The organism is Pyramidobacter porci (assembly GCF_009695745.1).
Lineage (GTDB): Bacteria > Synergistota > Synergistia > Synergistales > Dethiosulfovibrionaceae > Pyramidobacter > Pyramidobacter porci.
The window spans coordinates 54,664-112,085 of record NZ_VUNH01000002.1; the positions used below are offsets into that span (position 1 = coordinate 54,664).

The window sequence follows — 57,422 nt, forward strand, 5'->3', positions numbered from 1 at the left end:
CCAATGTTTCTTCCGCCAATGTTTCTTCATTGACCCAGGAAAGATGGAATTTGGTGTAAAAACGACGAAAACTCTTCAAGGCCCTGCAAATAAATGCAGGGTCTTTTTTCGTATTTGAAGCTGACGTTCCGCAGTCTGCGCAGCTCGCTTTGTGAATCTCCCTCGCAGCGCCCTTGTGTTCGGCCTTTCAATTGAAATAGTGTCAACCGCAATGCGGTCTGCATAACGTGCTCCGGAGATCTCGCTTGAGGGTATGGAGAATATTCGGCGTTTGAATCGAAAAGAAGTTCGAGTCTGTGCCTGGTCTTTTAATAAAATGGGAAACGGAAGGCGAACGACCTCGAGACATTCAGCTGCTGAACGATGGTGTTTCATAGCGGGAGAGAAAGTTATATGTACAGATATTCTATTGCGAAGATTTAGACTTTAAAACAAATTAGTTTGATGCATAAATAATGTGCTCGCCCATGATATAATAAACGTGGTCTAAAAAGGGACAAATTATTCATGGTTAAGGGAGGTAATGCGGATGATTCAGTTCAGCGAAGCTCAGGTGATGGTCCGCGATATGGTTCGCGAATTCACGAAGAACGAAGTGGCCCCGCGCGACCGGTGGATGGACGAAAACGGATTCGATCGTGATCTGCACAAGAAGCTGACGGAAGCCGGGCTGATGGCGATTCATATGCCCGAAGAGTACGGCGGAGGCGGCGGCGACGCGATCACCAGCGAGATCGTGATCAACGAAATCGCCAAAGGCAGCGCGTCTGTCGCGCTGTTCCTTGACGCTCACTGGCTGGCGGCCGACATGATTCTCCTTCACGGCACTGAGGCGCAGAAGAAAACATATGTTCCGCAGTGCGCCGAGGGCAAGGTTTTCGCTTTCGGTCTGACGGAATCCAACGCGGGCTCCGATGCGGCTGCGATCAAGTCGGTGGCGGAGAAGCAGCCTGACGGCAGCTATATCCTCAACGGAAGCAAGGCGTGGATCACGAACTCCGGCATTGCGGATTACTACCTGATCATGGCAAAAACGGATCCCGCCGCCGGCAACCACGGTATTTCCGTGTTCATAGTCCCCAAGGACGCCGAAGGCCTGACCGTCGGCAAGTTCGAGAAGAAGATGGGCATGAGGGGCACCGCCACCTGCGAGCTCTCTTTCGACAACATCGAGCTGCCCGCCGATTCTTTGGTCGGTGCCGAAGGCAAGGGCTTCATGATTGCCATGCAGGCGTTGGACGGGGCGCGCATCTCCATCGGCGCCATCGCTTCGGGGCTGATGCAGCACGCCATGGACAAGGCCGCCGCGTATGCCAAGGAACGCACGACGTTCGGCAAGCCCATCGCCAAGCACCAGGCAGTCGGGTTCAAGTTTGCCGATATGGCGGCCAAAATCCGCGCCACCGACCTGATGATCTGGGATACCTGCGAGCTCAAGCAGCAGGGGAAGCGATTCTCCGTTGAAGCGGCGGAACTGAAGCTTCTCGCTTCCAGATGGGCATGCGAAGTGTGCGACGACTGCATTCAGATTTTCGGCGGCAACGGCTACAGCGCGGAATTCGACGTCGAGAGATTCTATCGCGACGCCAAGCTTTTGGAAATCGGCGAAGGCACGAGCGAGATCCTGCGTCTGGTCATCAGCAGTTCCGTCCTCGGCCGATAGGTCCGCGTCCATCGAGGCCAGGGAATCCGATGAAAATCCTTGTTTTTGTCAAGCAGGTTCCGGATACTGACGACGTCACGCTCGACCCGAAAACGGGGCGGCTCGTGCGGGAAGGCGTGGAGAGCAAACTCAATCCGGTCGATGCGAACGCCGTCGAAGCGGCTGTGCAGCTCAAAGAAAAGTACGGCGGCACGATCGGCGTTGTCAGCATGGGGCTGCCTCAGGCGGAAGACGTTCTGAAAAAAGCGTTGGCGCTTGGCTGCGACGAGTCGTATCTGTTGTCGGACCGTCCGCTGGGCGGCGCGGACACGCTGGCCACGGCGTACACGCTGTCCCTGGCGGCACGCCGGATCGGCGGCTATGACCTGCTTCTGTTCGGACGCAATGCCGTCGACGGCGATACCGCGCAGACGGGGCCCGCTACGGCGGCTTTCCTTGGCATTCCGCAGATCACGCTGGCCTCCTCGATAGACGTCGAGGACGGCTGGGTCGTCTGCGAGCGCCGTCTGGAAGACTGCACGCAAAAAGTCAGGGCCAGAATGCCCGCGCTCGTGACCGTCACGGCGGAGATGAACAAACCGCGCTATCCCAAGCCCATCGATATCATGAAGGCGCTGAAGAAACCACGGCATACGTGGACCGCTCAAGATCTGGGGGCAGACCCCTCCCGGATCGGGATGAACGGTTCGCCGACGTCGACGCGCGGACTGATGGAGCCGCCGAAACGCAAGGCCGACACGAAGTATTTTCAGGGACAGCCGCGGGAAATTGCGATGCAGATCGCCGATCTGCTGCATAACGAACACCTGATTTAAGGAGGCGGACTTCATGGCACAAGAAGACTGCAAAGGAATATGGGTGTTTGCCGAACAGCGGAACGGGAAGTTGAACGCCACGGTTTTCGAAATTCTGGCACAGGCCCTTGATCTGAAAAAACACACGGGGGAAGAAATCACGGCGGTGCTTCTGGGCAAGGGCGTGACCGCGCTGCCCCCGGCTCTTTTCGAGCGCGGGGCCGACGCCGTGATCGTCGCCGAGAACGACGCCCTGGCGCAGTACAGCGCTCGTCCTTACGAAAAAGCCCTGACGCAGCTGGTTCAAAAGTATCGGCCTTCCATCCTGCTCTACGGGGCCACCTCTCTTGGAAGGGATCTGGCGCCGCGCGTGATGGTCGCTCTGCGCACCGGGCTGACCGCCGACGCGATAGAGCTGGGATTCGACGAGGAGGGCGTGTTTTATCAGACGACGCCGGCATACGGCGGCAATATTCTTGCCCGCATCGCGATCCTCGAAAAGAGGCCGCAGATGGCGACGGTCCGTCCGAAGATGTTCGATCCCGTCGAGCCGCGCCCCGGCGCTTCGGGCAGGATTATTGCCGAAACGGTAGACGTCGCGGCGGACGGCGATTACGAAGTTCTTGAAACAATGGCACGGCAGGATTCCGGCGAATCCATGGAAGATGCGGACGTTCTGGTTTCGGGCGGACGAGGGATCAAGAGCGAGGAAGACCTGAAGCGTTTGAACGAGCTCGCCGCCCTTCTGGGCGGATGTCTTGCGGCGTCTCGCCCGCTGGTTGACAACGGATGGCTTCCGCATGACCGGCAGATCGGCCAGAGCGGAACGACCGTGAAGCCCAAATGCATCCTCAACGTCGCGATTTCGGGCTCGGTCCAGTACCAGGTCGGCATGCAGAAAGCCGGCTGCATCATCAGCGTCAACCATACCAAGGGCGCCCCGATCTTCGACATCTCACACTACGGCGCGGTTGCCGACTACAGGACGCTGATCCCGGCCCTGATCGAGGAGATCAGAAGGCGAAAAGCCTGAGGATTCGGGCTCGAGCCTTGTGCGGAGATTTATATCATTTTTGAAGGAGGATCTTGTCCATGAGCGATCGTATGTTTATCATCCCGGAATTCGGCCCCCTTGCGGGGATGAGAATCATCGACAGCGGCTCTCTGATTGCGATGCCCTTTGCCGCCACGATGCTGGCCGATTTCGGCGCCGAAGTCATTCACATCGAACGTCCCGGCGCCGGCGACACGCTGCGTTTGATGGCGCCGTTCGCCACCGTCAACGGGAAAAAAGTTTCCACGGCCTGGGCGCAGGATGCGAGAAACAAGCTGTCGATGACGCTTGAGCTCAACCTCCAGCATGAGGAAGTCAAAGAGATATTTTATGGGCTCATCAAAGAAGCCGACGTCTTCATGGAGAACATGGTCTGGCTGGAAAAACTCGGCATCTACGACGAGGAGCTGCTGAAGGTCAATCCGAAGCTCGTCATCGTCCACGTCAGCGGGCTTGGACACAAGGAGTTCGGCGGCGTCCCCTCGGTCTGCAACAGAGCTTCGTACGACATGATCGGTCAGGCGTTTTCCGGATGGCTGTACCTGCAGGGCGACCCCGACCGCGATCCGTCGGTGTCCAAACCTTATACGAACGACTTCGTTTCGGCGTTCGCCGTTCTCTTCGGCACATTGAGCGCGTATATCAACGTTCAGAAGACGGGCAGGGGGCAGGTCGTCGACGTGGCGCAGTTCGAAGCGATGGCGCAGTATATGTGCGGCACCTACACGTCGTACACCATGGCCGGGAAAATTTCCGAAAGAAGCGGCAACGCCTCGCCGGCGTTCCAGCCTTACAACATCTTCAAGTCGAAGGACGGGTTCCTCGTGGCGCTCGGCGCCTTTGGCCCGGGAGTGTACAAGAGATTCATTCAGGGCGCCGGATTCGACCTCGACTATTTCAACTACGAGGATTGCTCGTCCGGCATAGAGGCCGTCGCCTCGCCCAAGGGACGCGAACTGGACCGGAAAGTCAACGAATGGTGCGCCTCTCTGACCGCCGCGGAAATCGAGCGGAAGATGGAGGAGGCGCGGGTTCCCTGCGCTACGCTGAACACGGCCAAATCCGCCTTCGAGAACGAGCATTTCAAAAGCCGCAATGACTGGATTAAATACGAGGATCAGACCGTCGAAACCGAAATCACCGCCTTCGGCATCGCCCCGAAGATGTCCGAGACGCCGGGCAAAGTCTGGCGCGGGGCGCCGAAGCTCGGTCAAGACACCGAAAACGTCCTCAAGACCATCCTTGGATACGATGACGCCAAGATTTCCTCATTGCGGGAGAAGGGGCTTATCTGATCAGACGCGCGAGCCTGTTCGCCTGTTCGGAGGAAAACCGTGCCGCAGAACCGCAAAAAAGCCGGAAAGAGCGCTGCGCTCTTTCCGGCTTTTTTGCGGCGGCGACGATGATTCCGCAGCTGGTCGTCACGTTTGATGCGTCATGATCGGGAAGAGAATGTTTTTAATTGCTCTAGGGGATTTTTTTGAAAAAACGCTTGACAGGTTTGTTAGGGGTGTTAAACTAACGGAGTATTAGTTAGCAATAACTAAGAAGAACTGTGAAACATGCGGTCCGAGACTTACAGGGAGTCCCGTCCGAAAGAGCGAATTCCGTACGGAGCAGATCTTTCCGCGAACAATGGAAGGTCTCGAGTGGAGCGTTGGCGCGCGAAGGATTTTTTTCGCGCGGCCGGATTTTTGTCTTTCGGCAGGGCCGAAGGCTGGAAATTTTAAATTCGAGTAAGGAGACGGCACGATGCAGACAAAGAACGAGTGGTGGCGCGGGTGGTCCATGGGGCTGCTCGCGGTCGCTGTTCTCTTCCTTCTCTTCTCTTCAGCGCAGGACGCTTCCGCGGCCAAGAAGAAGAAATACGACACGTGGAAAGCCGTGGCGGCGGACATGGCGATCGAGTTCTCGCGCGCGCGGGAGAACGTCGAGAAGGGCGAGTACAAAGCCGCCCACAAGAACATGAACGACGCCTATTTCGGCTATTACGAGATCCAGGGCTTCGAGAAAAACGTCATGGTCGCCATCTCGTCGGCCCGCGTCAATCATATCGAGGGCAAGTTCTCGGCCATCAAGCACGTGCTGCTCGGCAACAACGACTCGATGGACAAGGCAACGCTCGTCAACGAGATCGAAGACCTGAAAGTGAAAGTCTACAAGGACGCCATGGTCCTCGACGGCGACATCAGCGATACCGATCCGGACAGTCTCGGCGAGGCCGTCTACGGTTCGGCGGGCAGGCCGGCGCCGTACGGCGCGGAAGCCGCCGCCGAACCGGAAAAGAAGGACGGGCCCGAGAAGGCGGAAGCGGTGTCCGCCGATCAGGGCGCGCAGCCGGCCCAGAGCGCGGCCCCCAAGAGGGCGCCGGTCAGCAGAGACTGGCTGACGTTCCTGACGGCGTTCGGGCTCCTGGTCCGCGAGGGGCTCGAGGCGATCCTGGTCATCGTCGCCATCGTCGCTTATCTGATCAAGACGGGCAACAAGCCGATGATCAAGAGCGTGTACCTCGGCTGCTTCGCCGCCATTCTCGCCAGCGCCGCGCTGGCCTGGTTCCTGGAGTATATGATGGGCGACGCCAGCGGCGTGGCGCGCGAGCTGCTCGAAGGCTGGACCATGTTCCTGGCGGTGGCCGTGCTGTTCTACGTCAGCAACTGGATGCTGTCCAAGGCCGACACGGAGCGCTGGGAGAATTACATCGGCGGCAAGGTGCAGCAGTCGATCGACAGCAAGAGCCAGTGGACGCTGATCTTCGCGGCGTTCATCGCCGTGATGCGCGAGGGCGCGGAACTGATCCTGTTCTACAAGGCGGCCTTCACGGGCGGCATGAACAGCGTCCCGCACATCGTCTACGGCATTCTCGCCGGCACGGCGGTGCTGGTCGCCGTGTGGGTGGCGTTCCGTTACTTCAGCGTCAAGCTGCCGCTCAAGCCGTTCTTCCTGTTCACCAGCATCCTGCTGTTTTTGATGTGCATTTCCTTCATGGGCAAGGGCGTGGTGGAGCTGACGGAGGCCGACGTGATCACGGGACGCACGGTCATCCCCGCGATGAAGGGCTTCTCGATCGAGATCCTCAGCATTTACGACCGCGCCGAGACGCTGATCCCGCAGGTCATGCTGCTGATCGCCTCGTTGTGGGTGACGCTGCCCCGTCTGTTCGGCAAAAAGAAGGACGGAAAGGCGAAGTAGTTTTCATTTTCGGAAAGATTCCGCGCCGCGCGGAACTTTTATAGAACACTATCTTTAAAGGAGGAAGTTCTTATGAAAAAGTCTTTCGTTGCAATGCTGGCCGGTCTTGCCGTGATGGCTCTGGCCGCGTCCGTCATGGCCGCCCCCGCGGTGGAGAAGCCCGGTGAGAGCGGCTTTGCCGAAATCTCCATCGGCGAAGAGAAGCAGGTCGGCCCCTACAACGTCGCCGCCGTGTACTTCCAGGCCGTCGATATGTATCCCGCCGGCAAGAATCCTTCCAAAGAAGAGTCCGACATGCACCTCGAGGCCGATATCCACCTGCAGCCCGAATACGCCGTGCAGTACGGCTTCGGCGCCGGCGACAACATCTGGCCCGCGTATCTGACCGTCAAGTACGAGATCCTCGACAAGAACAACAAGATCGTCATGTATGGCTCCTTCATGCCCATGAACGCCGATGACGGTCCCCACTACGGCGCCAACATCAAAAAGGGCCTGAAAGTCGGCACCTACACGCTGCGTCTGACCATCGAGCCGCCCACGGATTATCTCCTTCACACCGATCCCGAGACCGGCGTGCCTGCCAAGGAGAACGCCAAGGATTACTTCAAGACCTACACCTGCGATTTCAAATGGAAGTACACCGCTGAGCAGCTTCAGAATCAGTAAAATCGAGGTATAAGCAGAAAAAGAAGTTGAATATGCGGGGAGCTGCGCTGCCGTAAGAGCAGAACAGCGCCCCGCTTTGGCTGTTTATTGAGATCGGGGGTCAGTCCCATTTTAAAATATCTTGTTGCGGTCACGGATCATCTTGCCTCCTTATCGTTTTTGACCGGCCTGATCCTCAGCTTCGTGATGCGGAGCAGAGAGAGAATCGGCCGTCTGATCGCCTGGGGCGGAATGGCGGCGGGGATCCTTCTCGGCTTTGTGGTCTTCGGAGTGCGCATGTACGATCCCAAAGGCATGAATCTGCCTCTGACGCGGTTCAACCGCTGGGTCGTCGTCGCCGTTGCCGCCGTCGCCGCCGCGGCCCTTCTGTGGGCGTCGCTTTCGCTGCTGCTGCGTCGCGTCGAAGGCGTCTGGCGGACGCTGGGCGTCGTGCTGCTGGCGGCGCTGATGGGCGTCGCCTTTATGTATCTGACGCCGTCCGTGATTCAATTCACTCAGGAGTTCGTCTATTTCGGCGAGAGCGGCCTCAGCACCAAGGCTCTGCTGCGCGCGATCGGCTTTGCCCTCGGGCTCGTGCTGTGCCTGCTGCTGGGCTTGAGTTCGTTCAAAGTCCATCGCGCTCTGGGCGAGCGCGGCGGCATGCTGTTTCTCGGCGCGTCCGTGCTCTTTTTCTTCGTCGAGTACGGCTTCAACGCCGTCGCTTCGCTGCAAAGGCTGAAGATGATCCCGCTCAGCGATCTCGTGTTCGAGATCATGGTCCTGGGCGACGAATATGGAAATTACTTCCTCTTCGCGCAGCTGCTGCTGGGGCTGGTCATGCTGCTGTGGGTGATCGTCACGCACCGGCGCCCCGAAGGGGAGTTCGCCAACCGCGCCTTGCTGCGCAGGGAAAAAGCCCGTCTGCGCAACTGCCGCCGCTGGTCCTGGAGCCTGTTCTCCTGGGCCCTGGCGGCGGCGCTGACGGTGACGGTCCTTCATTATTACGACACCAAGCCGCCGGCGGAAGTGCCGCCGGAAGCTTACGATCTGAGCGACGGCGTTATTTCCATAGATCTCGCTCAGGTGTCCGACGGGCATCTGCACAAGTTCTCCTATATCACGCCGAACGGCTACGACGTGCGCTTTCTCGTCGTCAAAAAGCCCGTCGGCACGGCCTACGGCGTCGGGCTGGACGCCTGCGAGATCTGCGGCATCGCCGGCTATTTCGAGCGCGGCGACGACGTGGTGTGCCGCCGCTGCGACGTGGTCATGAACAAGAACACGATCGGCTTCAAGGGCGGCTGCAACCCGATCCCTTTCCCGTACGAGGTGCGGGAAGGACGGATCTCCATCGATGTCAGGGAGCTCGAGCGCCACGAACGGCGCTTCAGGTAGGAGGCGGGGCATACATGTTCTGGAGAATGATTTGGCGGACGCTCGCCCGCCAGAAGAGCAAGATGCTGATGATCGCTTTCACCGTGATTCTCGGCGTGTCGCTGTCCACGGCCATGATGAACGTCATGCTGGGCGTCGGCGACAAGGTCAACCGCGAGCTGAAAGTTTACGGCGCCAACATCACCGTGCGCCACAAGGAAGCGGCGCTGATGAACGATCTCTACGGCCTCAGCGAGGGGCTGGGCGTCACCGACAAATTCCTGTACGAAGAGGACGTGCTCAAGCTCAAGACCATCTTCTGGGGTTTCAACATCATCGACTTCGCGCCGATGATCGACGGGCGCGCCCAGGTCAACGGCGGCGAGGAAGCGCCGCTGCTGGGGACCTGGGTGCAGAAGCACGCCGTGCTGAACACCGGCGAGGAGATCGACACCGGCCTGCGCCCGCTGCGCAACTGGTGGCAGATCGACCTGAAAGGCGACTGGCTCGGCGAAAACGACGACGATTTCGTCATGGTCGGCGGCGCGCTGGCGTCGCGGCTTCGGACCGAGGTCGGCAGCGAACTGACGCTGACTCATGGCGGGATGACGAAAAAAGTGACCGTCAAAGGCATTTTCAACGACGGCGGCGCTGCCGACGGCCAGATCGTCGGCACGCTGAAAATGGTGCAGGAACTCATGGGCCTGCCCGGCAAGGTCTCGCGCCTCGAAGTCTCGGCGCTGACCACGCCCGACAACGACCTGGCGCGCAAGGCCGCCCAGGATCCTCGCGGCCTCTCGCCCGACGAGTACGAGACGTGGTACTGCACGGCCTACGTCAGCGCCATTTGCCATCAGATCCAGGAAGTGGTGCGCGACGGCGTGGCCAAGGCCGTGCGTCAGGTGGCGGAGTCGGAAGGGACGATCCTCAGCAAGACGACGCTGCTGATGATCCTGATCACGATCCTCAGCTCCATTGGCTCGGCGCTGGCGATCTCCAACCTGATCACGGCCAGCGTGATCGAGCGCAGCCAGGAACTGGGCCTGCTCAAGGCACTGGGCGCCCGCAACTATCAGATCGTGCTGCTGGTGCTGGTCGAGGTGATGGTGACCAGCCTGTTCGGCGGCGCGCTGGGGTACTTCCTCGGCATCGGCTTCGCGCAGATCATCGGCCGGACGGTCTTCGGCTCCTCCATCGAGATCGCCCAGATGGTGATCGTGATCGTGGCCGTGATCCTGTTCTTCGTGACGCTGTTCGGTTCGATCCCCGCGATCCGTTATCTGCTGAACCTGAAACCGACGGAGGTCCTCCATGGCAAATAAAAGACGGAAGATGTACCTCAAGATGGTGACGAGTTCGCTGATCCGGCGCGCCTCGCGGCTGATCATCGCCGTGCTGGCCGTCGCCATCGGCGCTACCATCCTCTCGGGTCTGGTGACGATCTATTATGACATTCCGCGCCAGCTGGGACGGGAATTCCGCTCCTATGGCGCCAATTTGCTGCTGCTGCCCAAGGGCGACGCGCGCATCAGCCGCGAAAACCTCGAACGGGTGCGCGCCCTCATCGGCCCCGACCGCATCGTCGGCATGGCGCCGTACCGTTACCAGACGGTGAAGATCAACGAGCAGCCCTATATCATCGCCGGCACCGACCTGCCGCAGGCGAAGAAGAACAGCCCCTTCTGGTACGTGGAGGGGGACTGGGGCAGCGCCGCCGCGCCCGACCGGGTGATGGTCGGCAAGGAGATCGCCGAGACGCTGAATTTGTCCATCGGCGACACGTTCACCGTGCTGGGCGTCAAATACGGCCGCCGCGCCGAAGCCTCCGGGCAGAACCTGTCGGCGGAAGAGAACCGCGGCCGCGACGAAGGCGAACAGAACTTCGCCAAGAAACTGACCGTCTGCGGCATCGTCACCACCGGCGGCGCCGAGGAAGGCTTCATCTTCGCCGACGTGGACATGCTCGACAATCTGATCGGCGACAGCTTCCGCGGCGACGTGGTGGAGTGCAGCGTCGTCGCCGATTCCGAGCAGATGGAAGAACTGACTGCCGACCTTGAGACGAAGATGCCCGGCATCCAGCCGCGCGCCGTGCGCCGTCTCACCCAGTCGCAGGACATCGTGCTGGGCAAGCTGCAGGCGCTGGTGCTGCTGGTTACGGTGGTGGTGCTGATCATCACGATGATCTCGGTCTCCACCACGATGATGGCCATGGTCGCCGAGCGCCGCCGCGAGATCGCCCTGAAAAAGGCGCTTGGCGCCGAGAACCGCCTCGTCATGGGCGAACTGCTCGGCGAAGGCGCGCTGCTGGGCTTCATCGGCAGCGTCATCGGCGTGTTCCTCGGCTTCGAGTTCGCGCAGCGCGTCAGCCTCAGCGTCTTCGGCCGGGCCATCAACTTCCAGTGGCCCATCATCCCCGTTACCATCGCGGTCTTCATCGCGATCACCGTGCTCGCTTCGATCCTGCCGGTGCGCCGGGTAATGGACATTCATCCCGCGATCGTGCTCAGGGGGGAATAAAATTGGGTAAGATTCTCGAATTGAAAGATGTTTCCAAGATCTACGGCGACCTGCACGCCCTCTCGCATATCAACCTGACGGTGAACGAAGGCGAGTGGCTGTCCATCATGGGGCCTTCCGGCTCCGGCAAGACGACGATGCTGAACGTCATCGGCTGCATGGACACTCCCTCGGAGGGCGGCGTCATCCTCGACGGCGCCGACATCAGCCGCGAGAGCGCCGCGAACCTGACGAAGATCCGCCGCGACAAGATCGGGCTGATCTTTCAGCAGTTCCATCTGATCAGCTATCTTTCCGCGCTCGAAAACGTCATGGTCGCTCAGTACTACCACAGCATGCCCGACGAAAAAGAGGCCATGGAGGCGCTGGAAAAAGTCGGACTGGGACAGCGCGCCCATCACCTGCCCACGCAGCTTTCCGGCGGCGAGCAGCAGCGCGTCTGCATCGCCCGCGCGCTGATCAACTCGCCCCGCATCCTGCTCGGCGACGAGCCGACGGGCAACCTCGACGAGGAGAACGAGCGCATCGTCGTGGACATCTTCCACCGTCTGCACGACGAGGGCGTCACGCTGGTCGTCGTTACACACGACCCGGAAGTCGGCGACGTGGCGCAGCGCAAGATCGTGCTGGAGCACGGCAAGATCGTTCAGGACATCGACCAGCGCGCCAATTTCAGCGGCGTGCTGAGAGCGTAAAGGAGAGCGCGCATCGTGAAGAAAACTCTGATTTTGATCGCCGTCTTCGTTGTGATCGGCGGCGTTTTCGCCATGAAGGACAAGTTCTTCGGCGTCACGTACCGGGACGGCGTCTACGAGGGCGAGTATCAGGCCGACGACGGCGAAAACACCAAAGTGATCCTGACGCTCAAGGACAACAGGATCGTAGCCTGCGTTCTCGAAGCCCGCGACGCGCTGGGCAACATCAAGGACGAAAACCACGGCAGGGACGGCTCGGCCGAGGATTTTCGCCAGGCGCAGCGCGCCGTGCGCGAGATGAAAAAGTATCCGGACATGCTGATCGAGGCGCAGGACGTGGACACGATGGACAGCATTTCCGGCGCGTCCGTCACCTACAAGGCCATGCGGATCGCCGTGCATGAAGCTTTGAAAAAGGCGAGGTAACATTGTGAACATGCTGTTCGGAGCTTTGAACGTTCTGCTCGGGCTGGTCCTGTCGCTGACGCCGTTCCGGCTGGCGCCGGTCTGTTCGCAGATGACCCCTCACGGCGCCCCCATGAAGTGCTACTACTCCGGGCTGTTTATCGTCGCCATGGGCGCGGCCGTCGTTGTTTTGTCGCTGTTTGCGCTGCTGCGCCGCGGGCGCGGCTGGGCCGCCGTTTTGGCGGCGTTTGCAGCCATTGTTGCGGCGATCGCCTGCCTGCTCGTTCCTGCCGGCGTGATCCCGCTGCGCGGCGCCGGGTGGGTCTGCGGTCTGTGCGGCGATGCTTCGCACGCCTGCCGCGCCGTGACGATGCCGTTTGTGCGGAAGTTCGCCGCCGCCATCGTCGCGGTGAACGTCGTCTCGCTGATCCTGTCTTTCGTCAGAGGAGGCCGCTGAAGATGACGGGTGCTTCCCTGAGCACGGAGGCCATCGCGCGCAAAAACATCCGCCGCCGCCCCTGGCGGAGTTTCTGCCTTGTGCTCGCGGTGCTGCTGTTCTCGTTTTTCCTGTACGCGGGCACGGTCATGTCGGTCGGTCTGTCCGGCGGCGCGCGCAGCGCCGCCGACCGACTCGGCGCCGACGTCATCGTCGTGCCGGCGGGGTACGACCCCCACATCGACAGCGTGATCCTCTCGGGCAGGCCGTCGATGTTCTACCTGCCCAAGGACGTTCTCGAGCGTCTGCGGGACGTGGAAGGGATCGACCGCATGTCGCCGCAGACTTTTCTGGCGACGATCCGCGCCTCCTGCTGTTCCTATCCGCTGCAGATCGTCGGCGTGGATTACGAGAGCGACTTCATCGTGCGCCCGTGGCTGGAAGCGACGTTGGGGCGCGGCCTTAAAGACGGCGAGCTGATCGTCGGCTACCGCGTCAACGGCGAACCTGGCGAGCGGCTGCATTTCTTCGGCGTCGATCTGCCCGTCGCCGGAAGGCTGGAACAGACGGGCATGAGGTTCGATTCGACGGTTTTCGTGACGCGCAAGACGGTGACTGACTTGGCCAAGGCGGCGGAAAACATCTTCAAACACCCGCTCGCCAGCGACGGCAGCCGCGTCTCGACGGTGATGGTCAAGCTGAAGCCGGGCTACGATTCGGTGAAAGTGGCGCAGGAGATCAACCGCCGCTTCGGCGACGACGATATTTTCGCGCTGTTCAGCAAGAAGTTCGTCAACAGCATCGCCTCTTCGCTGACGCTGGTTTCGTGGATGATCCGCGGCGGCATCGGTCTGGTCTGGCTGCTGGCGGTGATCGTCATCGCGCTGCTGTTCTCCGTGACCATGAACGAGCGCAGGGTCGAGATCGGCGTTCTGCGCGCCATCGGCGCCAGCCGAGGCAAAATCCTCGCCCTGGCTCTGACCGAGGCGTCGCTGATCAGCCTCTACGGCGCGGCGCTGGGCGTGTCTCTCGGCGCGGCGGCCGTGGCCGTCGTCAGCCCGATGGTGGCGGACGCGCTGAAACTGCCGTTCCTGCTGCCGTCCTGGACGGCGCTGATCCTGCTGGGCGCCGCCTCCGTGGCGGTCTCCGTCCTTACGGGCGTGCTGAGCGCGCTGTTCTCGGCGCGCCGGGCCAGCCGCGCCGACATTTACGACACGCTGAGGGGGAACTGAGATGGGCGCCGTTCTGGAACTGAAAGATCTGTGCAAAGGATATTCGCGCGGCGGCCGTTCGTTCTTCGCCGTGGACCATGTGTCGCTGACCGTCGCGAGCAGGGATTTTGTCAACGTCGTCGGCCGTTCCGGCAGCGGCAAATCGACGCTGCTGAACCTGGCGGCGGGGATGCTGGCGCCCACGTCCGGCGCCGTGGAACTGGACGGCGTCGACCTGGCCGGCAAAAGCGACGCGGAACTGTCGCGGCTGCGCTGCGACAGCATCGGCTTCATCCCCCAGGGAGCGGCGGCGCTGCCCAATCTGACCGTGCTGGAGAACGTGATGCTGCCGTTCTGCCTCTATCCGCGCGGCGGCGACGGCGAAGGCGCGGCCCGTTTGCTGCTGGAGCGCTTCGGCATCGGCGCGGCGGCCGGCTCGTACCCGGGCGAACTGTCCGGCGGCGAATTGCGCCGGGTTCTGATCGCCCGCGCGCTGATCAACCGTCCCCGATTGGTGATCGCCGATGAGCCGACGTCGGATCTCGACGTCGAGTCCAGCCGCGGCATCATGGAGGAATTCTCTCGTCTCAACGCCGAGGGCGTGACGCTGCTGATCGTCTCGCACGACCTCGACTCGCTGAGATACGGCACGCGGGTCTGCACGATGAGCGAAGGCCGCCTGCACGAGGGCAACCTGTTCGAAGCGTAAACGGGAACTGCGGGGAAACGGAACGCAAAACAAAAACCGCGCGGACGAACGGAATTTTTCCCGTTCGTCCGCGCGGTTTTTTATTCGCTTCTTTTGGGGGCAGTCTCACGATCGCCTGCGCCAGACGGCGGCGGCGTTGCTGCGGGAGATCAGTTCGTCCACGGGAATGCCGGCGGGGCAGATGTCGCGGCAGGCCAGCGACGTTCCGCAGCCGGAGTAATAACGTCTGACGTATTGTTTCGCCGCTTCGGCGCGATGGGCGGCGTCGCTTTCCTGATTGAAAATGCGGTAGGCGCCGACGGCCGCCGGCGCGCCGGCGAAGCCGCCGTCGGCGCGGAAATTCGGGCAGATTTCGAGGCAGCAGCCGCACATCAGGCAGCGGGCCGACTGAAAGCGCAGTTCATGGGTCTTTTCGCGCATCACGGCCTTGCCGGAGAGCCAGAGGTGGATTTTTTTCAGCTGTTCGAAGATGACGCCGCGGTCGACGACGAGATCGGCGACGAGCGGGAACTTGCTCAGCGGCTCGAGCGTGACCGTCCGCCCCAGAGAGCCGAGAAAGGTTTTGCAGGCCAGCGTGGGCAGGCCGTTGACGCGCATGGCGCAGGCGCCGCACTTGCCGCAGACGCAGCCGCATTCCCAGCGGATGGGCGGCGCTTCGCGGCCGTTCAGGTCGATCAGCGGCGTGCGCGCGTTCAGTTCGCGCAGCGCGGCGGCGACGGACCCGGACCCGTCGCATTCGCAGGCGAATTCCTGCCAGAAAACGGGCGCGCCGGGGCCGGCGGCGCGTTTGACGCGGACGACGAAGTTCACGGGCGCTCGTCCTCCTTTCCGACGTCCTCGAACGTTACGGCGACGCGCGCGCCGTCGAAACGCGCCGCGCTGGTGCGGCGAAATCCGGCGTCGTCGCGTTCGGGAAAGTCGCTGCGGAAGTGCGCGCCGCGGCTTTCCTCGCGGGCCAGCGCGCTTTGCAGCAGAGCCCGGGCCAGCAGCGGCAGCGGGCCGGAAAGCTTTTCCAGTTCGCTCAGGCCCCGGGCCATGGTCTCGCCGTCGCGGACCACGCCGAGGCAGCGTTTGGTGATTTCGTGCATGGCGTTCACGTCCCGCTGCGGCGCAGGCGGCGGCGCTTCGCCGGCGCGACAGCGCGAGGGAGCGGCGGCCTCGTCGATGGCCGTGCGCGCCGCGATCTGCCCGCCGTAAATGGCGCCCAGCAGCGAGTTGCCGCCGAGGCGGTTGGCGCCGTGGTACAGGCAGGCGCACTCGCCGGCGGCGTACAGGTTTTCGAACCCGGCGACGCGGTGCGCGGCGTCCACCTTCAGGCCGCCCATGAAGTAGTGCAGTCCCGGCTCGACGGGGATGGGCCGCTCGCGCGGATCGAGGCGCAGGTAGGTGAGGCAGGTGTCGACCACGCCGGCCAGCTTGCGGCTCATCACGCTCTCGGGCAGCTCCGTCAGGTCGAGGAACACGGGGCCGCCGCGCCGCGCCCGCCAGATCTCGCGCGCGGTGACGTCGCGCGGCATCAGGTTGCCCAGCTCGGGATATTTTTCTTCCATGAAGTACCAGCGCTCGCCGCCCCGCATCGTAAAAAGCCGCCCGCCTTCGCCGCGCGCGGCCTCGCTGATCAGGTGGCGTTTGCCCGAAGCGGGAACGGTGGTGGGGTGGTACTGGATGAACTCTCCGTCGGCGATCGCCGCGCCGAGGCGGAACAGTTCGGCCGCGGCTTCGCCCGTGTTGTCCAGCGAGCCGGTGGTGTCGGAAAAAAGGCCGTGCATGCCGCCGGTCGCCATGATCACCGCGTCGGCGCTGACTTCCGACAAAGAGCCGTCGAAACGGTCGCGCAGCAGCGCGCCGCCGCAGGCGCGCCCGTCGCACAGCAGCGTGACGAAATCGTGATGCGGCAGGCGGACGACTGTCCCTTCCGCTTCGCAGCGGCGCATGGCGTCGATCAGCGCCGTCATTATCTGTTTGCCCGTGCTGCTCTGGGCGAAGGCGGTGCGTTTTTTCTTCTGTCCGCCGAAATTGCGCTGGTCGATCTCGCCCCCCGCCCGATTGAACTGCGTCCCCATTTCCAGCAGGCGGCGCACGATGCCCGGCGCCGCCTCGGTCATGCCGCGCAGCGCCGCGGCGTCGGCCAGCCCGCAGCCGGCTTTGTACGTGTCGGCAAAGTGCTGCTGCGGACTGTCGTCCTCGCCCTTCACGTTCAGCGCCGCGTTGATGCCGCCTTCGGCCATCACCGACTGGGCGCGCTCCGACGGCATCGACGAGGCGAGCGCGGCGCGGCTCCCTTTTCCCGCGGCGGTCAGGGCGGCCGACAGGCCCGCCAGCCCCGCGCCGACGATCAGCACCGTCTTCATAGCCACTGCCACTCCGCGTAATAAAAGATCAGCGCCGCCGCGAAAAACAGCAGCAGCAGCGAAAAGACCAGCAGCAGATCGCCCTGCCAGACGCGGTAGCGACAGACGCCGAGCGAGACCAGCAGCGGCCCCAGCCCCGCCAGCGCGTGCAGCGCCAGCGCCGCGGCCAAAAGGACCTGCACGAGCATTTTCAGCGTCGTGAACTCGAACAGCACGAACTGCCCCGAGCGAACGCGGCCGAAAACGCCGACGTGCAGGCACAGCAGCAGGATCAGGGCCAGCCCGCTGAAACGGATCGCCCAGAAGCGCGCGTTCTGCCGCAGATACAGCGCGCCGCGCCGCGAAGCTCGCAGCGTCGGAACCGTCAGCGCCAGACCGATGGCGCCGTGCAGCGCCGCCAGCGCCATCGCCGTCCAGGCCGCGGCCTTGTCCGTGCCGGCGTTGACGCCCAGCAGCATGAAGCTGCCCGACATGCCGTGCCACGCCAGCAGGACCAGCAGCGCCGCCGTGACCAGCGCGTTGAGCCGCCTCACAGCGCGCGCTCCATTTCCCGCGTTTTCAGCGTCAGCGCGCCCAGCCGCCCGATGTCGCTCATGAGGATGACGCGCCGCGGCGCGACGAACAGGTCGTACTTGCCCGCGAGCGCCTTCGACCGCAGCATCACGGGCGAGCAGGGGCTCAGCTTCACCTTCAGACCGGCGCGTTCCAGCCGGCGCGCCAGACGCCGCGCGTAAACGCCGAGCGCCTTTTCGTCGGTCGTGTAGGCCAGCTTCAGTTCCCGCGGACCGTGAAAGCGCGCCTCGCGGCCGAGCGCGGCCTCGCGCAGTCCGCGCAGCAGTTCGCCGGACGCGTCCGCGCGCGGGTTGACCGCCAGCAGGTAGAGCCCGTCCAGCTCCTTCCCGCCGGCGCGGGCGCGCCGCGCCCCCGAGGAAGCGGCCGAAAGCGCGTCGAGCCGCGAGCGGTAATAAAAGCCCGTTCCGGCGATCAGCCCCAGCGCCAGTGCCGTCGCCAAAAACGCGTGTTTGACCATGTTCTCACCCTTCCCGAAAGATCCACTCTGCGTTAGGTTTCTCAAACTTTAGCCCCATTGTACCGCAATTTCGGGGAAAGAACACGCCCGCCGACGGCGCGGCGCGAAAAACGGCCCCGCGGAGATTTTTTCGTCTGTTCCCAACCTTCCGATCTTCTGTATAATGAAACTCATAAAGGAAGGGGAGTGAACGCCATGAACGGAAAGTACGAACAGCTCCGCATCATTCCGGACGCGGACGGAGATTTCGTCGCCGGCAGCGAGCTGACGGCCGTGAAGCAGTTCATCGCGCTGTGCGCGCGCGGCCCGGCGGCGGAGATCGAAACGGCGCTGCGCCGGGGCGCCCTGTCCGGCGCCCGCGACGAGCGGGGCGTGACGCCGCTCATGGCGGCGCTGAACTCCAACTCCAGTCTGGCGGCGCTGAAAGTCCTGATCGAACACGGCGCGCCCCTGGAGGCGAGAAACGGCGAACACGCCACGCCCCTGATGATCGCCGCGCAGAAACGCAGCGCCGTCGTCGTCGACCTGCTCGTCGAAGCGGGAGCGAAAGTCGGCGCGCGCGACCGCCAGGGACGCACGGCGCTGATGTACGCCGCGGCCTACAACCGCGACGCCGCCGTCGTCGACATCCTGCTGCGCTCCGGCGCGCAGATCGACCGCGGCGACCGCGACGGCATGACCGCGCTGATGCACGCGCTCAAGCAGGTCGTGCCGTCGTCTGCCGTGGTGCGCCTCCTGCTGCTGGCGGGAGCCGACGCCAATTTCCGCGACAAAAGCGGCTGGACGCCGCTGAAACTGGCCGCCGTCTACAACAAAACGACCGAGGCGGCGGAGCTGCTCCTCGGCGCGGGGGCCCGCCCCGGCGGCGAAGCGGAGCAGGGCGCGCTGGCGGGATTGCTCCAACAGAATCCGCTGATGAGCGATGCCGACAAGACCCGTCTGAACAGCCGGCTGTCCCGTCTCTATTATTTCGAAAAGAAGGAACTGTGATACTGGTTTTTGATAGAAAACGATAAGTGCCCGCCCTCCGAAGGAGTCCGGCCGCTTACAGCTCTCCCGGCTGCCGCGCGGCCCGCTTTGCGGATTTTGCTCGCAGCGCCCTTGCGTTCGGCCTTTTTCGAATGGAAAGCGCTTCTTCGGTTCCGGATCTGGGCAGCAGCGAGATGATGCCCTTTGTCAGCGTTCGAAAGGGAAAATGCGCTATGGGGAAAAAGATATTGAATATCCATTGCCCTCAGTGTGGGGCGCCGGCAAATTTTGACATTGTCCATCAGGTTTATGAATGCGGCTACTGCGGCGGAACGGTGAAGGTCGAGGCCGCGCTGGAGGAAAAAAAGGATTACCGGAACGCGCAGCAGAAAAAGATGAAGAAGTCCGCGGAGGCGTTCTCTTTGGAGTCCGCGTCCTGCAGCGGATGCGGCGCAACGATTGTGTTCGAGGAAAACGAGGCTCTGTCGAAATGCGCGTTCTGCGGCAGGAGCCTGGTGCGGAAAGAGTATCTGTACGAGGCGGGACTGCCGGAGAGCGTCATCCCGTTCAGGCTCGCGAAAGCGGAAGCGCAGCAAAGGCTGGAAGAATGGTGCGACCGGAACAGGCGCAAAAAAGAGGCGCAGCATCTGCGGGGCATGATCCCCGAGCTGAAGGGATTCTATCTTCCCTATGAGATGGTGCGCGGCCCGGTGCATTGCCGCGTGAGCTGCGGGAGGACGGCCAAGGTCTACGGCTTCGACGGTTTTGTGAACGATGAGTTCGTAAACGGTTCGAAACAGCTCGACAATTTACTGTTGGACGCCATGGAGCCGTTTGATCTGGACGGTCTTGAAGCCTTCGATTTCGCTTATGTCGCGGGACAGCATGTAAAGATAACGGATATATCCAACGCCGAAGCCGAAAGGCGGATGACGGAAGAGATCTCGGAAAACTACAGGCCGCAGCTGGAAAAGATGTGGGGCACCAAGGCGATCAAGGTCGATACGGAGGGAAAGTCCGCCGTCAGGCTGCCAGTGCTTTTGCCGGTCTATTATATTTCCAGCGGGGATATCTGCGCGGCCGTGAACGGACAGACGGGCAAAGTCAGCGTCCGCGCGGAGAAGAAAACGTATTACGTCACTCTGCCATGGTGGCTGAAAGCTATGGTAACGCTGCTTTCGGCAGTCGGCGCCACATTTTCCGCGATGGCGCTTTCCGGCATGGACCGCGGGGAAAGCCTGGGCATCGCGGGCATGCTCGGGATCTTTTATCTGATCGTCTATCTGTGCATGCTCGGCGATTTCGCGAATAACCGCGGGGAGATCGGGTCTTACAGAAAGATATTCACCTCGGGAGAGCGGACCTTCCGCAGGGACGGAGGAAAGCTTGTCCTCCGCGAAGAGATTCTGGAGCGCAAGGTGGCCCGGCCGGTGTTCTTGAGGGAACTGGACGGCAGGGTCCAGCCCGTCATCTATCTTTTCAAATCGCCGAAACGGATGATGGGGATCGCGCTCCTGAGTTTCACGGTCATTTTTTTACCGGCGATCATCGCGCTCTTTCTCAATGGATTCGACTTTGCGAGGCTGACTCTCGGCGGCTCGGCCGTATGGTTCTGCGTCGCGGTCCCCGTCGTGCCGATTTATTTTGTGGTCTTCGGCATTGCAAGGCTTTATGATACCCCGTGGATCTATACTCTTGCGGAGGACGGCGGAAAGAAGCGCTACAGAAAAAAGACCGAAATCACGTGGAAAAAAGCGGCAAGCGGCCTCTCGGCCTTCCTCCTTTTGCTGGTAAAGCCGCCGTTCTGCCTGGCAGCCTGGTTTGGAATCGCGTCCTTTTGCGTCATGTGTTATTTGACGGCCTTCGGTTTTTGATCGGCGAAACGAGAAGAGGCTCGAACGCCGGACGCTCCCCAGCCCCTCCGCGCGAGAGCCGCGAAGCGGAGCGCGCGGACGGCTGCCCGCGGCTCCCGGCTCCGTTTCGACGCGGCGGCTCCCGATCGAAAGAAATCTGCGAAAATCCGTTTTTCGTCGTGATCCCCGCTTGCTTTTTGATAAAAGTCTGATAAGCTGAGAACAGTTTCATGAAATATGCTTACCAAAGGAGGAGACGAAAGTGGCGAAATTTGTGATGAAAAGCGTCGCGTCGGGCTTGAAGTTCGATCTGAAAGCGGGTAACGGCGAGGTGATCGCGACTTCGGAAGTGTACACCACCGAGGCGGCCTGCCGCAACGGCGTCGCCAGCGTGGTGAAGAACGCGGCCGAGGCCGTCTTGGAAGACCAGACCGAGAAGGATTTTGCCGTCCAGAAGAACCCGAAGTTCGAACTCTACGCCGACAAGGCCGGCGAGTTCCGCTTCCGCCTCAAGGCCCGCAACGGCCAGGTCATCGCCGTTTCCGAAGGCTACAAAGCCAAGGCCGGCTGCCTGAACGGCATCGAAAGCGTGCGCAAAAACGCCCCGAACGCCTCCGTCGAAAAGGCGTAATTCGTTTTTTCGCATCTGCGATAAATCCTGTCGTTATCTTTTTTCGATTCAAGTGTTCCACGTGGAACATTATCGCCGCGCCCTTGCAAAGGGCGCGGATTTTGTTAAAATATGCCTGAAGCCTCTCGCAGGAGGCCCAGCCCCGTGCGGCGAAAAACCACGAATCCCGTCAGGTCCGGAAGGAAGCAGCGGTAAGAGGATCTTTTCGGGTGCCACGGCTCTCTGGGTCTCCTGAGGGAGGCTTTTTCGTCGTGCGGCGCGAAAAAAAACAACGGCCGCCACGGAGAAGAGCGGGAGAAAAGCGCGACGCCGTTTTTCGCCGTTTCTCCGTGGTGGGGTTTGTTTTTTTTCTCTCTTTTGTAATTAAGCCGCGGGAGTGGAGCGGTGACAGATGGCCGGGCGGCGGCTATAATATCTTCGTTCGAATAAAAATGACCGACGGTCGTTATTTTGACTTGCCGTCTTGCGACGGCGCGAAAGGAGGCGGAAAGCGTGCCGAAACTCTCGGCCGAGAACAAAGAGTTGATCACGGCGGCGGTGCGGGACAAGGCCTTTGCGTGCGCCTGCGCGATGCTGCGCGAGGCGGGATGGCGTCGCTTCACGATGAAGGATCTGGCCGTGCGCATGGGCGTGGCCAAAGGTACCGTCTACAATTATTTTCGCGACAAGGACGCCGTGATCCTCTTCATCCGTGAAACTTTGGCCCGTCAGATCGCCGCCCGCATCCGGCGCGACATGGTACGGGAGAGCGACACCCGCCGGCTGCTGCGCCGCATCGTCTTGAAGTCGATCGAAGGCATGAAGGAGTTCCGCTTCCTTCATTTTGCCATCGGCGACGTGGTGATGAGACGGGCCAGTCCGGAGGGGACGGCCGCTGACGATGCGGCCATGGACTGCGTGCACGACGTTCTTGCCGCCGTCATGGAGCGGGGCATGAAGGACGGTTCGGTGCGCCCCGGCGATCCCGTCCTGATGGCGGCCGCGCTCCATTCGTCGCTGATGGGCGTGGAAATGGGCAGCCGCTTTCACTGCGGCCTGGACACGAATTCGCAGAAGATCCGCGGGCTGATCGCCGATCTGCTTCTGCGCGGCATTTGTACGGAGGAAAAATGAAAGTTACGGAAACATCATTGAGAAGGCCGGTGACGGTCGTCGTCCTGACGCTGGCACTGGTGTATTTCGGGCTGTTCTCTTACTCCCGCATGGGCGTGCAGCAGACCCCCGACGTCGATCTGCCGGTCGTCATGGTGACGACGACGATGACTGGCGCCACTGCCGCCGTGATGGACAACAACGTCACCGACGTGCTGGAAGAGCAGATCAACACGATCTCCGGCATCGAGAGCCTGAGCTCGTCCAGCTACATGGGCGCGGCCGTCACCGTGGTGGAGTTCGATCTGGCCCGCGACATCGACGCCGCCGCGGCCGACGTGCGCGACAAGGTCAACGCGGCGCAGGCCGATCTGCCCGACGAGGCCGATCAGCCCATCATCGCCAAGTACGACATCGGCGACTCGCCGCTGGTGATGTTCTCCATCGCCGGCGACGCGCCTTACAAGGACAAAGTCTATTTCGCCGACAAGGTGGCCAAGGTGCAGTTCCAATCGGTCAACGGCGTCGGCAACGTCAGCATGCCCGGCATGCGCGAACGCGAGATCCGCGTCTGGATCGACCCGGTGCGCCTGCGCTCGCGCGGTCTGGTCGTCAGCGACCTTTCCAACGCCATCGCCAGCAAGCACGTCGAGCTTCCCGCCGGCAGCCTCAGCATCGACCGCTTCAAGATGGACCTGCGCATCGAGGGCGAGTATTCTTCGGTGGAGGAACTCAAGGGCCTCCCCATCACGACGCGCAACGGCGTGGTGATCCGCCTCGGCGACGTGGCCGACGTGGAGGACGGCTTCGAGGAAGAGGACAGCGAAGCCTTCGTCAACGAGCGGTCCGCCATCGTCATGAGCGTCATGAAGCAGCGCGGCGCCAACGAGGTGGAAGTCTGCGACGCCATCGTCGCCAAGTTCAACGAGATGCAGGGACTGGTGCCCGAGGGCATCACGATGCAGCAGATCTACAACAAGTCCGACTTCATCCGCCGCTCCATGAACGGCGTCGGCGGCGACATCATCCAGGCCGTGATTCTCTGCTCGCTGCTGATGCTGTTTTTCCTGCAGACGTTCCGCGCCACGTTCGTGACGGTCATCTCCATGCCCGTCTGCCTGATCGGCAGCTTTTGCGTGCTGTCGTACCTGGGCATCACCATCAACAACATGTCGATGATGGCCATCTCGCTGGCCGTCGGCATGGTCGTCGACGCCACCACCGTCGTGCTGGAGAACATCTACACGCACATGCACAAGGGGCTGCTGCCGTTCGACGCGGCTCTCAAGGGCACGAACGAGGTCGGCTTCTCCGTGCTCGGCGGCGCCCTCACCACCATCGGCGTGTTCGCGCCCATCGCCACGATGGGCGGCATCATCGGCCGCTTCTTCTACGCCTTCGGCATCACCGTCGTCGTCACCATTTCGCTGTCGCTGATCCTCTCGCTGACGCTGACGCCCTTTGCCTGCTCGCGCATTCTGCGCATCACGCCGCCCGGCCGCGCCGCGCAGTTCTGCGACGCGCTGCTGCGCTCTCTGGAACGCGGCTACCGCCGTCTGCTCACCGCGGCCGTGCATCACAAGACCGTGACGCTGGCGGCCGCGCTGGGCATTTTCGTCTTCGGCGTCTTCGTGGCCGGCAAAGTCGGCTCCACTTTTTCGACCAACGACGACCAGGGCATCTTCATCATTAACTGCGAACTACCCTCCGGCACCGAGATCGAGGAGACCGGCCGCGTCATGCAGAGCGTCGCCGACGTGGCGCGCCGCCATCCCGGCGTTATGCGCACGATCATCTCCGCCGGCTCCGGCAGCGGCGGCGAGTCGAACAAGGGCAGCATCTACGTGCAGCTGCTCGCCCGCAAGTCCCGCGAGGCCCAGGACGTCGTCATGAACGATGTGCGCAACTCCGTGGCCGGCTTCCGCGACGTGACCATGAACTTTACCACGTTCGGCGGCAAGGACGTGGAAATGGTCATGTCCGGCGCTCCCACGGAGACTCTGGCGGCGCTCGCCCAGAAGCTTACGGCCGAGATGAAGACCATGAACAAACTGCGCGACGTCGAGACCGACGTGCGCCTCGACAAGCCCCAGCTCAACATCTCCATCGACCGCAACATGACCGACGCCATGAACGTCGACGTGCGCTCGCTGTCCACGGAGATCCAGGCCTACTTCGGCGGCGTCAAGGCCGGCGTGTTCAAGGAAGGCGGCTACCGCTACGACATCCGTCTCATGGCCCGCCGCGGCCAGCGCTCCAGCCTTGAAGACCTGCAGATCGTCTCGTTCAAGAACGGCGCCGGCGAAATCGTGCAGGCCCCCGGCCTGATCACCGTCACCAAAGTCATGGCCCCCAGCGTCATCAAACGCTACGGCCGCCAGACCGCGCTGACCATCTCCGCCAACGTCACCAGCGATTATTCCATGGGCGAAGCCATGGTCTACATTCAGGAGCTCGGCAAAAAGTACATTCCCGAAGGTTCGGGCATCACCCTCCAGCCCTCGGGGCGCACCAAGAACATGCAGAAAGAGTTCGCCCGCCTGTTCACGGCGCTGCTCATCGCCATCTCGCTGATGTACGTGATCATGGCCGTGCAGTTCGAATCGTTCCTGCATCCCTTCACGGTCATGTTCTCGCTGCCGCTGATGACCCCCGGCACCTTCTGCCTGATGTACGCGATGAACGTCAAACTTGACGTGATGGCCTACATGGGCATCATCCTGCTCGTCGGCATCGTCGTCAACAACGGCATCATCCTCGTCGACTTCATCAACCAGAACCGCCTGAGCGGCATGGACAAAGTCAGCGCCGTCATCGACGCCGGCCCGCGCCGCCTGCGCGCCATCCTGATCACATCGCTGTCCACGCTGATCGGCGCCATTCCCGCGGCGCTGAAGCTGAGCGAAGGCTCCGAGTCGCGCCAGCCCATGTCGGTGGCCATTTTCGGCGGGCTGTTCACCTCCACGCTGCTGACGCTGCTGGTCGTGCCCGTCGTCTATCTGGTGCTGGACAACGTCAAGGAACGTCTGGGACGCAAACTGTTCCAGAAGGCGCTGCCTTAGTTGAAGTTGAAAGAGAGGAGAAGCGAACATCATGAAAAGAATCCAAGCTGCCGCGCTGGCGCTCTCGTTTTCGCTGCTGGGATTTCCCGCGCTGGGCGCGCCGGCGGCCAGCTCCCTTCAGGCGCTGCGGAACGCCGCGCGTCCCGCGGCCAGCGCCGCCGGCGACTCAGAAGCGGTCATCCTCACCATGGGGCGGGCGCTGAGCATCGCGTTGGACCGCAACTTTACCGTGCTGACGGCGGAGCAGAACGTGGAAAGCGCCAAAGGGCAGAGCAAAGCTGCCGGCGCCGCGCTCAACCCGCAGCTGAACCTTCAGGGGCAGGGAAGCGCCTATGACAACATTCCGAACTATCCCGACAACGAACTGGTTTCGCGCGTCACCGTCAGCCAGAGCCTTTATTCCGGCGGCAAAAATCAGGCCCTGGCCCGCCAGGGAAAGCTCGGCGTCAAACAGGCCGAGCAGAACCTGCGCGACGCCCGCGAGAGCGTGGCGCTGACCGTCTGGAACGCCTACTGCGAAGTGCTGTACCGCCGCGAAGTGCTGCGCAACACCGAGAACGCGCTCGACTACTACACCAACGCCGAAAAAGAGCTGAAAGAGCGCGTCGTCTACGGCCTCTCCACCAACCTCGACCTCACCCGCGTGCGCCAGCAGAAAGAAAACGCCCGGGCAAGCAACATCGCCGCCGGAAACAATCTCGAGGCGGCACGCATCGAATTGTGCCGCCTGCTGCGCATGCGCCCCGAGACGAACCTCGCCCTCTCCGGATCGCTCGAGGATAATCTGCCCAAACTGGAAGACACCCGCAAAATCCCCGACGACGTCGAGGCGGCCGTCCGCGAAGTGCTCGAACGCCGCGGCGATTATCAGTCGCTGCGCTACGCCGCCGCCTCGCGGAAAGACGAGATCGCCGTGGCGAAAAGCGGCATGCTGCCCACGCTCAGCCTCAGCAGCGGTTACCGTTTCGGCTACACGTCGAGCGGCCTCGGCGGCGTCTCCGACAAAAATCAGTGGACCGCCTCGCTCACCCTCGACGTTCCCGTCTACGACGGCGGCAGCACCAGCGGCAACGTCCGCGCCGCCAAAGCCGGACTGAAGGCCGCCGAGCACGCCTTGGGCGAAAAAGAGGACAGCATCAAGGCCGAACTCGCCGACAGCTGGCTCAGCCTTCAGAACGCGCTGGAAACCCTCAACGCCGGCCGCGCCAACCTGCAGCTGGCCAAGGAGAGCCTTGCTTACGCCGAATCGGGGTACCGCGAGGGCGTCAACACGCAGATCGACGTGCTGCAGGCCCGCAGCGAGCTGACCGACGCGCTCCAGCTGCTGGCGCAGTATCTTCGCGACAGCCGCGAAGCGCAGGCCGGCCTGTGGAAAGCGCAGGGCATCCTCATTGAGCGCGCCCTGCTTCAGGAAAATCTTCGCGGCAGCGCCGCCGCTCCGGCGAAAAGCGCCGCTTCCGGAAAGAAGACAAAGTGAGGTCGATACACATGAAATTCGCCAAAGTCGGAAAGTATCTTCTGCCCGCGCTGCTTGCCGCCGCGCTGCCGGGCCCGTGCGGCCCCGCGGCCGCCGCGTGGTTCGGTTCCCGTGCCGAAGCCCGCGCCAAACAGCCCGCCGCGCCGCTGCCCCGCGTCGAAGTGGCCGTCGTCAAACGCCTCAGCAGCGTGCAGCAGGGCATCAACACCACCTCCACGCTCCAGGCCCTCGAAGAAGTGATCCTCAATCCCAAAGTCACCGGGCGCATCGACAATCTCGTCGTCGCCAAGGGCGACCTCGTCGAGGCCGGCGACACGCTCGTCGTTCTCGACAGCCGCAACCAGGAAGCCGAGTACAACTCCATGCAGGCTCAGGTCGCCGTCAGCAAAGCCGAGCTCTCCCAGTCCGCCGTCACGCTCGCCGACGCCAAGCGCGAGCTCGACCGCTACAGCCGCCTGCGCAAGTCGGGCTACGCCACCCAGCAGGAATACGACACCCGCAGCACCACCTATCAAGCCGCCGTAGCCGCCAACGCCAAAGCCGCCGCGCAGGTCAAGCAGGCCCAGGCCAATTTGGACGCCCAGGCCGTGCTGCTCAGCGAATACCAGCTCAAAGCGCCGATTAAAGGCGTCATCCTCGACGATTACGACCTCACCCTCGGCGCTCTCGTCAAAGACGCCACCAACGTGCTGCGCATCGGCCGCGTCGATCGCCTCAAGGCCCGCGTCGACATCCCCGAGCGCGACATGGGCCGCCTGCGCCTTGGCATGGACGCCGTGCTCACCTTCGAGAGCCTGATCGGGCAGACCTTTTACGGCACCGTGACGCTGATCGATCCCTACATCAACACCTCCACCCGCACCATTGGCGCCGAGATCACCGTCGACAACCAGGCCACCGGCTTCAAGCTGCGCCCCGGCATGTTCGCGCGCGTGCTGCTGGTCGAAACCAGCGAGGAGAACCCCCTCGTCATTCCCACCGAAGCGCTGCGCGCCGACGGCTCCGTCATGGTCGTCCGCGGCGGCAGGGCCGCGATCCAGAAAGTCGTCACCGGCGCCGCTACCGGCGGCATGGTCACCGTCTCCGACGGGCTGCAGATCGGCGAAGACGTTGTCGTCTCCGGCGGCAACAACGTCAAAGAAGGCGACGAAGTCGAGTTCGTCATCACCGCCGAGTAGGCTCCAACGACTCCCGCCGCGAAGCGGCGGCGGACGGCCAAACAAGAGCCGCCGCCAAGACGCCGGGAAAAACGGAATAAGCCGGCCGCTTCGCGGCGCAAAGAACGAGGGCGGATGATTGGAATCGATCCAAACATCCGCCCTCGTTTTTGTTTTTTGAGGATTCATGTTTTTCTCCGCGCGGCGGCTTCTGTTGTGCCGTATGGATTTTGTTTAAAAGTTATTATCCAGTCAATAATTATATATTTGTCTGAATTACAGGCATTTTAGCAGGTTTTGTCTATTGTCCGTAAAAGCATCTTTCGTAAAATGGCAAAGTAAAGTGTGCTTGAGAAGTCTGGAACACAAGCAGGAGAGGTGGCGCGCATGGCCAAGGTACGGCAGACCACGTGTGAAGAGCGGCTGGAGATCGTCAACTACTACCTCGACAACGGCGCCGACTGCCTCAAAGTGATCCGCAGGTACGGCGTCAGCTACGGCCAGATTTATTCATGGATCAACAAATACCGCCAGTACGGCGCCGCCGGCCTGCAGGATCGGCGCGGCACCGGGCGCGGCCTCGGCGAAGCCGACGAGCTGGGCGAGACGGAAAGGCTGCGGGTCGAGAACCGCCTGCTCCGGGCCAGCATCAAAAACCTCAAGGAAGAGCGCCATGTGCTCAAAAAACACCTCTCTTACCTCGAGCGGCGCATCGCCGGCGGACAGGCCGGAAGCGAAGAGCACTCCGCGTGACCGAAAGCGTGTGGCGAACCTCCCGCCGGGAGGCTCGTGCATCATAAAACAACATTTCACGGCCGCATCAGGCGTGAAACGGGACGAAACGAAAGCGCGACGGGCGAGGAAACGTGGAAACTCCCCACAAACGCGGTTCGGAACGGTTCGTTTCAGCCCCGAACGGCCGGGAAACGGCGTCATGAGACGCCGCAAATCATGGTTCCGTTTTGAGGAGGAGTTTTGAGAATGAGTATGAAGAAAATGCTCGCCGTAGTCGCCGCCGCATCGCTGGCGGCCGCAGCCGCGCCGGCGTTCGCCGCGAATCCGTTCAGCGACGTGCCGATGAACCACTGGGCGTACGACGCCGTGGAGCAGCTGAGCGCGAAGGGAATCCTGGAGGGTTATCCGAACGGGACGTTCAAGGGCAACCGCGCCATGACCCGCTACGAGATCGCCACGATGGTGGCGCGCATGATGGCCGCGGGCGGCCTGAGCGGTGAAGACCTGGAGAAGCTGAAGGCGCTGGTGGTGGAGTTCCAGCCGGAGCTGGAAGCCTTGGGCGTGAAAGTGGACGGCTTCGACAGCCGCCTGAGCGCGCTCGAGAAGGGCTTGGGCGGATGGAAGATCACCGGCCAGATGCGCTTCGACTACAACGCGTGGGATAACGATGTCTTTGATAGTAAGGGAGAACCTGTGGGGGCTGGTCATGACGGCTTCACGATGAACCGCGCCCGTCTGTTCCTGCACCGCGACCTGAGCGACGGCGTCAGCTTCGACGCCCGCTGGCACAGGGGTAACTTCGACCGCTGGTGGGTCACCGCCAAGGACTTCATGGGTCTGGAAGGCCTGACGATGCGCGGCGGTCAGTTCTACCTCGACTGGGAAGACGAAGACGGACTGTACGACGACAACGACGCGTTCAACATGGACGCCAACTATCGCGGCTTCGACCTGAAGTACAACCGCGGCATGTTCACCGTCGAGGGCTTCGCGGCCTCCAACCAGGGCGGCAACATCTACGCTGACAACGCCAGCGACGAGTACTACGGCGCCCGCCTGAAGTTCGACTTCAGCGAGAAGTTCTGGCTGAGCCTGAACGGCCTGTGGTACAACGTGGACGACGTGAACTACAAGACCTACTGGGCCGGCCTCGGCTTCAGCTTCATGGACGGCCTCGAGCTGAAGGGCGCCTACTACATGGAAGACATCGACGGCGCCGCCATCGACGATCCCAAGGCGTTCAAGGTTATCCTCGACGTCAGCCAGGACGTGCTCAAGTTCACCAGCCTGTGGGTCGAGTACGCCAAGTTCGACGAGGGCTTCTACATCGACAGAAGCCCCTGGTCCTTCAGCGACATCGACTGGCCGGGCGATATTTCTGATGGCGTCATCCTGCCGGACGACGTGGACGTCCTCTTCGTCAAGGCCAAGCAGAAGTGGAACGACAAGTGGAGCACGATCGAGCGCTACGTCAAGTATGACATCGACAGTTTCTGGGATGCCAAGGAGTGGTCTGTGGCCATCGGTTACCAGTACAGCCCCAACCTCTACTTCGAGCTGGCCTATGCCGACATGGACGGCAGCTTCCTCGCTCCCGACTACGACAACAACCAGATCCGCTTCCGCACGCTGCTGAACTTCTAAGCGAATCTCTGCCAACGCAAAAAGCGGGGCTGCTTCGGCAGCTCCGCTTTTTCGCATCTTCGCGCGTTGTGAAAAGTTCGTGACGCGGCGCGCGCTTTGAGGTATGATCGATTATATTGGTGACGCTGCGGCAGAGCCTCGCCTTTCGTCCTGCGACGGCGGCGAAGCCTGCGGGGAGCGTCGGAAAGGCGGCCGCCATGGATTTCACGAAGAAAGAGATACAGAGCGCGTTCTGGCAGCTGCTGGAAGAGCGCCCGTTCGGCAAAATCACGGTGAAAGCCGTCGTCGCGCGCTGCGGCGTGAACCGCAACACGTTTTACTATCACTTTCAGGACCTTCACGATCTGCTCCGCAAGTCCGTGCTGAGCTGGCTCGACGATCTGTTCGCCGACGAGCCGACCGCGGCGGCGGTCGTCGCCAAACTGTCGCAGCGCCGGGCGGCCGTCATGCACGTCTACAAGTCGCTGCCGCGCCAGGCGTTCATCGAGGAATTGGGCGTCTGGGCGCGCTACGCCGTGGCCCGCTGCGTCGGCGAAGGCCGGCTTTTCGCGGAGAAGGAGAACCGGGAGCTGCTGCTTTCCGTGTGCCGCTTCGCGCTGCTGGGGTTCCTGCTGGACTGGCTGGAAGGGGACATGGGCTCCGACTTGGGGAAAAGTCTGTCGCGCTGTGCGGAACTGCTGAAAAATTTCTCCCTCCCTCCTAGTTCGAAGGCTCCGCGCTTGTAACTGAGGCGGCGAAATCGCGGGCGCGTCGCGTGGAGCGACGGAAATTCTCGGCAAGATGGAGAAGCTTTTTCTCCCTCTTGCTTTTTTTGTCCTTTGTGGTATCATCCAACTGTCGGTTATTGCTTTATCATGATAAACTATTAACGGAGGAGCGATGCCTATGGAGACCATGAAAGTTGACGTGCCGGCGGAGGTGAAGGAGCGCTTCGACGCCATGCTGGCCCGATTTTCCCGCGAGAACAACGTGACGCTGGTCGTCCGCCCCGACCTCCCCGCCGAAGAGCAGCCGCGCCACTGATGAGAGCGATTCTCGATGAAAAAGGCCCGACGGTCGCGTGACCGTCGGGCCTTTTGCGTTTGAATGTCAGGATCGGACGAAGTGCACGTTCTCGCCCGTTTCGGCGCGGCTGGATCTGAACTGGGCCATGGGCTGATCTTTGGCGGGGAAGCCGAGCGCCACGGTGATCATGACGCGACGTTCGGCGGGCAGGCGCAGGAACTCGCGGATGGCCGGTTCGACGATCAGCGTGTAGGCGATGATGCAGCTGGCAAGGCCGTGCCCGGCGGCGGACAAGCACAGGGTCTGCGTGAACATGCCGATGTCGAGGAGATGCAGGGGGCTGGGCTCGCCGTCCATGCAGACGATGGCGGCTGCCGGCGCGTCGAAGAAGCGCAGGCAGCGGCCGATGAAGCTTTTCGGCTCCCAGCCCTGGCGCTCGAGAACGGGTGCCAGAGCGCCGTTCAGTTCGCGGGCGCGGGCCTGCCACGCGGGCATTTCCCGCCCGGCGTGCATGGGCACGCCCCGGCCCTGATGAAAGGCTTCGTCCATCTTTGCGCGCAGGGCGTCGAGGCGTTCTCCGGCGACGACGTAAACTTCCCACGGCTGGGCGTTTTTGGCCGAGGGCGAAAACGTGGCGTATTTCAGCACCGACGCGAGCAGTTCCGGCGCCGGCGGCGTGTTTTCAAAGGCGCGGCAGGACCGGCGCGCGGCGATGCCGGCCAGCAGTTCTGTAGATTTTTCATCGTTCATTTCGTGATTCCTCCCCGGGAAATCAATGATTCCCTTGAAAAATTATAACGCCGGCCGGGAATGCCGGCAAGCGGACGTTCGCGCCCTCCGGGGCGGAAACGGCGCCGCAAAGCCGCCCCTGCCGCGGCCTATGCCGTCGCCGCCCGCCTGCGGCCGGCAAACCATGCGCCGATGTCGTACAGGGGAACGTTGACCATCCATTCCTGCTCCCGGTACGGCGAAAGCGACGTACGCACGCTGAGGGCGGGGCCGTATTTGGCATGGAAGGCTCTCAGGCTCTTGGCCTGAAGGTTCTCCGCCGCCTTGACCTCGACGGGAAGCAAATGTCCTCCCGCTTGGACGAGAAAGTCGATCTCCCCGTCCGAGCGCTCTTCCGAAAAATAATATGCTTGAAGGCCGCTGTCGGCGATGAGCTGTTGCAGAACATACTGTTCCGTCAGCGCGCCTTTGAACTCCTCGAAGAAACGGTTTCCTGCGAGCAAGGTTCGCCGGTCGAGTCCGCTCATGGCTGCCATGAGGCCGACGTCGAGCATGAAGAGCTTGAACTGCGAAGGTTTGGCGTAGGCCGAAAGCGGCAGCCTCGGCTTCGAGACGCGAGGCACGAGGTAGACGAGTCCAGCGTCGTGCATCCATTGGAGCGCCAGTTCGAAATCTTTCGCCCGGGCGCCTTCGCGGATCTGCCCGAAGACGAAACGCCTGTTTTCCTTGGCGAGCTGGGCAGGAATCCCGTTCCAGACCTGAAGTATCCGCCGCACGGTCATTTCCGGAGCGTGTTTTGAAAAATCGCTCTGATAATAGATTTCCAGGTTTTTCTGCACCTCGCGCACGGCTTCGCAGTCGCCGGTATCCAGCCATGTTTGAACGGCTTCGGGCATGCCGCCGGTGAAGTAATATGTCTTCAGCTGCTGGATGAAACGAGAAGAGAATACGTTCATCATGTCCGTGTCCGCCGTTCCCAGCATTGCGCAGAGCTCTTCCATGCCGCAGGCGTCGAGGAATTCGCGGAAGTGCATCGGATACAGGTTCAGAAAGTCGACCTTGCCGACTGGAAAAGACGTTCCCGGATGAACGGTCAGCCCCAGCAGCGAACCAGCCGCGATGACCTGATATTCGGACGCGTTCTCGCAGAAGTATTTGAGCGCCGTCAGCGCAGCCGGGACTTCCTGCACTTCGTCGAACAGAATCAACGTGTCTTCGGGCGTGATGATTGTTCCGGATTCGACCTGCAGGCCGTTGATCAGACGCGGGATGCCGAAATCGCCGTCGAACAGTTTTTTCAGGCTGTCGTTATGCTCGAAATTCAGATAGACTGTTTTCGTGTAATGAGTGCGTCCGAATTCTTTCATAAGCCATGTTTTGCCTACCTGACGGGCGCCGTGGATGACGAGAGGTTTGCGCCGAGGGTTTGTTTTCCACGCTTCAAGGCGTGTCATTGCGTATCTTTTCATGCTCTTGCCTCCGTGAGGGGATGTTTTTATTCTATTACAAAAAACGTAAAAGATCAACAAAACTCGTCCGTAAAAGTGTAAAAAACTACATTTTCACGGACGAGTTTTTGTTGGCGGTCTGTCATGAGTTCTCGCACGAAGCCGAACGAGAGGGAGGATTCCCTTCGCGCCGGCGTAACCGGGGCGAGGCGTGCGCATTTTTGCCCCGACGTCTTTTCGGCGTCGTTCTGCCGTGTCGTGCGGGCCGTCTTCTTGCCGCCGCCTGCCGCAGACTATATAATCGTGGCGGAGCGTGCGAGGAGATGTTCCGGCCCGGGGCGGGCGGAAAATTTTTTCGGGGAGATGAAGCTGAATGGTGCGTTTAAGATACTGGAGCGCGTTTTTGGCTGTCGCGGCGCTGGGCGCTGCCGTCCCGGCCGCGGCGCTGACGAAGGAGGAAGTCGACGCCCGCTGGCAGCGGCTGGCGGCGGCGCAGGCGGCCCGCGCGGTGGGCGAGGCGAAAGCGGCGGAGCTGCGCCGGGCGCTCGACGCTCAGGTTATCGAGGGTTCTTTGTACTCGCTGTGGCGGCGCTGCGTCCGGGGCGAGGGGCCGCAGCGGCTGCAGGCGGCGTGGAGCGTTCTGCGCGTCCACGTGCCGGGCGGCGACCCGAGCCGCTGGAACGAGGTGGGCTTTTTCGAGCTGCCGTCGGAAACGCCGCGGGCGTTCATGGTGATCGACGCGCTCTATGCGGCGCTGATCGAACTGCCGCGCCGCGAAGGCGGCGAATGGCTGGCGGCCGGGCTGCTGCGCGATTTCGCGCGCTCGCCGCACGGGCGTTACGACTTTCTCGGCGTCTGTCCGGCGCCGGTGGCCGAGGCCGTGGCGGACATTGCGGCGCGCACGGGGCTGAGCGGGAACTGGCGGCCGCGCCGGGTGGTGGGGCGTCTGCCGATCGCCCGTCCGGTGCGCGGCACGGTCACCGACTCCTATGCGCGCGACGAGGACATGCAGTTCCTCGACGGCGCGGGCATCCCGGCGAGCAATGGATTTTACGCTTGGGACCGTCCCTCGGGGCGGATCTACCGCATCAGCCTGCACGACCGTAAGCTGTTTTTCATTCCCGGTTTTTGAGCGTCAAAGAAGATGAGAAAGGGAGTTGCGAAATGACGGAGAACGAAACGAAGGCATCGGGCATCGCCGGCGACGCGGGCTACGCGGCGCCGCTGTACGAAACGCGCGCGGAGGTGCCCGAGGCGGCGCGCTGGAAGCTGGAAGACATTTACGCTGCGCCGGCGCAGTGGGAGGCGGAAGCGAAGGAAGCGGAAGCGACGGCGGCGGAGCTGGCGGCCTGCCGGGGGCGCGTGATGGGTTCGGCCGCGTCGCTGCTGAAGGCGATCACGCTGGACGAGCGGCTGGACTATCTGCTGGGGCGGCTGTACAGCTACGCGGTGATGCGCAGCCACGAGGACACGGCGGCGGAGGGGCCGAAGGCGCTGGCGGCGCGCGCCACGCAGCTGAGCGTTCGGGCGGCGGAGGCGTCGGCGTTCCTGTCTCCGGAGATCCTCGCCGCCGACGAGGCGAAAATCGAGACCTTTCTGGCGCAGGAGCCGAAGCTGGAGCTGTACCGCCTGATGCTGCGGCGCATCCTGCGCGAGAAAAAACACGTCCTTTCCGCCGAACAGGAAGCCGTCATGGCGGCGATGGGCGAGCTGGCCGGGGCCCCCGACGGGATCTTTTCGATGCTTGCCGACGCGGACATGCAGTTCGGCGAGATCGCCGACGAAAAGGGCGAAAAGCGGCCGCTGACGCAGGAAAGCTACGGGCGCTACATCTCTTCGCCGGAACGCCGCGTGCGCCGCGAAGCGTTCGAGGGCATCCACCGGACGTTTGCGAAGTTCCGCAACACGCTGGGCGCGACCTATGCGGCCAGCGTCAGAAAAGACGTTACCTTCGCGCGCCTGCGCCGCTACGGTTCGGCGCTGGAAGCGTCGCTGTACGGCAACGAGATCCCCGTTTCCGTCTACGACGGCCTGGTCGCGGCGGTGAACGAAAAGCTGCCGGCGTTGCACGAATACGTGGCGCTGAAGAAAAAGGCCCTCGGCGTGGAGCGCATGGAGCCGTGGGATTTGTACGCCCCTTTCACGAAGGAACTCAAGCGGACGTTCAGCTACGAGACGGCGCAGAAGCTGGTGCTCGAAGCCGTCGCGCCCTTGGGCGATGAGTACGCGCAGGCCATGCGGCGCGCTTTCAGCGAGCGCTGGATCGACGTGTACGAGAACCGCGGCAAGCGCAGCGGCGCCTATTCGTGGGGCTGCTGGGGCGTGCATCCCTACATGCTGCTCAACTACGGCGGCACGTACCGCGACGTGTCGACGCTGGCCCACGAGGGCGGGCACTCCATCCACACCTGGCTGTCCAACGCGGCCCAGCCGCAGGTCTACGCCAGCTACACGCTGTTCGTCGCCGAGGTGGCCAGTACGGTCAACGAGACGCTGCTGGCGGAGCATCTGCTGGGGAACACGGGCGAGCGCGAGGAGAAAATCTTTCTGCTGAGCCAGCAGCTCGAGCTGATCCGCCAGACCATCTACCGCCAGACGCTGTTCGCCGAGTTCGAACGCGACGCGCACGCTCTGGCCGAAAAGGGCGAGCCCCTGACGCCGGAACTGCTGAACCGCATGTGGAGCGAACTGTACACGCGCTACTACGGCGAAGAAGTCGGCGCCAATTCCGATCTGGCCGCGGAATGGTCGCGCATCCCGCACTTCTACAGCGCTTTTTACGTCTATCAGTATGCCACCAGCCTTGCGGCGGCGCTGGCGCTGGTCGACCGCATCCTCGCCGGCGGGCGCGCCGAGCGCGACGCCTATCTGAACCTGCTGCGGGGCGGCTGCTCGAAGGACCCGATCAGCCTGCTGCGCGACGCCGGCGTGGACATGAGCACGCCCGAACCGGTGGAGCGGGCGCTGGCCGTGTTCGAGCGCAAAACGGCCGAGCTGGGGAAACTGCTGCGGTAAAACGGCTTGCAGCGGCCGGGCGCCGGGATTTTAACGGCGAGGATCCGTTGCAATGCATTTAACGAAAAACGTTCGGCCGGACGCGCATGTCCGGCCGTTTTTTTGTGCTAGAATACTGTCAGGCAAGGTTTAAAATTCAGACAAAGAGGGGAGTTCTATGGATAAGCTGAGTCCCGTGGGCGTTTTCGATTCCGGCGTGGGAGGCTTTTCCGTCGTCAGGGAAATACAGAAAGTCCTGCCGGGAGAAGACGTGGTCTATTACGGCGACAGCGCCAACATGCCTTACGGCAACAGATCGGGCGAGGAAATCCTGCATCTGACGCGCCAGATCCTCGCGTTTTTGGAGCGGCGCGGCGTCAAGGCGGCGGCCGTGGCCTGCAACACGATTTCTTCGCTGATCGATCGGTACCGCGACGATTATCCGTTCAAGATTTTCAGCGTCATCGAAGCGGGCGCCGCTTCCGTGGCGACGCTCGACGCCGACTGCGTCGGCGTGATCGGGACCGTCTTCACGGCGCGGTCGGGGGCGTACCATCGCCTCATCAACGCCGTCCGGCCGGGGATGAAGGTCTGCGTCCAGGGCTGCCCCAATCTGGCGCGCCTGATCGACGGCGGCGACCTTCGCCCCGAATCGATCGATCCCGAGCTGCGCGCGGCGGTGGAGCCGCTGTTGGCCCAGGCGCCGATCCGGCACCTGATCCTGGGCTGCACTCATTATCCGCTGGTTTCCGGACACCTGAATCGTCTTTATCCGCAGCTGACGCTGATCGACCCCGCTCATGAGCAGGCGCTGGCGGTGAAGCGTTTTCTCGAAGCGCAGGGGCTTCTCAACGACGCCGGCTCCGGCAGCCTGGAGCTGAACACGTCCGGAGACGCGGCACAGTACGCCGAGGCGGCGCGGCGCTTCGGCCTGAAAGAGCCGCGCGCGATCAACACCGTCGCGGTCGCTCAGCCGCTTTAGACAGAGGGCAAAAATGCCCTCCGCGCTCTCGACGGCGCAGGGGCATTCCCGGCGGCGCCCAAACGCGCCGCCGCAACGATCGTCGAACGCCGCCGTTCCCGGCGGCCAAATCAGAGGAGGCTGGTTTTTGTGAAGATGAGAAGAATTGTTTCCGCGATGATCGCCGCGTTGACCCTGGCGACGGCCGCTTGCGCCGCCGACGTGGCCCTGACCTCGATCGGCCAGGGACCCGATGCGATGATGGTGAAAGTGGTCATGCGCGCCCTGAAGGTGACTCCCGATTATGATGCGCTGATGAGGCCCGAAGCGCTGCAGAACCAGAAAGTTTTGGTCGCCGTCGTCGGCGGCAGCTCCAAGGGGCTTGGCGCGGCGGGAATCGACAAGGAAGAAGAAGTGGCGCGTGCGAAGGCCCTGCTGGACGCGGCCGCAAAGAAGGGCGTGAAGGTCCTGATCATGCACGTGGGCGGCGAGGGACGCCGCGGCACTCTGTCCGACCTGTTCATCAACGCGGCGGCTCCTTACGCTGACGGCATGATCGTCGTCGACGGCGGCAACTCCGACGGGTTGTTCAACAAGTACGCCGACGAAAGGAAGATCGTCATCCAGACCGCTCCCAACGTGAAGGGAACAAAGGAGCCTCTGGACAAGCTCCTCGCCGACTGGAACGCGGCACAGTAAGGCGCGCCCATGGAGTGGTTCTGGCCGGAAGGTTTTTATACCTTCCTCATGATCGCAGTTTTCGCTTTTGGCGCTTTCCGTTGGAAGCTGCCTATCGCCGTGGCCATGGCCCTGGCCGCGATCGTGGGCGCGCTGGCCGGCGGCGAAGGGTTCCCGCTCCGTCATTTTGTGGAAGGGCAGTTCGGCTATCTGAACACGATTCTTGTGATCGCCACGGCCATGGTCTTTATGAAGGTCATTCTCAGGATCGGCCTGCTTGACGCGCTGTCGGCATGGCTGATTCGCAGGTTCCGCCGTTTCCCGGCGCTGCTCAGTATCGGCCTGATGCTGATCGTCATGGTGCCCGGCATGATCACTGGCTCGTCCACGGCTTCCGTGCTGACCACGGGAGCGCTGGTCGCTCCGGTGCTGAGGGCGCTCGGAGTCGACAAGGTCAAGACGGGCGCGATCATCTCCATGGCCGCCCTGCTGGGCATGATCGCGCCGCCGATCAGCATCCCCGCGATGATCATTTGCGCCGGCGTCGATATCCCTTACGTGGGCTTCGCGCTGCCGCTGCTGGTCTGCACGATGCCGCTGGCGGTCGTCTACGCGCTGACGATGATCTATCCCGCGATCCGTAAAGGCGAAGACACGCAGGCCCTTGAAGCGCACCTGAGAACGATGGAGCGCGAGAAGCTCGGTTTCCGCCTCGCTCTGCCCGTGATCGTGCTGGTGGCGCTGTTTGTCGTCGAGCAGGCGCTGGCTTCCGTCTGGCCGGGGCTTGGCATGCCGCTGATCTTCCTCGTTTCCGCGGCGGCGGGATTCTTCGCGGGAGTGAGATGGAACTTCGTCGACACGGTTACCGAGGCGATCGACGACTGTCTGCCCGTGCTCGGCATCCTCATGGGCGTGGGCATGTTCATCCAGATCATGACGCTGATCGGCGTGCAGGGCTTTATTGTCGTCTCGACGCTGAGCCTGCCGAGCTGGACGCTCTATCTTGGCATCGCGCTGATCATCCCGTTGTTCGGAGCGGTCTCGTCTTTCGGCGCTTCTTCGGTGCTCGGCGTTCCCTGCCTGCTGGCCATGCTCAGCAAGGATTCGGTCGTCGTCGCGGCGGCTCTCAGCCTCGTGGCTGCGCTGGGCGATTTGATGCCGCCGACGGCGCTGGCCGGCATTTTCGCCGCGCAGGTGGTCGAGGAGGAGAACTATTTCAAGATCCTCAAAAGGTGTCTCTGGCCGAGCTTCATCCTCGACGTCTGGGGCATTCTGATCATCGTCTACAGCAACGATATCGCTGCTTTGCTCAAGTAGGGAGGGAAAGCCTGATGACGCTAATCTACCGAGGAATCGTGCTCTTCGTGCTGCTCTTCGTGCTGCGCTGCATGTTCAAAGAGCGCTCGTTCTGGAAGCAGGTCACCGGCGCGATGGTGCTTATACCGCTGGTCCTCCGCCTGCTGATGATCAAGTAAGGAGGCCGGCGTGATGGAAGAGAGATCTAGGGTCAAAGGCAGTCCTCTCACGGCTGTGGCGCTGTGCGCCTTGGTCGGGCTGATCTGCTGGCTGACGGCGCGGTCGTTCATGTCCATGTGGAAGCCGGATGTCTTGTATCCGGCGCCGGGCTTCGAACGGCATATGCTGTCCGAATGGGAACCCGCCTTGAAAGGGACTCACGGCGACACGCCCGTTTACGTTCAGAAGGGGGCCGAAGAGGGGGGCACGGTCTTCGTTATGGGCGGCACGCATCCTAACGAGCCTGCCGGCTATATGGGCGCCGTCATGTATCTTGAGCGCGCGCAGGTGAAAAAGGGGCGCCTGATCGTGCTGCCCTGCGCCAATATGTCGGCGTTCACTCACAACTCGCCTCAAGACGCGGCTCCCCAGCGCTTCCACATTCCCCAGGAAGGAGGAAAGGCGCGGGTGTTCAAGTACGGTTCGCGCGCCACCAATCCAATCGACCAGTGGCCGGAGCCCGATGTGTATATCCACTATCCTTCCGGTCAGAAACTCGATGGCGGCTCGCGCAGCAATCTGAACCGCTCCTATCCCGGAACGAGGAACGACGGTCTGACGCAGCTGGTCGGCCTCGCCATCGTCGAACTGCTGAACAAGGAAAACGTCGATCTGGCGTTCGACCTTCACGAAGCTTCGCCGGAATACCCCGTCATCAACGCGACGGTCGCTCATGAACACTCCATGGAGCTGGCCGCGATGGTCACGATGGAACTCGAGATGATGGGCATTCCCATGCGGCTCGAGCCTTCGCCGGTGAACTTCCGCGGTTTGAGCCACCGCGAGTGGGGAGATCACTGTCCTAATGTGATCCCGATCCTGATGGAAGCCGGCAATCCGGCGCAGGGGCGTCTGCGCGGCCACACCGATGAGGCGCTGGTGCTCACGGGGCACGACAAGGCTTACATGAAAGCCGCCACGCTCGGCGTGCTGTTCATCCCCTACGTGGACCGGCAGCCGCTTGAATTGAGGACGGCACGCCATGTCGCAGCCGTGAGCAAGTACGTCGAACTGCTTGGCGACGTGCGCCCCGGCAAGGAAATCGTCGTGGAGGGCATCCCTTCGTATGAAGAGATCAACGAAAAGGGGCTCGGCGCCTGGCTGGCCCCGGCGCAATAAACAGTCGTTTTATGAGGTTGGGCTTTAGGGCTGCGGAGCGTTTTGCAGTCTCAAAATACAAAGGAGGGAACGGTATGAAGAAATTGGGCGCAACGTTGGCATTGGCTCTGGTCGCCGCTGCTGCATGCGGGGCCGGCGCTGTGGAGGTCAAGGATGTTTACGCCGAGCATGGCATGGTGGCTGCGGCGCACGAATTGGCGGCCAAAGCCGGCGTCGAGATCCTGCAGAAGGGCGGCAATGCGATCGACGCGGCGGTCGCCACGGCTCTGGCGCTGAACGTCGTAGAGTTCAACGCTTCCGGCATCGGCGGCGGCGGATTTATGACCTTCTATTCGGAAAAGACGAAAGACGTGATCTGCCTCGATTACCGCGAGCAGGCTCCCGCTTCGGCCACCAAGGATATGTTCGCGTCCGAGCAGGCCAAGAAGGAAAAGTGGTCGGCCTACGGCGGCAAGTCCGTCGGCGTGCCCGGCTGGCTGAAGGGCATGACCTACGCGCTCGAGAACTACGGCACCATGACCTTTGCCCAGGTTGCCGAACCCGCCATCCGTCTGGCCGAGGAAGGCTTCGTCACCGACCCGGCCCAGAAGGGATTCATTCAGGATCACTTCGAGACGCTGAACCAGTTCAACGAGCCCGGCACGCTGCCTTTCTTCGACGAGGTCGGACTGCCCATCGAGGGCGGCACGCTTCTGAAACAGCCGGCGTTGGCCAAAACCTTCCGTCTGATCGCCGAGAAGGGGATCGACGTGTTCTACAAGGGCGAGATCGGCGAGGCCATTTGCAGGGCCGTGGAGCGCACCGGCGGCAAGATGACCATGGAGGATCTTGCCAATTATCAGATGTACGTCCGCAAGCCCGTCATCGGCACCTATCGGGGTTACCGGATTTATTCCGTGCCTCCCGCGTCGTCCGGCGGCACGCATGTGGTCCAGCTGCTCAACATCATGGAAAACTACGACGTCAAGAGCTTGGGATTCAAGTCCGCGAAGAAAGTTCATGTCTTCGGCGAGGCGACGAAGATGATGTTCGCCGACCGCAGCAAGTACATGGCCGACACTGCTTACGCCAAAGTCCCGCTGGCGGGGCTGCAGTCCAAGGAATACGCCAGGGAGGAAGCCGGCAGGATCACCGACGCGATCGTCGACAAGCCGGAAGCGGGCGATCCCTGGAAGTACGACACGGCGGAGAAGACTTCTTTCCTCGGCGGCATGGGAGACGAGCGTTTCTCGACTTCCAGCTTCTCCGTGGCCGACCAGTTCGGCAACGTCGTCACTTCGACCAACACGATCAACTTCTTCATGGGGTCTTCGGTGTTCGTGCCCGAGTACGGTTTTCTGATCAACGACGAGATGGACGACTTCGCTTCCAATCCGGAAAGCGTCAACGCCCCCGAACCCGGCAAGCGGCCTTTGTCCTGCATGAGCCCCACGATCGTGCTCGATCCCGAAGGGCGTCCTTTCATGAGCATCGGTTCGCCCGGAGCGACCCGTATCATCACCGCCGTGGCTCAGTGCATCATGAACGCCGTCGACCACGGCATGACGATGGACGAGGCGATCGAGGCGGCGCGCTTCCACAATCAGAGCGGCAACGAAATGAGAACCGAAAACGATCGCTACGACAAAGCGCTTCTTGACACGCTCGAACTGATGGGCTACAAGATCTCGCTGCAGGAACCGCTGTACACCGGCGGCGCCCAGGGCATCATGTTCGACTGGAACGCCAAGGGCACCGACAAGTTCCTCAACGGCGGCGCCGACAGCCGTCGTTTGGGAGCGGCCGTCGGCTTCTAGCGGGAAAAACGATCTTCATATTGACCGATGAACACAGCGCGGAAAACCGACGGTTCTCCGCGCTGTGTCGTGTGCGGCGCCGGGATTTCTCGGGGACCGTGATTTTCCGCTGCCGAAAGGGTTTGCCGCAATGGAGCGAGGCGGTCCGGTCGAAGTTCTTTCATCGCCGCGTCGAAAATGTTCTGTGCGTCCGTTGCGCGAGTCGCGACGGAGACGCCGTGAGCGCATATAATACCGCGCGATTTTATGGAGGCTGACGTTTTCTCGGGAAATGTTCCGTAAAATGCGGGGCCCATCGCGCCGCTGGCGAGGAATAACACGACGGGAGATCGCATAACGCCGCTTGGAATGTCTCTCAATACAAGGGGACGTCCTCTATTGTATACTTTGGTTCGGGGACTTCTCAAAACAAGGTTAAAAATGTATAATAACGCCAAGGGGAAGATTCATTTCTCTGAAGATTCATATCTTATTCTGTGGAGGGATACGGATGAAGAAATCAAGAGTTTTGGCAGTTGCGCTCGCGGGGCTTTTTGCCGCTTCGACGGCTTTTGCGGCCAGCCAATTCATCATGGGCACGGGGGGCACGTCGGGAACCTATTATCCTCTGGGCGGCGCCATTTCCCAGATCATCACCGACCATTCCGGCGGCAAGGTCGCCTGCGTAGCTCAGGCGACGGGGGCTTCCGTCGAAAATCTGAATCTGCTCAACGCCGGCGACATCGACCTGGCTCTGGTGCAGAACGATACTGCCGATTACGCCAAGCGCGGCGTGATGTTCTTCAAGGCCCCGCTGGCGAACGTGACCGGTATCTGCCGCATCTATCCCGAGCACATTCAGGTTGCCGTCAACGCCGACAGCGCCATCAAGTCGCTGGAGGACTTCAAGGGCAAGAATATTTCCGTCGGCGCGCCCGGTTCCGGCAACGAAGCGAACGCCCGCCAGATTTTCGGCGAAATCGGCCTGTTTGACGGCACCAATTACGTAGGGTTTACGCCTCACTTCCTGTCCTACGCCGAGGCCACGTCGCACTTCAAGGATCGCCTGATCGACGGTTTCACCTTCACGACCGGCGCTCCCAATTCGGGCATTCAGGAGATCGTCACGACGCAGCCTCTGCGTTTCCTCGAAATCAAGGACAAGCTTCGCGACGATATCATCGCCAAATATCCGTTCTTCGCCCCCGCGCTGATCGAGAAGGGAACGTACAGCGGGCTTGATCACGACGTCGAGACTATCGCCGTGCAGGCGTGCCTTGTGGCCCGCCGCGACATGTCGGAAGACGAAGCCTACGCCGTCACCAAGGCGATTTTCGAGAATCTCGAAGCGCTTGGCAACGCGCACGCCAAGGGCAAGAATCTGACGCTCGAACACGCTCTCGACGGCATGACGCTTGACATTCACCCGGGCGCTCTGAAGTACTACAAGGAGGTCGGCCTGGTCAAGTAAACAGGGCTCGGAAGTTTGGAGCTTTCTCAAACGGAAGGAGTCGTGAGGCTCCTTCCGTTTTTTCAGGAAAAAGTGCGACTTTTCATGCTGTCGGCGGTGTGCGGCGGAGAGGACGTGGACATGAAAAAATCCCTGGGTCGTGTGTCTCTTTTCATCTTTCCGCTTATGGCTGTCGCGGGGATTCTGCTTTGTGTGCCGCAGCAGTATCTGACCGTGACGGACGAACGGGGAGCGGTGGTTTATCTGCGTCCGGTAAAGCTGGGAGAGCGCTACACGGTGCGTTTTATCCATTCGGTGGCGCGGCGCCCGGTGGACGAGATCTACGAGATCGCCCCGGACTGCTCCATTCTGCGCGAAACGGTTTATGACATGATGGGCGCAGGGCTGCCGACGGAACCTCTGGACGGCCAGACCTTCACGGTTGAGGACGGCGCGTACCACATCAGGGGTTTTCATCTGAGGATTCCGGTGCTGACCTATCGCATCAGCAAGGTTGCGGCGGATCACACGCTGTTTGTCGGGAATGATGAATTCAGGCTGAAACAGTGGGTGTCCGCTCCGGGAAAGCCGCTGACGTTTACGGTCCACAGAGGGAATCTGTTCGAACTGCTGAAGTTTCAATGTCGAAGCATGTTGTAGAGTATAAGGGGGTAGTGGAGTATGGATGAAGTGAAGAAAGAGTCAGGCGCGACAGGGCTGCCGCAAGAGAAAAGGCAGCTGAATGCCGACACGGTGGCCGGCGACCAGAGCGCAGTTCAGGAAAATCTCGAAAAGTACGATACGGAATCGCGTTATCGCCGTCCGGACGGTTTCTGGGGCAAGGCGATCAAGCTCATCTGCATCGTTTTTTCCCTGTTCCAGTTCTATACGGCCGGTTTCGGCGTGCTGCCGGCCCAGATTCAGCGTCCCTTGCACGTGTTCTTCACGTTCGTGCTGATTTTCCTGCTGTATCCTTCGTTCGCGTCGTTCTCCAGAAAGACGATGCATTGGCTCGACGTGCTGCTGGCCGCTCTTGCCGGTTCGACGATGATTTATCTTGTCGTCAATTACGAGGCGATTCTGTACCGCGGCGGGCTGCCCACGACGCTCGACCTGATCTTCGGGGCTCTGGCGATTCTGTTCACGTTCGAAGCGGCGCGCCGTATCGTCGGCCTGCCGATCGTGCTTGTCGCGTTGGCCTTCGTGCTCTACGCCCATTTCGGCAAAATCATGCCCGGCTTCCTCGCTCACCGCGGTTTCAGCTGGACGCGCATCGTCAATCATATGTACCTGACCACTGAAGGGATTCTCGGTTCGCCCGTCGGCGTTTCTTCGACCTTCGTCTTTATGTTCATCCTGTTTGGCGCTTTCCTGAACAAGACCGGGCTGGGCAAGTTCTTCATCGATCTGGCCCTTGCCGCGGCCGGCCATCAGGCCGGCGGCCCGGCCAAAGTGGCCGTCATCTCGTCGGCGTTTTTCGGCACGATTTCCGGCAGTTCCGTGGCCAACACGGTGACGACGGGAACGTTCACGATCCCGTTGATGAAGAGCATCGGCTATCTGCCGCACTTCGCCGGCGCGGTCGAGGCGGCGTCGTCCACGGGCGGCCAGCTGATGCCCCCGATCATGGGGGCGGCGGCTTTCATCATGTCCGATTTCATCGGCGTGCCCTACATCACGATCGCCATTGCCGCCGTGCTTCCCGCCCTGCTCTACTACATGGCGGTGTTCATCATGATCCACATGGAAGCCAAACGCCTCGGCCTGCGGGGGTTGCCCAAAGAGCAGCTGCCCAACACGAAGAAGATCTTCCTGGCCGGCGGGCATCTGCTCATTCCGCTGTTCGTCATCGTTTACATGCTGATCAAAGGCTATACGCCGCTGAAGGCCGCGTTCTACAGCATCCTTTGGACGGTGGCCGTGGCCATGTGCCGCAAGAACACGCGCATGAAGCTGAGCGACATCATCGCCGCTTTCGACGAAGGCGCCCGCAGCTCCCTCGGCGTCGCCGCGGCCTGCGCCTGCGCCGGCCTCGTGATCGGCTCCGTGACGCTGACCGGCATCGGCCTGAAGCTTGCCAACGGCATCGTCTCGCTGGCCGGCGGGCATCTGTTCTTCACGCTGGTGCTGACGATGATCACGTCGATCCTGCTGGGCATGGGGTTGCCCACGACCGCCAAGTACATCGTGCTGGCTTCGATGGCCGCGCCCGCCATTCAGAAATTCGGCGTGCCCGTGCTGGCGGCGCACATGTTCATCTTCTACTACGGCATCATCGCCGACCTGACGCCGCCGGTCGCGCTGGCGGCCTACGCCGGCGCCGGCATCGCCGGAGCCAACCCGATGCGCACCGGTTTTACCGCTCTGCGTTTGGCCGTGGCCGGATTTTTGATTCCCTATTTCTTCGTTTACAGCCCCGAACTGCTGATGATCAACGCCTCCGTCGCCAACACGACCGTGCCGGTCGTGACGGCGATCCTCGGCACCGTGCTGCTGTCCTTCGCGGCGGCGGGCTATTGGCTGCGCAATCTGAACCTGTTCGAGCGCGCCGTGATCTTTGCCGCTTCGCTGCTGCTGATCCAGCCTGGCTGGATGACCGACGTGATCGGCGCCGGCGTCGGCGTGGCGATGTATCTGCTTCAAAAGATGACGCTGAAAAACAGGGCGTGACGGCGGCGCCCAATCCGGATCGGCTGCTGGGCAGCCGGTCCGGATTTTCTGTCGGGAGCCGACGCAGAAATTTCATCCTATCGGGTGATGCGAGCGTCTCGTTCCATGGTAGGATACGGACGGACATGGCGTGCAGGAAAGCCTTCCGATACTGATTTTCAACGAGAAAGCATCATTGATTGAAAATGCCGTGCCGCAAAAAGCCTGCGGCACGCGATTTCATGCAGTTTTCGGCGTGCCTTCGGCGCTCTGAAAAGGGCGAAGAGTCTGTGCCCCTTTTTAACGAAAACGGGTATGACCCGATGAGCGGCGCGGGGACGTTCGCGGTATACGGGCGGCGCTCTGGGCCGCTTGGGGCATTCTCTTCATCATTATTCACGGATGGGGCGCAAAAAACACGAAAAATGTCATGTTTTAGATTGTATTCTATTTAATATTGTGCCTTGAGAAAAAGAGTTCGGAATGATAAGATTTGCTCAGGTAGTGCGCCTTTCGTGAGGAGGGCTGATGTGGGTCTCGCCTCGGGCGAGACGATTATTTGAGAGGTGGAATGACTTATGAAGAAATTCCGTTCCGTTCTGGCCGCTTCGGCGGCGTTGGCGCTCCTTGCGTCTTCCGCGTTTGCGGCTCCCCGCCCCGGCGATCTGACGACCGGTCTGGTCAACGGCGGCGACTGGGGGGCGTTCGGTCTGCGCGACGCTCAGGCGCTGCTGAGCAAGCCGGCTGATTCCTTGCTGATGCGCGCCATGAAGATGCTGCCCGCCGAGCAGCTGAAGAACTACGCCGACAAGGCCGGCAGCTTCGACGTGCGCATCGGCCTGAAGCCGAGCCTCGACGAAGTCGACAAGCTGGCTCTGGCGGCGGAGATGAAAACGCCCCTGACCGCCGAGGATTTTGCGGCCGCCGGCAACTTCAAAGCTCCGGAGTTCACGGTGACCGCTCCCGAAGGCACGACCGTCACGCCGCTGGGCACGGTGGACTCCGAGGACAGCTCCATTGGCCTGATCTATCTGGCGACGCTGGAGCGCGACGGCGCCAAGTACCTGATCGGCGCGAGCGGCGACCCCGCCAATCTGGCCGTGATGGCCGGCGCTCCCGAGGGCAGCGTCCTGGTGACGGCCCATACGCCCGCCAACATTTGGGTGCAGATGCAGATTTCGGCGGAGACGCTGGCCAAGATGGACGCCGCGCTGCCGCAGCCGCTCAGCCTCGAGCTGGGGCTTGACGACACGGCGACGTCCGTGAAGGCGATGCTGTGGAGCAACCTGGTGGACGAGATCGGCGCCCTGATCGGCAAGGACCTGCGCGCCGTGCTCAACGGAGGTGCCGCGGCCAAGGCTCCGTTCGTCTGCGGCTCTTCGCCGCTGGCCGCTCTCGTGAACCTGTCCGCTTCCTTCCTGCCGGAGAACTTCAAGCTCGCCGACCTGATCGCCGACGCGGACATGCTCAAGGAAGCCGAGTCAGAAATCAATGGAGCCATTGGCGCCGTCGGCCTTGAGTGGGCGGACGTCGTCAAGATCCTGCGCGGCAACGTCACGCTCGGCGTGGCCGGCAAGCTGGCTGCTCCCATGGTGGGCGAAATCCCCGGCCTGTACCTGCACGTTTCCGACATCGACGCCGCCAAGGCGGCCGCGCTTGCCAACATGCTCGCCGAGCAGGGCAAGATGGTGGCCGGCGAACCGGCCGCCTATGACACGGACGGCTGGAAGGGCTTCGCGTTCGCCGCGCCCGTCTCGGTCCTCGTCGCCAGCGGCGAGAAGGGCCTGCTGATCGCCGGCATGAACGCCGATCAGTTCGGTCAGGCCGCGGAAGCGGCTTCCGGCCTTGCGGCGGCGCTCGAGCCCCGCAACGTGGCGCTCGGCGTCGACGTCAAAGTCCTGCAGCCCGTGCTGAAGAAGCTGTTCGCCGACTTCGGCGACAGCATCATGTCGGAGTTGGGCGGCGAGGGAAACAAGAGCGTCGTATCCATGGTCCTGGACAACATGGGCATGGTCGACGCGGTCAACCTGGTCAGCGCCGACGCCGACACGCTCGTGCTCGAAGTGACGCCCAACGCCGAAATGGTGGGCGCGTTCCTGCCCGCGGCGCAGTAAAATCGTTTCTTCCGCGCGTTTCAAGAAGCGAAAAACAAACGAACCGCTCCGCTGAAATTTCAGCGGGGCGGTTCGTTTGTTTGCGCGCCGTTTATTTGACCTGTTTGCCTTCGGCGTAGAGCTGGACGATGTTGAGGATGACCTTGACGCATTTTTCCATGGAGCCGACCACGGCGTACTCGTACTTGCCGTGGCAGTTGTAACCGCCGATGAAGAGGTTGGGCGTAAGCAGCCCGCGAAAGGAGAGCTGCGAGCCGTCGGTGCCGCCGCGGGCGGCGATGATTTTCGGCGTGACGCCGGCCATCTCGTAGGCTTTCAGCGCGGTGTTGACGATGTCCATGCGCTTCTGCAGCGGCACGGCCATGTTGTAGTACTGATCGTGCATTTCCAGCTCGGCCAGTTCGCGGCCCCAGCGTTCGTTGAGCTGGCGCACGAGCAGCCGGAAATGTTCCTTGCGCGCCTCGAACGTGGCGGTGTCGTGGTCGCGGATGATGTAGGTCATCTCCGCCTCTTCCACGCCGCCCGTGATCCCGGTCATATGGTAGTACCCCTCGTACAGCTCCGTGTGGGGCGGCGTCTCGGCGGGCGGCAGCGAGGCGGCGAACTCCACGGCCACCATGGCGGCGTTGATCATCTTGTTCTTGGCGGTGCCGGGATGGACGGCGACGCCCTTGATCTTCACGTGCGCCTGGGCGGCGTTGAACGTCTCGTAAGAGAACGTGCCCGTGCCGCCGCCGTCGACGGTGTAGGCGAAGTCGGCGCCGTATCTGTCGAGGTCCCAAAGTTTGGCGCCGTGGCCGATCTCCTCGTCGGGGCAGAAGCAGACCACGATCTTGCCGTGCTTGAATTCGGGATGCCGCGTCATGTATTCGACGGCGGTCATGATCTCGGCGACGCCGGCCTTGTCGTCGGCGCCGAGCAGCGTGGTGCCGTCGGTGACGATCAGCGTTTCGCCCTTGTGGTCGTTCAGCTCGGGAAAAACTTTCGGCGACAGCACCACGTTCTCCGCGGCGTTGAGCACGACGTCGCCGCCGTCGTAGTTCTCGACGAGGCGAGGTTTGACGTTTTTGCCGGTCACTTCGAGCGCCGTGTCGATGTGGGCGCAGAAACCGATGGCGGGCGCGCCCTCGCAGTTGGCGGGCAGAGTGGCGCAGACATAGGCGTTTTCGGTGACCGTCACGTCGCTGAGGCCGAGGCCGCGCAGCTCTTCGCCGAGTACTTTGGCGAGATCGTGCTGGCAGGGCGTGCTGGGCACGCAGTTTTGCCCTTCGGCCGACTGAGTGTTGATTTTGACGTAGCGGATAAAGCGATCAACCAGTGAAGACATGAAAGATCCTCCTTAAAAAATCCAGCGGAAAATTGGCGGTGCGGAACCATTCTACCGCAAAAAACGAAAACGGCGTCGTCAAAAAAGGGCCTGTGGCTCACACAGACCCTTTGTCGGAACTATTTAACGAGCGTACTGGATCTTGCCGGTGAAATGGCAGGCCACGAAATGGTTGGGCTCGTACTCGTTCAGCTCGGGCGACTGCTGGCGGCAGACGTCCTGGGCGAAACGGCAGCGGCCGGCGAAGCGGCAGCCCTGGGGCGGGTTGACGGGGCTGGGCACGTCGCCCTCGAGGATGATGCGGTTGCGTTTCTGTCCCACCTTGGGGATGGGAATGGCCGACAGCAGCGCCTGCGTGTAGGGGTGCAGGGGATTCTTGAAGGTGGTCTTGTAGTCCGTCAGCTCCACGATCTTGCCCAGATACATGACGGCGATGCGGTCGGAGAGGTGCTTGACGACGCTGAGATTGTGGGAGATGAACACGTAGGTGTAGTTGTTCTCTTTCTGCAGCTGGTTGAGCAGGTTGAGCACCTGGGCCTGGATGCACACGTCGAGGGCGGAGACGGGTTCGTCGAGGACGATGAACTCGGGGTCGAGCGCCAGAGAGCGGGCGATGCCGATGCGCTGGCGGCGGCCGCCGTCTAGTTCGTGGGGATAAGCGCCGATCAGGCGGCGGGCCAGGCCGACCGTGTCCATCAGCTTGGTGATGCGGTCGTTCATTTCCTTGTGGCTGGAACAGATCTTGTTGACGATCAGCGGTTCTGCGATCAGCTCGGAAACGGAAAGGCGGGGGTTCAGGCAGGAATAAGGATCCTGGAAAACGATCTGGACCTTTTTGCGCATTTCCTTCATTTCGCCCTTGCTCAGGCCGACGATGTCGTGTCCCCAGAACTTCACTTCGCCGGAGGTCGGTTCCAGCAGGCGGATCATGGCGCGTCCCAGAGTCGATTTGCCGCAGCCGGATTCGCCGACCAATCCCAGCGTCTCACCGCGTTTGACGAAGAAAGAGACGTCGTCGACCGCATGGAGCAGACCGCGCGGCGTATTGAAGTACTTCTTCAGGTGGTTGACAACTACCATGGGCTGGTTGTTCAGCTGTTCAGTCATAGTCATCGGCCTCCTTTAGTTGTTCTTCAGCGCCGCCGTGCGCACGGGGCAGGCGACGAAATGCCCGGGCGCCACTTCGGTCATTTCCGGAGCGCTCTTGGAGCAGTTTTCCGTCGCGTAAGGGCAGCGGGGATGGAAGCAGCAGCCGGGGGGCAGATTGGTGGGATCGGGCATCAGACCGTGGATGACCTTCAGTTCCTCCTGCTCCGATTCGAGGTCGGGCAGCGAGTTGAACAGCCCTTCCGTGTAGGGATGCAGCCGGTGGTTGTAGATCATCTCGGTCGTGCCGTATTCGACGACGCGGCCGGCGTACATGATGGCCACCTTGTCGCACATCTCGGCGACGATGCCCAGATCGTGGGTGATCATGATCATGGCGGTCTTGAACTTTTCCTTGAGCTCGTGCATCAGTTCGAGCACCTGCGCCTGGATCGTCACGTCCAGAGCCGTGGTCGGTTCGTCGGCGATCAGCAGCGTCGGGTCGCAGGCCAGCGCGATGGCGATGACGACGCGCTGCTTCATGCCGCCCGAGAACTGGTGCGGATAGGCGGCGCCGCGCTCGCGGGGGATGCCGACCAGTTCGAGCATGTCGCCGGCGCGCTTGAGCGCGTCGGCCTTGGTGCCCTTCTGGTGCAGCTCCACCATCTCGGCGATCTGTTCGACGACGGGAACGACGGGATCCAGCGAGGTCATGGGATCCTGGAAAATCATGGCGATCTTGCCGCCACGGATGGCGCGCATCTGACTTTCGGGCTTGCTCAGCAAACTTTCGCCTTCGAAGAGGATGTCGCCGGAAATGATTTTGGCCGGCGGCGTGGGAAGCAGGCGCATGATGCCCAGCGCGGTGGTCGTCTTGCCGGCGCCCGTTTCGCCGACGAAACCCAGCGTTTCGCCGGGAGCCAGTTCGAGGTTCAGGCCTTCGACGGCGTGGACACGGCCGCTCTCGGTAACATAGTGGATGGTCAGATCCTTGATTTCGAGGAGCAAATCTTTGTTTTCGGACATGGCGTGCTCCTCCTTAGCGCTTCAGCTTGGGGTCCAGGGCGTCGCGAAGACCGTCGCCGAGGAAGTTCAGGGCCAGAATCGTGAGCATGATGGCCAGACCGGGATAGAGCGTCAGATGCGGGAAGTCGCGGATGTACTGACGGCCGCCGGAAAGCATCGCGCCCCATTCGGGATTGGGCGGCTGAATGCCCAGCCCGATGAAGGACAGCCCGGCCGCGTTGAGGATCGCCGAGGCGACGCCCAGCGTGGACTGGACGATGATCGGCGCCATGCTGTTGGGGATGATGTGGCGCAGGATGATGCGCAAATCGGAAGAGCCGACGGCGCGGGCCGCTTCGACGTACTCCATGCCGCGGATCGAAAGCACCGAGCCGCGTACGATGCGCGCGTAATTGGGAACGGCGGAGATGCCGACGGCGATCATCATGTTGAACAAACCCGGCCCGAGCGCCGCGGCGATGGCGATGGCCAGCAGCGTCTGCGGAACGGCCAGCAGCACGTCCATGACGCGCATGATCACGTTGTCGAGCGTGCCGCCGTAAAAGCCGGCGAACGCGCCGAGCAGGCCGCCGATGACCAGCGAAATGCCGACGGCGATGAAGCCGACCTGCAGCGACACGCGCGCGCCGAAGATCAGGCGGCTGAGAATGTCGCGCCCGAACTCGTCGGTGCCGAGCAGATGCTTGGCCGAGGGCAGGTCGAACGTGTGCATCAGATCCTGCTTGGAGAAAGGGAACGGCGCCAGCTGGTTCGCGAAAATGGCGCAGATGACCAGCAGAATGATAAAACCCAGCCCGAACATGGCCAGAGGGCTTTTGCTCAGACGATGCAAGACTTCGGCGATGCCGCGGCGCTGTTTTTTGACGGGAGCGTCGATAACTTTTTCAGTCATGAGATGACCTCCTCTATCGTTTGTACTGCGCCTTGATGCGCGGATCGATGAAGGCGTACAGAATGTCGACCAGCAGGTTGACGACGCTGAACGCCGCCGAGACGCACAACACGGCTCCCTGCACCATGGGATAATCGCGGGCCATGATGGACGTGAGCATGACGCGCCCGACGCCGGGAATGGCGAAAATCGACTCCGTCAGCAGAGCGCCCGACAGCAAGTGTCCGAACTGAAGGCCGCAGAGCGTGACCACGGGGATCAGCGCGTTATGCAGGGCATGTCCCCAAATGACGACGCGTTCGGTCTGCCCCTTGGCGCGCACCGTGCGGATGTAGTCGGCGCGAATCACTTCGAGCATGGAAGAACGGGTCATGCGCGTGATCATGGAAATGGACTGAGCGGACAGCGCGACCGAAGGCAGGATCATCGCCTTGAACGTGGAAAAACCCGACGACGGCAGCCAGCGCAAACGCACCGAGAAGAACAAAATAAGCAGCAGCCCCAGCCAGAACACGGGCATGGACAGACCGATCATGGCGAAGATCATCGTCACGGTATCGAAAAGAGAATATTGTTTGATGGCCGAAATAATGCCGCATGGGATGCCGATGAGGACCGCTATGAATATGGCGAAACCGGCCAGTTTCAGCGTAGCCGGAAACGCCGCCAGCAGCTCCTTCATGACGGGCGTTCTGGAGGCGTAGGAGCGCCCGAGATCGCCCTTGACGACGATCTTGTACAGATACGTGCCGAAGCGGATCCAGAAAGGATCGTTCAGGCCTTCCCGTTCGCGGAACTCTTGAATGGCCGTCTCTGTGGCCTGGTCGCCGAGCACCATCTTGGCCGGGTCTCCCGGCGTCAGATAGAGCAGCAGGAAGACGCAGAACGCCACGCCGACCAGTACGGGAATGAGCAGGACAATCCGGCGGAGAATGTATCGAAGCATGGTTTTACCTTCTTTTCGTCGAATTTTGATCGCTGGGTTCCTGGTTGGGAATCATACTGTCTCTGAATCAAAAGCTGAACACAAGGGCACTGCGAGCCATGTGAACGCTTTTTATCAAGAAATAGTATAAAGACGCATTGAGCGATGTATAAAACTTCAGACCGATAAAAACGCCAAGAAAAAAGAGCAGGGGAACGGGAAATTCCCCTGCTCGCGTGCATGCTTAAGGGATTCTCCCCAAAGCGGACGACGCTGCGGATTACTCCTCGAAGTAAACGGTACGGAAGTTGTAGGTGTCGTTGGAGCCGACTTCAAAACCCTTGATGTACTTCTGGGTGCCGACACAGTTGTCGTCGCTGTGAAGATAGACCTGGGGGCACTGATCAAGGAGGATTTCCTGAGCTTCCTTGTAAACGGCGGCGCGCTCGGGACCGTCGAGGGTCTTGCGTCCCTTGTCCATGGCGGCGTCGAAAGCGGCGTTGCTGAAGAACGTGAAATTGGAACCGGCGTCCGTCTCGAGCAGGCCGCTCATGGCGAAGTTGGGATCGGGAACGCTGGTGGACCAGCCGAGAATGAACATGTCGTGGCTCTTTTCCTGAAGTCCGTTCAGGTACGCGCCCCACTCGAGGACTTTGATCTCGGTCTTCATGCCGACTTCGGCCAGCATGCCCTGAATGATCTGGGCCATGTCCTGGCGCTCCTTGCGCTCGTTCGTCCAGATCTGGTAGGTCTTGTTCAGATCGATGCCCGATTCGGCGAGCAGCTTCTTGGCCAGCTCCTGATCCTGCACGTGCTCGGGCTGATCGTTGGCGATGCTGTAAGGCAGAGCCGCGGGCACGATGGCGCGGGGCACGCTGCCGTTCTTGCCGAGCTTCTCGTAGACGACTTTATGCATGCCGACGCTGTCGATGGCGGCGTTGATGGCGCGGCGGACCAGCACGTTATCGAAGGGGGCCTTGACCGTGTTGAACCCAAGGTAAGTGACGTTGACGGCGGGAACCTGCTGCAGGACCAATTCGGGGTTGTCCTTGACGCGGTTCAGGTCGTTGACGGCGATGGGGAAGGCGATGTCGACGCCCTGGGTCTCGAGCTCGATGGTGCGGTTGTTGGCTTCGGGAATGGAGCGGACTTCGAGATACTTGTACTTGGGAGCTTCGCCCCAGAAACCGTCGAAGCGCTCGAGCTCGTACTTGTCGTTCTTCTGCCAGCTCAGGAACTTGAAGGGGCCGGTGCCTACGGGCGGTGCGGCCAGCGTGCCGTAGTTGTCGCCGGCGGCTTCAACGGCCTTCTTGTTGAGGATCGAGGCCCAGCTGTGAGTCAAGGAGTTGAAGAACGAAGAGTTGGGAGCTTTCAGTTCGATGACGAACGAATAGTCGTCGAGGACCTTGACGTCCTTGACGTCCTGGGAGTAGCTGCGGATCTTGGCGCCTTTGTCGGTGGTGGCGCGCATCAGCGTAAAGGCGACGTCCTCGGCCTTCAGCTCTTCGCCGTTATGGAACTTGACGCCCTTGCGCAGGTTGAACTTGATCTCGGTGGGCGAGACGAACTCCCAGCTCTCGGCGAGACCGGGATGGACGACGTTCTGATTGTCGCGGAAGATCAGCGTGTCGTACAGCTCGAAGCAGCAGCGCGAACTGGGAACGTCATTGTGGCCGATAGGGTCCATGCTGGTGACGTCGTACTGATCGGCGACGATCAGACGATCCTTGGCCGCGAAAGCCGTGCTGGCTGCCACGCCGAGAACCAGGGCCGCAAGAGCCAGAATGGTGCTTTTCTTCATATAATGCCATCTCCTTCAATAGGATAAAAGCACTGAAAGCCAAACTGCCGTCCCGCCTCCCGTCAGCGCCCGCCGGGGACGGGATGGCGACATCGCGTCGCCGCCGCGCGGCCCATCCCGCAGGCCGCTTTGTTTCCAAATCCGCTTTCCGTCTTTATTTTCGCGTCCAAAGAAATAATCGCCGACGCTCCCCTTCCGAATGTTATTTATTGTTAGGAAAACACGGCGAAAGACAGAAAGTTTTCATGCGAATAATTATGCCTTATTCGGGGCTCGTCGTCAAGAAGATATAATTTTTAACTTGTCAAAGACGAGAAGTCAAAATTGCGCGAATGTTTTCGAGAGAATCTCTTATGTCTTGAAGCGGCTCGTTCGCCGAGTCTTTTCTTTCGTTCTTGAAGCGTCGTTCGTTTATTTTCGCGAGGATGTTTGGGTTTGTCTTAACTAATCAAGGCATGATTCAATAATTTTGTCAAAGAATCCGCTTCGAATCGCGTCGAGCAATGATCGACCGTCGGCCGGGAGAGCGATCTCTTGTTTGGGGAGGAGCGAGTCTTGAGAACCGCTTTCTGGAGGCGCGTTTCCCGAGGGGATTTGACATTCTGCCAACTTATAAATTAAAATGAGTTGTCACAATCTCTGAGAATTTTTCTCGAACATGTGGTCGAACGGAACTCATCAGAAGAGGGGATTTCCATGAGGAAAGGGCAGGGGCAGTCCGTTTATTCCAAAATCGCCTTCGATCTCGCCGTCAAAATTGCCAGCGGCGAACTCAGGGAAGGGACGAAGATCACCGGACGCTCGTTGATGGGGACGCAGTACAAGGCGTCTCCGGAAACGATTCGGCGCGCGCTCTGGCACCTGAGCGACGTGGGGGTCATTTCGACGCAGGACAACGTCGGTTCGACCGTCGTATCCCGGAGCCATGCCGTGGAATATGTCGAGCATCGCCGGCTCGACAACGATCTGCTCGCGCTCAGAGCGCGGCTTGACGCCATGATCGCGGCGCGGGACGAGCTTAACCGAGACATCGACGCCACGCTCGGGCAGATCCTTGAACTGAACCAGCGCTTTCGGGACAGCGACCGACTGCACCTGTTCACGTTCAGAATCGGCGGCAATTTCCCCGCTCTGGGGGTCAGCATCCGCGATTTTCAGTTTCGGCAAAAAACCGGCGCCACGATCGTGGCGGTCAGGCGAGGTGACGAAACCATGCTGTCGCCGGAGCC

51 protein-coding genes, 1 tRNA gene and 1 other RNA gene (2 of these 53 only partly in view) are annotated in these 57,422 nt (G+C 61.6%); 41 read left to right on the top strand and 12 right to left on the bottom strand.

From position 1 onward, the window contains the following. From FYJ74_RS02185 to FYJ74_RS02255, 15 genes are all read left to right on the top strand, one after another. A tRNA-Ser gene (locus FYJ74_RS02185) sits at positions 1–3 on the top strand (it extends 85 nt beyond the left edge of the window). Positions 4–529: 526 nt separating this feature from the next. Next, entirely contained in the window at positions 530–1,663 is a 1,134-nt protein-coding gene (locus FYJ74_RS02190) for an acyl-CoA dehydrogenase family protein (protein WP_154527980.1), read from the top strand. Between the two features lie 29 nt (positions 1,664–1,692). Then, a complete protein-coding gene (locus tag FYJ74_RS02195) occupies positions 1,693–2,478 on the top strand; it encodes an electron transfer flavoprotein subunit beta/FixA family protein (RefSeq protein ID WP_154527981.1) in 786 nt (261 codons plus the stop codon). 13 nt (positions 2,479–2,491) lie between these two features. Next, positions 2,492–3,490 carry an electron transfer flavoprotein subunit alpha/FixB family protein gene (locus FYJ74_RS02200; protein ID WP_154527982.1) on the top strand — a complete coding sequence of 333 codons (999 nt, stop codon included), beginning with the start codon at positions 2,492–2,494 and terminating at the stop codon, positions 3,488–3,490. Positions 3,491–3,549: 59 nt separating this feature from the next. Further along, positions 3,550–4,806, top strand: coding sequence for a CaiB/BaiF CoA transferase family protein (locus FYJ74_RS02205; protein WP_154527983.1), 1,257 nt, complete (start codon positions 3,550–3,552; stop codon positions 4,804–4,806). Between the two features lie 457 nt (positions 4,807–5,263). Further along, positions 5,264–6,700, top strand: coding sequence for an FTR1 family iron permease (locus tag FYJ74_RS02210; RefSeq protein ID WP_154527984.1), 1,437 nt, complete (start codon positions 5,264–5,266; stop codon positions 6,698–6,700). Between the two features lie 72 nt (positions 6,701–6,772). Continuing rightward, a complete protein-coding gene (locus tag FYJ74_RS02215) occupies positions 6,773–7,369 on the top strand; it encodes an iron transporter (protein WP_154527985.1) in 597 nt (198 codons plus the stop codon). 186 nt (positions 7,370–7,555) lie between these two features. After that, positions 7,556–8,743: a Fe-S-containing protein gene (locus FYJ74_RS02220; RefSeq protein ID WP_229769313.1), complete on the top strand. Its 1,188-nt coding sequence runs from the start codon at positions 7,556–7,558 to the stop codon at positions 8,741–8,743. Between the two features lie 14 nt (positions 8,744–8,757). Then, positions 8,758–10,044 carry an ABC transporter permease gene (locus FYJ74_RS02225; RefSeq protein WP_154527987.1) on the top strand — a complete coding sequence of 429 codons (1,287 nt, stop codon included), beginning with the start codon at positions 8,758–8,760 and terminating at the stop codon, positions 10,042–10,044. Next, complete coding sequence (locus tag FYJ74_RS02230; protein WP_154527988.1) at positions 10,034–11,242, top strand: ABC transporter permease; 1,209 nt, start codon at positions 10,034–10,036, stop codon at positions 11,240–11,242. The genes FYJ74_RS02225 and FYJ74_RS02230 overlap by 11 nt, the downstream gene beginning before the upstream one ends. A gap of 2 nt (positions 11,243–11,244) precedes the next feature. Next, complete coding sequence (locus tag FYJ74_RS02235; protein ID WP_154527989.1) at positions 11,245–11,937, top strand: ABC transporter ATP-binding protein; 693 nt, start codon at positions 11,245–11,247, stop codon at positions 11,935–11,937. 15 nt (positions 11,938–11,952) lie between these two features. Next, complete coding sequence (locus FYJ74_RS02240) at positions 11,953–12,363, top strand: FMN-binding protein (protein ID WP_326830849.1); 411 nt, start codon at positions 11,953–11,955, stop codon at positions 12,361–12,363. A 10-nt stretch (positions 12,364–12,373) separates the two neighbouring features. Next, the gene (locus FYJ74_RS02245; RefSeq protein WP_229769314.1) at positions 12,374–12,799 is read left to right on the top strand and encodes a DUF4418 family protein; all 426 of its coding nucleotides are present in this window, start codon (positions 12,374–12,376) and stop codon (positions 12,797–12,799) included. A 2-nt stretch (positions 12,800–12,801) separates the two neighbouring features. Further along, a complete protein-coding gene (locus FYJ74_RS02250; protein WP_154527991.1) occupies positions 12,802–14,010 on the top strand; it encodes an ABC transporter permease in 1,209 nt (402 codons plus the stop codon). 1 nt (position 14,011) lies between these two features. Next, positions 14,012–14,698, top strand: a complete 687-nt coding sequence (locus FYJ74_RS02255; RefSeq protein ID WP_154527992.1) for an ABC transporter ATP-binding protein — start codon at positions 14,012–14,014, stop codon at positions 14,696–14,698. Positions 14,699–14,803: 105 nt separating this feature from the next. Here the strand turns inward: FYJ74_RS02255 and FYJ74_RS02260 are convergent, their stop codons facing one another. From FYJ74_RS02260 to FYJ74_RS02275, 4 genes are read right to left on the bottom strand one after another with little or no spacing between them, the layout of a single operon-like run. Further along, positions 14,804–15,508 carry a succinate dehydrogenase/fumarate reductase iron-sulfur subunit gene (locus tag FYJ74_RS02260; RefSeq protein WP_326830850.1) on the bottom strand — a complete coding sequence of 235 codons (705 nt, stop codon included), beginning with the start codon at positions 15,506–15,508 and terminating at the stop codon, positions 14,804–14,806. Further along, positions 15,505–17,049, bottom strand: coding sequence for an FAD-binding protein (locus FYJ74_RS02265; RefSeq protein ID WP_154527993.1), 1,545 nt, complete (start codon positions 17,047–17,049; stop codon positions 15,505–15,507). Before FYJ74_RS02265 ends, FYJ74_RS02260 begins: the two co-directional genes overlap by 4 nt. Then, positions 17,046–17,582: a pilus assembly protein PilX gene (locus FYJ74_RS02270; protein WP_320633790.1), complete on the bottom strand. Its 537-nt coding sequence runs from the start codon at positions 17,580–17,582 to the stop codon at positions 17,046–17,048. Before FYJ74_RS02270 ends, FYJ74_RS02265 begins: the two co-directional genes overlap by 4 nt. Further along, the gene (locus tag FYJ74_RS02275) at positions 17,579–18,079 is read right to left on the bottom strand and encodes a DUF6921 family protein (protein ID WP_154527994.1); all 501 of its coding nucleotides are present in this window, start codon (positions 18,077–18,079) and stop codon (positions 17,579–17,581) included. Before FYJ74_RS02275 ends, FYJ74_RS02270 begins: the two co-directional genes overlap by 4 nt. 195 nt (positions 18,080–18,274) lie before the next feature. Between FYJ74_RS02275 and FYJ74_RS02280 the strand changes: the two genes are divergently transcribed. The 12 genes from FYJ74_RS02280 to FYJ74_RS02335 all read left to right on the top strand — a co-directional run bounded on the left by FYJ74_RS02280 (position 18,275) and on the right by FYJ74_RS02335 (position 31,722). Then, positions 18,275–19,069, top strand: a complete 795-nt coding sequence (locus FYJ74_RS02280) for an ankyrin repeat domain-containing protein (RefSeq protein ID WP_154527995.1) — start codon at positions 18,275–18,277, stop codon at positions 19,067–19,069. A gap of 212 nt (positions 19,070–19,281) precedes the next feature. After that, on the top strand, positions 19,282–20,922 hold the full coding sequence (locus tag FYJ74_RS02285) for a hypothetical protein (protein ID WP_154527996.1): 1,641 nt from the start codon (positions 19,282–19,284) through the stop codon (positions 20,920–20,922). 241 nt (positions 20,923–21,163) lie between these two features. Then, complete coding sequence (locus FYJ74_RS02290) at positions 21,164–21,532, top strand: YegP family protein (protein ID WP_320793932.1); 369 nt, start codon at positions 21,164–21,166, stop codon at positions 21,530–21,532. Positions 21,533–21,665: 133 nt separating this feature from the next. Then, an RNA gene (ffs, locus tag FYJ74_RS02295) (signal recognition particle sRNA small type) lies at positions 21,666–21,764 on the top strand. Positions 21,765–22,024: 260 nt separating this feature from the next. Beyond that, positions 22,025–22,645, top strand: coding sequence for a TetR/AcrR family transcriptional regulator (locus FYJ74_RS02300; protein ID WP_154527997.1), 621 nt, complete (start codon positions 22,025–22,027; stop codon positions 22,643–22,645). Continuing rightward, entirely contained in the window at positions 22,642–25,686 is a 3,045-nt protein-coding gene (locus FYJ74_RS02305) for an efflux RND transporter permease subunit (RefSeq protein ID WP_154527998.1), read from the top strand. Before FYJ74_RS02300 ends, FYJ74_RS02305 begins: the two co-directional genes overlap by 4 nt. A gap of 31 nt (positions 25,687–25,717) precedes the next feature. Further along, complete coding sequence (locus FYJ74_RS02310; protein ID WP_154527999.1) at positions 25,718–27,163, top strand: TolC family protein; 1,446 nt, start codon at positions 25,718–25,720, stop codon at positions 27,161–27,163. Between the two features lie 11 nt (positions 27,164–27,174). After that, positions 27,175–28,341 carry an efflux RND transporter periplasmic adaptor subunit gene (locus tag FYJ74_RS02315; protein WP_154528000.1) on the top strand — a complete coding sequence of 389 codons (1,167 nt, stop codon included), beginning with the start codon at positions 27,175–27,177 and terminating at the stop codon, positions 28,339–28,341. A 366-nt stretch (positions 28,342–28,707) separates the two neighbouring features. Next, positions 28,708–29,073 carry a helix-turn-helix domain-containing protein gene (locus FYJ74_RS02320; protein WP_154528001.1) on the top strand — a complete coding sequence of 122 codons (366 nt, stop codon included), beginning with the start codon at positions 28,708–28,710 and terminating at the stop codon, positions 29,071–29,073. A gap of 228 nt (positions 29,074–29,301) precedes the next feature. Beyond that, entirely contained in the window at positions 29,302–30,699 is a 1,398-nt protein-coding gene (locus tag FYJ74_RS02325; RefSeq protein WP_154528002.1) for an S-layer homology domain-containing protein, read from the top strand. A 197-nt stretch (positions 30,700–30,896) separates the two neighbouring features. Next, the gene (locus tag FYJ74_RS02330; RefSeq protein ID WP_154528003.1) at positions 30,897–31,424 is read left to right on the top strand and encodes a TetR family transcriptional regulator; all 528 of its coding nucleotides are present in this window, start codon (positions 30,897–30,899) and stop codon (positions 31,422–31,424) included. A gap of 160 nt (positions 31,425–31,584) precedes the next feature. After that, entirely contained in the window at positions 31,585–31,722 is a 138-nt protein-coding gene (locus FYJ74_RS02335) for a hypothetical protein (RefSeq protein ID WP_154528004.1), read from the top strand. A gap of 66 nt (positions 31,723–31,788) precedes the next feature. Here the strand turns inward: FYJ74_RS02335 and FYJ74_RS02340 are convergent, their stop codons facing one another. Further along, positions 31,789–32,454, bottom strand: a complete 666-nt coding sequence (locus FYJ74_RS02340) for a nitroreductase (protein ID WP_154528005.1) — start codon at positions 32,452–32,454, stop codon at positions 31,789–31,791. A gap of 128 nt (positions 32,455–32,582) precedes the next feature. Continuing rightward, positions 32,583–33,902, bottom strand: a complete 1,320-nt coding sequence (locus FYJ74_RS02345; protein WP_154528006.1) for an ATP-binding protein — start codon at positions 33,900–33,902, stop codon at positions 32,583–32,585. Between the two features lie 352 nt (positions 33,903–34,254). On the opposite strand from FYJ74_RS02345, the gene FYJ74_RS02350 reads away from it, so the two are divergent. From FYJ74_RS02350 to FYJ74_RS02400, 13 genes are all read left to right on the top strand, one after another. After that, the gene (locus FYJ74_RS02350) at positions 34,255–35,013 is read left to right on the top strand and encodes a hypothetical protein (protein WP_154528007.1); all 759 of its coding nucleotides are present in this window, start codon (positions 34,255–34,257) and stop codon (positions 35,011–35,013) included. A 32-nt stretch (positions 35,014–35,045) separates the two neighbouring features. Next, positions 35,046–36,896, top strand: coding sequence for an oligoendopeptidase F (pepF, locus tag FYJ74_RS02355; protein WP_154528008.1), 1,851 nt, complete (start codon positions 35,046–35,048; stop codon positions 36,894–36,896). Between the two features lie 157 nt (positions 36,897–37,053). Continuing rightward, positions 37,054–37,857: a glutamate racemase gene (murI, locus tag FYJ74_RS02360; protein WP_120371564.1), complete on the top strand. Its 804-nt coding sequence runs from the start codon at positions 37,054–37,056 to the stop codon at positions 37,855–37,857. Positions 37,858–37,992: 135 nt separating this feature from the next. After that, a complete protein-coding gene (locus tag FYJ74_RS02365) occupies positions 37,993–38,535 on the top strand; it encodes a DUF6305 family protein (RefSeq protein ID WP_154528165.1) in 543 nt (180 codons plus the stop codon). A gap of 9 nt (positions 38,536–38,544) precedes the next feature. Next, complete coding sequence (locus tag FYJ74_RS02370) at positions 38,545–39,831, top strand: TRAP transporter large permease subunit (protein ID WP_120371562.1); 1,287 nt, start codon at positions 38,545–38,547, stop codon at positions 39,829–39,831. Between the two features lie 14 nt (positions 39,832–39,845). Next, a complete protein-coding gene (locus FYJ74_RS11590; protein WP_168170033.1) occupies positions 39,846–39,989 on the top strand; it encodes a hypothetical protein in 144 nt (47 codons plus the stop codon). A 13-nt stretch (positions 39,990–40,002) separates the two neighbouring features. Further along, the gene (locus FYJ74_RS02375; protein WP_154528009.1) at positions 40,003–41,148 is read left to right on the top strand and encodes a succinylglutamate desuccinylase/aspartoacylase family protein; all 1,146 of its coding nucleotides are present in this window, start codon (positions 40,003–40,005) and stop codon (positions 41,146–41,148) included. A 74-nt stretch (positions 41,149–41,222) separates the two neighbouring features. After that, positions 41,223–42,944, top strand: a complete 1,722-nt coding sequence (gene ggt / locus FYJ74_RS02380; protein ID WP_154528010.1) for a gamma-glutamyltransferase — start codon at positions 41,223–41,225, stop codon at positions 42,942–42,944. 490 nt (positions 42,945–43,434) lie between these two features. Beyond that, positions 43,435–44,394 carry a TAXI family TRAP transporter solute-binding subunit gene (locus tag FYJ74_RS02385; protein ID WP_154528011.1) on the top strand — a complete coding sequence of 320 codons (960 nt, stop codon included), beginning with the start codon at positions 43,435–43,437 and terminating at the stop codon, positions 44,392–44,394. A gap of 120 nt (positions 44,395–44,514) precedes the next feature. Beyond that, positions 44,515–45,033: a DUF1850 domain-containing protein gene (locus FYJ74_RS02390; RefSeq protein WP_195838771.1), complete on the top strand. Its 519-nt coding sequence runs from the start codon at positions 44,515–44,517 to the stop codon at positions 45,031–45,033. 21 nt (positions 45,034–45,054) lie between these two features. Further along, positions 45,055–47,043: a TRAP transporter permease gene (locus FYJ74_RS02395; protein ID WP_154528013.1), complete on the top strand. Its 1,989-nt coding sequence runs from the start codon at positions 45,055–45,057 to the stop codon at positions 47,041–47,043. A gap of 130 nt (positions 47,044–47,173) precedes the next feature. Continuing rightward, positions 47,174–47,296 carry a hypothetical protein gene (locus FYJ74_RS11855; RefSeq protein ID WP_268233976.1) on the top strand — a complete coding sequence of 41 codons (123 nt, stop codon included), beginning with the start codon at positions 47,174–47,176 and terminating at the stop codon, positions 47,294–47,296. A gap of 304 nt (positions 47,297–47,600) precedes the next feature. Continuing rightward, positions 47,601–49,136: a hypothetical protein gene (locus FYJ74_RS02400; RefSeq protein ID WP_154528014.1), complete on the top strand. Its 1,536-nt coding sequence runs from the start codon at positions 47,601–47,603 to the stop codon at positions 49,134–49,136. Between the two features lie 91 nt (positions 49,137–49,227). Here FYJ74_RS02400 and pepT read toward each other — a convergent pair whose 3' ends face one another. The 6 genes from pepT to FYJ74_RS02430 form a co-directional block, all read right to left on the bottom strand. Then, positions 49,228–50,463 carry a peptidase T gene (gene pepT, locus FYJ74_RS02405; RefSeq protein ID WP_154528015.1) on the bottom strand — a complete coding sequence of 412 codons (1,236 nt, stop codon included), beginning with the start codon at positions 50,461–50,463 and terminating at the stop codon, positions 49,228–49,230. 123 nt (positions 50,464–50,586) lie between these two features. Further along, positions 50,587–51,570 (bottom strand): ABC transporter ATP-binding protein, encoded by a 984-nt coding sequence (locus FYJ74_RS02410; protein WP_154528016.1) that lies wholly within the window; start codon positions 51,568–51,570, stop codon positions 50,587–50,589. A 15-nt stretch (positions 51,571–51,585) separates the two neighbouring features. Then, positions 51,586–52,575, bottom strand: coding sequence for an ABC transporter ATP-binding protein (locus tag FYJ74_RS02415; protein ID WP_154528017.1), 990 nt, complete (start codon positions 52,573–52,575; stop codon positions 51,586–51,588). Between the two features lie 13 nt (positions 52,576–52,588). Then, on the bottom strand, positions 52,589–53,467 hold the full coding sequence (locus FYJ74_RS02420) for an ABC transporter permease (protein ID WP_154528018.1): 879 nt from the start codon (positions 53,465–53,467) through the stop codon (positions 52,589–52,591). Positions 53,468–53,480: 13 nt separating this feature from the next. Then, positions 53,481–54,413, bottom strand: coding sequence for an ABC transporter permease (locus FYJ74_RS02425; RefSeq protein WP_154528019.1), 933 nt, complete (start codon positions 54,411–54,413; stop codon positions 53,481–53,483). 259 nt (positions 54,414–54,672) lie between these two features. Continuing rightward, positions 54,673–56,193, bottom strand: coding sequence for an ABC transporter substrate-binding protein (locus tag FYJ74_RS02430; RefSeq protein ID WP_154528020.1), 1,521 nt, complete (start codon positions 56,191–56,193; stop codon positions 54,673–54,675). 696 nt (positions 56,194–56,889) lie between these two features. Between FYJ74_RS02430 and FYJ74_RS02435 the strand changes: the two genes are divergently transcribed. Continuing rightward, positions 56,890–57,422, top strand: partial view of a TrkA C-terminal domain-containing protein gene (locus FYJ74_RS02435; protein ID WP_154528021.1) — the 5' portion only. 115 nt of this gene lie beyond the right edge of the window; only the first 533 of its 648 coding nucleotides appear in the window; its start codon is at positions 56,890–56,892; its stop codon lies off the right edge, out of view.

What these genes read in the sequence shown, in the direction of transcription:
- FYJ74_RS02190 (WP_154527980.1), top strand. Translation starts at nt 530, where the DNA reads ATGATTCAGTTCAGCGAAGCTCAGGTGATGGTCCGCGATATGGTTCGC.
- FYJ74_RS02195 (WP_154527981.1), top strand. Translation starts at nt 1,693, where the DNA reads ATGAAAATCCTTGTTTTTGTCAAGCAGGTTCCGGATACTGACGACGTC.
- FYJ74_RS02200 (WP_154527982.1), top strand. Translation starts at nt 2,492, where the DNA reads ATGGCACAAGAAGACTGCAAAGGAATATGGGTGTTTGCCGAACAGCGG.
- FYJ74_RS02205 (WP_154527983.1), top strand. Translation starts at nt 3,550, where the DNA reads ATGAGCGATCGTATGTTTATCATCCCGGAATTCGGCCCCCTTGCGGGG.
- FYJ74_RS02210 (WP_154527984.1), top strand. Translation starts at nt 5,264, where the DNA reads ATGCAGACAAAGAACGAGTGGTGGCGCGGGTGGTCCATGGGGCTGCTC.
- FYJ74_RS02215 (WP_154527985.1), top strand. Translation starts at nt 6,773, where the DNA reads ATGAAAAAGTCTTTCGTTGCAATGCTGGCCGGTCTTGCCGTGATGGCT.
- FYJ74_RS02220 (WP_229769313.1), top strand. Translation starts at nt 7,556, where the DNA reads ATGCGGAGCAGAGAGAGAATCGGCCGTCTGATCGCCTGGGGCGGAATG.
- FYJ74_RS02225 (WP_154527987.1), top strand. Translation starts at nt 8,758, where the DNA reads ATGTTCTGGAGAATGATTTGGCGGACGCTCGCCCGCCAGAAGAGCAAG.
- FYJ74_RS02230 (WP_154527988.1), top strand. Translation starts at nt 10,034, where the DNA reads ATGGCAAATAAAAGACGGAAGATGTACCTCAAGATGGTGACGAGTTCG.
- FYJ74_RS02245 (WP_229769314.1), top strand. Translation starts at nt 12,374, where the DNA reads ATGCTGTTCGGAGCTTTGAACGTTCTGCTCGGGCTGGTCCTGTCGCTG.
- FYJ74_RS02250 (WP_154527991.1), top strand. Translation starts at nt 12,802, where the DNA reads ATGACGGGTGCTTCCCTGAGCACGGAGGCCATCGCGCGCAAAAACATC.
- FYJ74_RS02255 (WP_154527992.1), top strand. Translation starts at nt 14,012, where the DNA reads ATGGGCGCCGTTCTGGAACTGAAAGATCTGTGCAAAGGATATTCGCGC.
- FYJ74_RS02265 (WP_154527993.1), bottom strand. Translation starts at nt 17,049, where the DNA reads ATGAAGACGGTGCTGATCGTCGGCGCGGGGCTGGCGGGCCTGTCGGCC.
- FYJ74_RS02275 (WP_154527994.1), bottom strand. Translation starts at nt 18,079, where the DNA reads ATGGTCAAACACGCGTTTTTGGCGACGGCACTGGCGCTGGGGCTGATC.
- FYJ74_RS02280 (WP_154527995.1), top strand. Translation starts at nt 18,275, where the DNA reads ATGAACGGAAAGTACGAACAGCTCCGCATCATTCCGGACGCGGACGGA.
- FYJ74_RS02285 (WP_154527996.1), top strand. Translation starts at nt 19,282, where the DNA reads ATGGGGAAAAAGATATTGAATATCCATTGCCCTCAGTGTGGGGCGCCG.
- FYJ74_RS02305 (WP_154527998.1), top strand. Translation starts at nt 22,642, where the DNA reads ATGAAAGTTACGGAAACATCATTGAGAAGGCCGGTGACGGTCGTCGTC.
- FYJ74_RS02310 (WP_154527999.1), top strand. Translation starts at nt 25,718, where the DNA reads ATGAAAAGAATCCAAGCTGCCGCGCTGGCGCTCTCGTTTTCGCTGCTG.
- FYJ74_RS02315 (WP_154528000.1), top strand. Translation starts at nt 27,175, where the DNA reads ATGAAATTCGCCAAAGTCGGAAAGTATCTTCTGCCCGCGCTGCTTGCC.
- FYJ74_RS02320 (WP_154528001.1), top strand. Translation starts at nt 28,708, where the DNA reads ATGGCCAAGGTACGGCAGACCACGTGTGAAGAGCGGCTGGAGATCGTC.
- FYJ74_RS02325 (WP_154528002.1), top strand. Translation starts at nt 29,302, where the DNA reads ATGAGTATGAAGAAAATGCTCGCCGTAGTCGCCGCCGCATCGCTGGCG.
- FYJ74_RS02330 (WP_154528003.1), top strand. Translation starts at nt 30,897, where the DNA reads ATGGATTTCACGAAGAAAGAGATACAGAGCGCGTTCTGGCAGCTGCTG.
- FYJ74_RS02335 (WP_154528004.1), top strand. Translation starts at nt 31,585, where the DNA reads ATGGAGACCATGAAAGTTGACGTGCCGGCGGAGGTGAAGGAGCGCTTC.
- FYJ74_RS02340 (WP_154528005.1), bottom strand. Translation starts at nt 32,454, where the DNA reads ATGAACGATGAAAAATCTACAGAACTGCTGGCCGGCATCGCCGCGCGC.
- FYJ74_RS02345 (WP_154528006.1), bottom strand. Translation starts at nt 33,902, where the DNA reads ATGAAAAGATACGCAATGACACGCCTTGAAGCGTGGAAAACAAACCCT.
- FYJ74_RS02350 (WP_154528007.1), top strand. Translation starts at nt 34,255, where the DNA reads ATGGTGCGTTTAAGATACTGGAGCGCGTTTTTGGCTGTCGCGGCGCTG.
- pepF (WP_154528008.1), top strand. Translation starts at nt 35,046, where the DNA reads ATGACGGAGAACGAAACGAAGGCATCGGGCATCGCCGGCGACGCGGGC.
- murI (WP_120371564.1), top strand. Translation starts at nt 37,054, where the DNA reads ATGGATAAGCTGAGTCCCGTGGGCGTTTTCGATTCCGGCGTGGGAGGC.
- FYJ74_RS02365 (WP_154528165.1), top strand. Translation starts at nt 37,993, where the DNA reads ATGAGAAGAATTGTTTCCGCGATGATCGCCGCGTTGACCCTGGCGACG.
- FYJ74_RS02370 (WP_120371562.1), top strand. Translation starts at nt 38,545, where the DNA reads ATGGAGTGGTTCTGGCCGGAAGGTTTTTATACCTTCCTCATGATCGCA.
- FYJ74_RS11590 (WP_168170033.1), top strand. Translation starts at nt 39,846, where the DNA reads ATGACGCTAATCTACCGAGGAATCGTGCTCTTCGTGCTGCTCTTCGTG.
- FYJ74_RS02375 (WP_154528009.1), top strand. Translation starts at nt 40,003, where the DNA reads ATGGAAGAGAGATCTAGGGTCAAAGGCAGTCCTCTCACGGCTGTGGCG.
- ggt (WP_154528010.1), top strand. Translation starts at nt 41,223, where the DNA reads ATGAAGAAATTGGGCGCAACGTTGGCATTGGCTCTGGTCGCCGCTGCT.
- FYJ74_RS02385 (WP_154528011.1), top strand. Translation starts at nt 43,435, where the DNA reads ATGAAGAAATCAAGAGTTTTGGCAGTTGCGCTCGCGGGGCTTTTTGCC.
- FYJ74_RS02390 (WP_195838771.1), top strand. Translation starts at nt 44,515, where the DNA reads ATGAAAAAATCCCTGGGTCGTGTGTCTCTTTTCATCTTTCCGCTTATG.
- FYJ74_RS02395 (WP_154528013.1), top strand. Translation starts at nt 45,055, where the DNA reads ATGGATGAAGTGAAGAAAGAGTCAGGCGCGACAGGGCTGCCGCAAGAG.
- FYJ74_RS02400 (WP_154528014.1), top strand. Translation starts at nt 47,601, where the DNA reads ATGAAGAAATTCCGTTCCGTTCTGGCCGCTTCGGCGGCGTTGGCGCTC.
- pepT (WP_154528015.1), bottom strand. Translation starts at nt 50,463, where the DNA reads ATGTCTTCACTGGTTGATCGCTTTATCCGCTACGTCAAAATCAACACT.
- FYJ74_RS02410 (WP_154528016.1), bottom strand. Translation starts at nt 51,570, where the DNA reads ATGACTGAACAGCTGAACAACCAGCCCATGGTAGTTGTCAACCACCTG.
- FYJ74_RS02415 (WP_154528017.1), bottom strand. Translation starts at nt 52,575, where the DNA reads ATGTCCGAAAACAAAGATTTGCTCCTCGAAATCAAGGATCTGACCATC.
- FYJ74_RS02420 (WP_154528018.1), bottom strand. Translation starts at nt 53,467, where the DNA reads ATGACTGAAAAAGTTATCGACGCTCCCGTCAAAAAACAGCGCCGCGGC.
- FYJ74_RS02425 (WP_154528019.1), bottom strand. Translation starts at nt 54,413, where the DNA reads ATGCTTCGATACATTCTCCGCCGGATTGTCCTGCTCATTCCCGTACTG.
- FYJ74_RS02430 (WP_154528020.1), bottom strand. Translation starts at nt 56,193, where the DNA reads ATGAAGAAAAGCACCATTCTGGCTCTTGCGGCCCTGGTTCTCGGCGTG.